Genomic DNA, 57,671 nt, shown 5'->3' with positions numbered 1-57,671 from the left:
GGTGAACGCGCTGCGCACGTATGTGGCGCACCGGCCGTCGTGCGTGCTGGATGGGCACGAGCCGCTGGAGCCGCTCATCGCGCGGGCGGAGCGGAGGCACGGGCTGCCCGCGGGATTGTTGCAGGCGCTGGTGCTGGTGGAGTCGGAGGGGCGGGTGCATCGCATCTCTCCGGCGGGCGCGATGGGGCCTGGGCAGTTGATGCCCACCACGGCGGTGATGCTGGGGGTGGAGGACCCGTTCGACCCGGCGCCCGCGTTGGATGGGAGCGCGCGATATCTGGCCGAGCAGCTCCGGCGGTTCCGGGACGTGAGGCTCGCGGTGGCCGCGTACAACGCGGGGCCTGGCGCGGTGGATGGGCGCGTGCCGAGGAATGGGGAGACGGAGTACTACGTGCCCAAGGTGCTCACGGCCTGGGTGCGGACACGGCCGCCGGAGCCGCCGCCTCGTCCAGTTCCCGTGGTGGCGGCGCGTGCTCGGCCCGTGGTGGCTGTGGTGGCGAAGCCCGTGGCGCCTGTGCGTCCCGCTGTGGCGCCGGTGAGCAAGAAGGCGGGGCCCAAGGTGGCGGCGAAGCCGGTGGCCCCCGTGCGCCCCAAGGTCGTCGCCAAGGTGTCAGCAGCGCCGGCGCGCAGCGCGGTCGTCGCCAAACCGGTGGCACCCAAGGCGAAGCCGAAGAGCGAGGCTGTTCCCGCGAAAGCGCCGACTCGCGCGACGCAGGCGAAGCCCACCGTCACCGCGAACACGCGACCGGGCTGAACAGGGACCGGCCTCGAGGGTCGCCACCCTGACGACCTGTCTTTCGAGTCCTCTTCGCCGTGACATGCCGCGTGGCCACGAAGCACTCGACAACTTTGCGCGCGGCATGTTGGGTTCGAACCCTTTCGCTGAAACGAGTCCCGGGTCGACCATGAAGCGAGCCACCCGCATCCGTCAGTCCGCAATCCGCGTCCGCAGCGGCAGCCGACTGGTCCTGTTCCTTCTGGCCCTGTGGCTGTGCGCGATGTTCTTTGGCGTGACGTGGGCCGCGAAAACCATAGGAATCCTGATCCTCTACGTCGCGGCCACGACGGCCCTTGAGGCCTGGAACGTGTGGCGCCTGAGTCGCCTTCCACCCGAGGAGTCGGACCGAAGCTGAAACCCGACGTGAGCGGGAGGCCGCATCGGTCGGATGACCGACCTCCTCCCGTTGACCGACCTCGGGCGAATGACGGACGCGCGGCGTGAAGCACTCGTGCGACGAGTAGCTCACGCATGACGACTCCCTCCACGCCCCGAGGCTCCATGAGCAAGCGCTTGAAGGTCCTCTACTCCCTGCTGTCCCTCGTGCTCGCCTTCGTGGGCGTGGTCACCCTGTTCGGCGACAACATCCGCAAGCACTTCGGGGCAACCGCCTCGTCACTCGCCGGCAACCCGGACGTGGCCTACGCGAAGAGCATGCGCACCTTCGGAGAGAACACCGCCTACGGCAACGACGGCGCGCCCTCCACTGTCGACTCCCTCCAACGCAAGCCAATGCGCCACTTCAACTCCGGCGCCTACGCCGAGGCCCCCGCCCCTAGCCAGCGCACGGAGCGCCTCGCCTCCAACGCCTATACCCGCACCGAGAACGACCCGCTCTCCACCTTCGCCGTGGACGTGGACACCGCCTCCTACGCCCTCTTCCGCCGCGCAGTGAAGGGAGACCGGCTGCCCTCCGCCGACACCGTCCGCGTGGAGGAATGGGTCAACTACTTCCGCTACCGCGTCCCCGAGCCCAAGCCCGACGAGGGCGCCTTCCACGTCGCGCTCGAAGCCGCGCCCTCCCCCTTCGCCCCCAGCCAGCACATCCTCAAGGTGAGCCTCCAGGGCCGCCACGTCGCCAAGGCCCAGCGCAAGCCCACGCACCTGGTCTTCCTCGTGGATACCAGCGGCTCCATGAACGGCGAGGACCGGCTGGAGCTCGCCAAGACGTCGATGAAGCTCGCCGTCGCCGGCCTCAACCCCGCCGACACCGTCACCATCTCCACCTACGCCGGTGACGTGCGCACCGTCCTGGACACCACGCCCGCGCGCGACCGCAAGGTCATCGAAGCCGCCATCGACGGCCTCTCCTCCGGCGGCGGCACCGCCATGGGCAGCGGCCTGGAGCTGGCCTACCAGCACGCCGTCCGCATGGCCGGAGCCAACCGCGTCTCCCGGGTCGTCGTCCTCACCGACGGCGACACCAACCTCGGCCGCAACCAGACGGCGGACGCCATGCTGGAGAGCATCAGCCGCTACGTGAAGGAAGGCGTCACCCTCTCCACCATCGGCTTCGGCATGGGCAACTACCGCGATGACCTGATGGAGCGCCTGGCCAACAAGGGCAACGGCAACTGCTACTACATCGACTCGGAGCGCGAGGCCCGCCGCGTCTTCCAGGAGCAGCTCGGCGGCACCATGGAGGTCATCGCCCAGGACGTCAAAATCCAGGTGGAGTTCGACCCGACCGCCGTGCGCGGCTACCGGCTGCTCGGCTACGAGAACCGCGCCATCGCCGACAACGACTTCCGCAAGGACGCCGTCGACGCGGGCGAAATCGGCGCGGGCCACACCGTCACCGCGCTCTACGAACTGGACCTCACCGGAGAAGGCTCCACCGTGGCCACCGTCCGCGTGCGCGCCAAGAAGCCCGGCGACTCCGAGGTCGCCGAGCAACGCTTCACCCTGCCGCGCCACCAGGTGCGCGAGTCCCTGTCGACCACCTCCTCCGACCTGCGCTTCGCCCTCGCCGTCGCCGGCACCGCGGACCTCCTGCGCGGCACCACTCCGACGGATGACCGCGGCTTCGCGCGCATCCACTCGCTCGCCGAAGATGCCGTGGATGGCCAGGAGGACCGCGAGGAGTTCCTCACCCTGCTCGGCAAGCTGCGCGAGCTGATGTCGCCGCGCCTCGTCCGCAACGCGAACCCGACGCGCTACTGAGTCCGCGCCGACAGGGCGCTCGCCGAGGCCCTGTCCAACCACACCTCCACGTCGCGGTGCAGTTGCAGGAACGACGCGGGGCAGCGCGGAGTCACGGGGCCCTCCATCATGGCCTTCACCGCCTCCGCCTTGCCCTCGCCGAACGCCAGCAGCATCGCGCGCCGCGACTGGATGAGCGCCCCCATTCCCAACGTCAGCGCCTCCAACGGCACGTGGCTCGGGTCATCACCAAAGAGCATCGCGTTGGCCTCCCGCGTCTCCCGGCTCAGGCGCGTCCGGTGACAGCGCGCCTGCAACTGCTCCGCGGGCTCGTTGAAGGCCAGATGCCCGTTGGCGCCAATGCCCAGAAGCACCAACCCCAGCCCACCCTCCGCCGCCAGCTCCGCCTCGTAGCGCGCGCACTCGACCTCCGCGTCCGGCGCCGCGCCGTCGAGGAAGTGGATGCGCTCCTCCGACAGGTTCACCTTCCGGAAGAAGTGCCGGTCCATGTACGCGCGAAAGCTACCACCGTCCTCCGCCGACACCCCGAGCAGTTCGTCCAGGTTGAACGTCCGCGCGCGAGACCAGTCCACCGCCTTGCGCTCATGCAACGCCACCAGCTCCCGGTACACGTTGAGCGGCGTGCGCCCCGTGGGCAGCCCCAGCACCAGCGACGGATGAGACGTCACCGCCTCGCGGACTCGCGCGGCGCATGCGACGGCCGCGTCCTGCTCGGACTCGAAGACTCGAAGGTGCAAGGAGGCTCTCCGCTCGCGAAAGAGGCGCACACGAGCATAGAAGCCCCACCTCCAACACGAGCCCTGAGTCAGGAACGCGTTCACCACGAGGCGCGTCTGTGACAACTGCTGCAACTGTCTCTTTCCGATACCACACAAACGCAACGCGTCATGCGTGGCGGCCCGCATGCGAAGGTGTCGACGAGGAAAGCGGTAGAGTCGACGGATGGACCCCTTCGTCAGCCTCGACGCCACCGCCCAGGCCGAGCTCGTCCGCAGCGGGGAAGTCACGCCGCTGGAGCTGGTGGACGCGGCCATCGCTCGCATCGAGCGCTGCAACCCGAAGCTCAACGCCGTCGTGCAGACGCAGTTCGACACGGCGCGCGCGCGGGCGAAGGCGCCCCTTCCCCAGGGCCCCTTCACCGGCGTGCCGTTCCTGCTCAAGGACCTGCTCGCCGCGCAGGAGGGCTACCCGCTCAGCTTCGGCTCGCGCTTCACGAAGGACTTCTCGCCGAACCACGACAGTGAGCTGGTCAAGCGCCACTTGCGCGCGGGGCTCGTCGTGCTGGGAAAAACCAATACGCCGGAGCTGGGCCTCCTGCCCACCACGGAGGGCGCGCTGCACGGCCCCTGTCGCAACCCGTGGGACGTGACGCGCTCGCCCGGAGGCTCCAGCGGCGGCGCCGCGGCGGCGGTGGCCAGCGGCATGGTGCCCTTCGCGCATGCCTCCGACGGCGGCGGCTCCATCCGCATCCCCGCGTCGAGCTGCGGCCTGTTTGGCCTCAAGCCCAGCCGGGGCCGCAACCCCACCGGACCGGAGCTGACGGACAGCGTCCACTGGCTGGTGGGCGAGCATGCCCTCACCCGCACGGTGCGAGACAGCGCCACCCTGCTGGACGCCACCGAGGGCCCCGACCTGGGTGCGCCCTACATCGCCCCGCCCAAGACGCGGCCCTACAGCATGGAGGTCGGCGCGCCACCTGGACGCCTGCGCATCGGCCTGACGCTGCGCAACGCCGTGGGCGCCCCCGTCCACCCGGAGTGCCTGGCCGCGGTCGCCGCCACCGCCCGGCTGCTGGAGGGCCTGGGCCACTCCGTCCTCGAAGGCAGCCTGCAGATACCGGGCGACGAGGAGCTGGGACAGCACTTCATGACGGCCTGGGCCGCAAGCGTGGTGAACAGCATCGAGGGCCTGGGCCGGCGCATGCGCCGCACCCCGGAGCCCGAGCACTTCGAGCCCTTCACGTGGGCGCTCTACCAGTTCGGACTGAGCCAGGGCCTGACGGCCTACCTGCACGCCCAGGCGGAAGTGCTGCGCTTCGGCCGCGCCTTCGCCCGACGCTTCGAGGACGTGGACGTGTGGCTCCTGCCCACCGTCACCGAGCCCGCGCCCACGCTGGGCACCTTCGCCTCCCCGCCCGACGAGCCGCTCGCTCCGCTGTTCCGCTCGGCGGCCTTCACGCCCTACTGCCCCATGGCGAACATGGCGGGCAACCCGGCCATGAGCGTGCCCCTCCATTGGAGCCCGGAGGGGCTGCCGGTGGGCGTCCAGTTCATCGCCCGATTCGGCGACGAGGCCACCCTCTTCCGGCTGGCCGCGCAGCTCGAGTCCGCGCACCCCTGGACGCACCGGCGCCCCTCGGTGTTCGGCTAGGGGTCGCCACGTCCTTCGGAGAGCGCTCGGGCAAACTTCGCGAGCACGCATGGCGCCGGGCGCGATACAACCTTCCCCATGAAAGTCGCCGTGCTCACCGGCGGGGGTGACTGCCCCGGCCTGAACGCCGTCATCCGCGCCATCGTCCGCCGCGCCACCGCCCACGGTTTCGAGATGATGGGCCTTCGAGACGGATGGAAGGGCCTGCTCGAGGACAACCACTTCCGCCTCACGCGGGAGACCACCTCCGGCATCCTCCACCGGGGCGGCACCATCCTCGGCACCTCGCGCGTCAACCCCTTCAAGGTCGAGAACGGGCTGGAGAAGGTCAAGCGCGCCATTGAACGCAATGGCATCCACGCCGTCATCGCCATCGGCGGCGAGGGCACGCTGTCCGCCGCCACGCGCATGTCGGAAGAGGGGCTGCGCATCGTCGGCGTGCCGAAGACCATCGACAACGACCTCAACGGCACGGAGTTCACCTTCGGCTTCGACACCGCCGTGGCCATTGCCACGGAGGCCGTGGACCGGCTGCACTCCACCGCCGAGTCCCACAAGCGCGTCATCGTCTGCGAGGTCATGGGCCGGCACGTGGGCTGGATTGCCACCTACGCGGGCATCGCCGGCGGCGCGGACGTCATCCTCGTCCCGGAGATTCCCGCCGACCTGGAGCGCGTGGCCGAGCACATCCAGCGCCGTCACGCGGGCGGGCGCACCTTCTCCATCGTCGTCGTCGCGGAAGGCACGCGCATCAAACTGGCGGCGGACCAGAACGAGCAGCTCGTCACCAGCGGCGCGCTGGACGAAGCAGGCCGGCCGCGCCTGGGCGGCGTGGGCAACATCGTCGCGCACGAAATCGAGCGCCGCACCGGCTTCGAGACGCGCGTGTCCGTGCTGGGCCACATCCAGCGCGGCGGCGCACCCACCGCGCATGACCGCGTGCTCGCCACCCGCTACGGCGTCCACGCCTGCGACATGGTGGCCCGAGGCGAGTTCGGGAAGATGGCCGCGCTCAAGGGCAACGAAATCATCAGCGTGGACCTGTCCGCCGCGACGAAGGAGCTCAAGAAGGTGCCCAAGGAGTTCTTCGAGGTCGCCCAGGTCTTCTTCGGCTGACGCAGTGCGATAACAAACGAGCCGCATGACGCGGGACGCTGGCTCGTGTGCGCATCCGGTAGCATCGGTGGCCTACCCCTCGCAGTGAAGGGACGGTGCCGATGCTTCCAGGACGCATGATGGACTTCCCGCTCACCCTGACGCATTTCCTGGAGCGCGCGCGGACGTACTTCCCGCGCTCGGAAATCGTCAGCCGCAATCCGGACAAGACGACGCACCGCTATACCTATGCGGACTTCCACCGGCGCACGTGTCAGTTGATGAACGCGCTGACGCGGCTGGGGGTGAAGGCGGGCGACCGGGTGGCGACGCTGAGCTGGAACCACTACCGGCACCTGGAGGCGTACTTCGGCATTCCGGCGATGGGCGCGGTGGTGCACACGCTGAACCTGCGCCTGCACCCGAACGACCTGGCCTACATCGCGCGGCACGCGGAGGACTCGGTGGTGCTGGTGGACCGCTCGCTGTTGCCGCTGTTCGAGAAGTTCGCGGCGCAGGTGCCCAGCATCCGCCACGTCATCGTCATCCCGGACGCGGGGCCCGCGCCGGAGGGGATGCTGGACTACGAGCAGTTGCTGGCGAAGGAGTCGGTGGACTTCGACTTCCCGACGCTGGAGGAGAACAGCGCGGCGATGCTCTGCTACACGTCGGGGACGACGGGCAACCCGAAGGGCGTGCTGTTCAGCCACCGCTCCATCGTGTTGCACACGTTGGTGTGCTGCATGAAGGATTTGACGGGCATTGGCGAGGCGGACTCGGTGCTGCCGGTGGTGCCCATGTTCCACGCGGCGGCGTGGGGACTGCCTTTCGACGCGATCATCACCGGAGCGCGCATGGTGATGCCGGGGCCGCACCTGGACCCGCCGTCGCTGTTGGAGTTGATGGCGACGGAGAAGGTGACGGTGGCGGGTGGTGTGCCCACCATCTGGCTGGGGATTCTCGCGCTGTTGGACCAGGACCCGAAGAAGTGGGACCTGAGCGCGATGCGGACCATGTTGATTGGGGGCTCGGCGGCGCCTCCGGCGATGATTGACGGCTTCCGGCAGCGGCACGGGCTGGAGGTGACTCACGCCTGGGGCATGACGGAGATGAACCCGGTGGGCACCATGGCGAAGGTGAAGCAGGAGCTTCGCCACGCGGACGCGAAGACGCAGCTGGCGGCGCAGGGCTCGCAGGGCTTCGCGCTGCCGTTCGTGGAGACGCGGGTGATGAGCGAGGAGGGCAAGCCGTTGCCGTGGGACGGCTCGACGATGGGCGAGTTGGAGGTGCGCGGACCGTGGGTTGCGGGCTCGTACTACGGCGGCGAGGGACAGGACCGCTTCACATCCGACGGCTGGTTCAAGACGGGCGACGTCGTCACGCTGGACGCGGATGGGTATGTCCGCATCTGTGACCGGAGCAAGGACGTCATCAAGTCGGGCGGCGAGTGGATTTCGTCGGTGGCGCTGGAGAACGCGCTGATGAGCCACCCGGCGGTGCTGGAGGCGGCGGTGTTCGCCGCGCGGCACACCCGCTGGGACGAGCGCCCGCTGGCGGCGGTGGTGCTCAAGCCGGGACAGTCGGCGACGAAAGAGGAGCTGGCCGAGCACCTGGCGAAGCAGTTCGCCAAATTCTGGCTGCCGGACGACTACCTCTTCATCGCCCAGATTCCCCGCACGTCCACCGGCAAGTTCCTCAAGACGAAGCTGCGCGAGGACTACGGCGACCACCTGCTCAAGAGCGCCACAGGGTGATTTGAACGGGCGGTCTCGAAGCTGAAAGCACGGTCCGCGTCAGGCGATGAGCGCGGACCGTGCAGGATGCGAGTGATGTCAGTTGGCGCCGAGGCAGACGCCGCCGCAGGTGGTCTCCACCTTGCCGTCCGGCCGCAGGAAGAGGTCCACCTGCTCGCGGCCCTTCACGTTGCGCCGCACGCCCTCATGCACCGGATTGTCCTGCGCCGGCAGGTCCGCCACCGTGCCCGGCAGCGGCGTGGGCAGCCCGAAGTCGAACTGCACCAGCGCCGCGCTGTCGATGGCACCTTCGAACACCGGCAGCTCCGGCACCCGCCACGCCGCCGGCAACTGCTGCGTCAGCCCCATCGCCCGCGCGTGCAGCTCCGTGGCCACGTTGGGCACCTGCGCATCCCCCAGCCCGTACTGCACCAACACCCGACGCGACGCCGGTCCACCGGTGTACAGCGTCGTCACCACGTGCGGCGCATAGGTAATCGGGTCGATGCGGTCGAAGCTCGTCTGCGTCAGCGCCGCGAACTTCTGCTGGTCCAACGCGTCCGGCACCGCCGCCGCAATCGCCTGGAGGAACATCGCGAACGGCTTCGCCCGGAACATCATCAGCGAGAAGTCCGCCCCACCCACGCTGAACACGGCGCGCGAGATGTGAGGCGACAGCGCCACGTACGTCCCACCCAGGATGTGCCCCTGGCTGATGCCGTAGAAGTACGTCTGGTCCGGGTCATACACGAGCACCCCGTTGTCCTTGAGCTCCGCCAGGTCCTTCAACGTGGTCCGCGCCGCGTAGGTGACGGCCATCTGGTTCACCATGCCCTGGTGCACCCGGTCCGTGAAACGCAGCGTCTGCGCGGGCTGCTGCGACATGGCGCCAATCACCCCCGGCGCGTCCGCCTGCGACATGCCCCACCAGTCCACCGTCATCACCACCATCTTCGTCGCCTGCACGAAGGGCCGGACGAACGAGCCGTCCGACTCGCCCTGGCTGCCGAAGAAGCCGTGCCCGAACTGGAGGAAGCGCACCGGCGCCACCGCCTGGCCCCAGACACTCCGCGGAATCTGGAGCGTGAAGGGCACCTCCGCCTCGCCATTGCGCTTCACCCGGCCCTGCGCGTCACGCGCCAGCAGCGCCCCCGCCTGCGCCGTCTCCGTGAAGAGCGGCACCCGCAGCGTCCCCTTGATGCGGCGGAAGATGTTCGCGTCCACCTCGTCCTTCACCTCCGTCACAGTCACGACAGGCGGCGTGGCCTCCAGCGCCTCCATCGCGAGCCGCCGCACGTCCATCATGTCCCGGGTGACGTTCTCCTCCGTCTCCGTGGTGAAGTCCCACGCGAGCTGCAACTCCGAGCGCGCCACACCCGCGGCCTCCAGCGCCGGGAAGATGTCCGCCTCGTACCGCGCGGCCAGGGGCGCCAGCAGCGGGTCTCCCGCCGTCTGCCCATCCCGGATGCGACGGAAGCCCTCCGGCACGGGCACGGCCGTCCCGTCCTTCGCCTTCAGCCCGCGCAACGCGACGATGTAGCGCGCGCCACCGCGCAGCCGCACCGCTGGCCGCACCAGCAGTGCCCGGTGCGCATCATCCGGCGCGCGCGGGTCCAGCTCCGCGAAGTGCAGCACCCCCGTGCCCGCTTCCGCATCCAGCACCACCGTGGCGCCCGTGGTCGCCGCCGTGGGCTGCGTCACCGGCGGCAGGTTCGTCGCGTCCACGCCTCCCGGGAACAGCGCGAGCATCTGCGTCCCATGCGAATAGCCATCCGCCGGATGCAGGTCCGTGAAGTCGAAGGGCGTCCCGTCCTTCATCTTCAGCTTCGCCGCCGTGGTCAACTTCACGCGGTGACCCGACGGCAGCGCCGCGTCCTCCTGCAGGAAGTAGTTCGACGGGTACGGCAACAGACAGTCGTGCTCCGACGCCAGCGGGTTGCAGCCCTCAGGCACCTCCAACGCCGGCAGCTGCGTCCCAGAGTCCCCCGCGTCGGGCGTGCCGCCACCGTCGGGCTGCTCCTGCCCGGCGTCCGGCGGCGCGTCATCCTCCGAATCCGAACACGCGGTCATCGCCAGCAACGACAACGCCAGCACCCACGCGCCGCGCTTCTTCATTCGCTCCCACATGGTCCGAGGACTCCTCGTGCGAACACAGATGTTTGTGTCACGAGGATGTAACCGGAGACGTCACCCGAGCAAAGCCTTGTCTCACGACGCACCGCACCACGCACAACCCTGGCATGCCCCGCGTGCGTGGGCCCCGCGCTCGGCTGCCCAATGTCGCACACCCACGCCTCCCTGGAACCATGTCAGGCCCCACGGAAAGTGAGAGGAATCAGGCAAGCAGCGGAACAGCGTCAGCCCGATTTACGGACTGACGCTGTCTATCCACGGATGTTTCAGATTCCGCAGATATCTTCAGCCAGCGAGATGCACGCCGCGATGAACTGCGCGGTGGTGCAGCCGCCGTTCTGGGTGCAGACGATGTCGCCGGTGCCCGGCTCGCTACACCACTGGAGCGTCACCCAGCACGCCGCCTGGGTGAGGGTGCGCTCTCCCTCGATGGACTGCGCGCTCAGGTTGTTCTCTCCCGAGGCATCCCGCACCGTCACGGGCGTGCCATCGGCGCGCGTCGCCTCATAACGTGGGCCCAGCTCTCCGGAGACGGCCTCGGGCGAAGACGTCTCGGGACCACAGCCCGTGAGCATTCCAACGGCGAGCCCCGCGACCACGATGAATGACAGCGCTTTCATATGGGTTCTCCTGGTGATGGAGCTCACCGACCTGAGCCCCACTGCCCATATGCAATGTTTGTATTTCCTCCTCTATCGTTGATTGCCGCTATCTGAAATGTTTTCAGCCCATTCCCGAGTCTGGGATTACAGCCCGCCGCAATCACTGCGCATGGATTGGGTGCGAGAACGCCCGTCGTGAAAGCTTCCGCTCATCCTGGTCGCGCGGGCTCCGGCGCCCTCGCACGGGAGCGTTGTCTGGTGGACGGGAGCCTGGAGCGCGCGGAGGGCGCGAGCGTCCAGCGCGTCCTCCAGGTTAAGTTGCGGCCACCATGCCGTCCGTGAAGCAACTTCGCCCGTTCGCCCTGGCAACCCTGGAAGCCTTCCTCGACGCTTCCGGGCCCGTGGTCCTCGTCCAACAACCACCCGAGCCTGTCTTCCAGCAGGTGGCGATGCGGCTGGGTGAGGCGCGCACCGTGGGCATGGCCCATCGCAGCCGACTGGTGGACCGCCTCTTCGTCATGCTCCGGGGCTTCGACGCGCTGGAGGTCCACTTCCTGCGTCCCGCCATGGATGGCCACGAACTCACCGTGGGGAGGATGGAGGGCTGCACGCTGCTCGTCCCGGACCCATCCGTCTCCAAGCACCACGCCACGCTGAAGTGGCACGAGTCACGGGGCGACTGCTCGGTGAAGGACGTGGGCTCGATGAACGGAACGTGGGTCAACGCCTCGTCGCTCACCGCGGAGCAGGAGGTCCTGCTCACGGATGGCGACGCGCTGGGTTTCGGCGACGCCCAGTTCCTCTACCTGCGCACGGAGACGCTGCACGCGCACCTGCGCATGGCCAGCCCCGGCACCCACCGCTGATTCGCTCCTCGCGGGAATGCCACACCCGGCCTGCGCGTAGGGAGGGCGGCCCGGCGCTCCCCTGCTCCCGGCCGAGCCCGGCTCGCACGAGGCCCCGTCCTCTCCTACATTGAGCCACTTCGTGCGGCGAGGCAGGCGGGTCGCCGCTATGACTCCCGCTCTTCAGCGCGTGGGAGTGTGTGGATGGTCAGGCCGTTGCTTCTCCTCTTGGTCTATGTGGGCGCATGGGCCGTGCTGCGCGCGCTCTGGCCCGACCTGTTGCGTGGATGGCGGCGGTGGGTGCTGCTGAGTGGCTCGGTGGGCTCCCTGGCCGTGTGGCTGTTCCCCCTGCTGGCGGGCCCCCACGTGGAGCTGCCCGCCGCGCTGCGCATCCTCGCCGTCGGGTGGTCCATCTCCGCCATCATCGTCGTGCTCGCCGGGACGCCCATCGCCCTGCTGCGCAAGTGGGTGGACAGGAAGAGCCCGGAGCTTGTGCCCTCCGCCCCGCTCGCTTCCGACGCGATTGCCCCCATCACTCCACCCCCTGCCCTGGGTGGGATGAGCCGGCGCAGCCTGCTGACGAACGCGGGGCGCGCGGTGCCGTTGCTCGCGGCGGGGACGAGTACGGTGGGCCTGGCGGGCGGCGCCACGGGCTTCACGCTGAAGTCGGTGGAGGTGCGCCTGCCCGGCCTGCCCGCCGCGCTGGACGGGTTTCGCATCGGGCAAATCACCGACGTCCACGTCGGCACTTTCATCGACACCCACTACCTGCGCGAGACGGTGGCCGCGATGAACGAGGCCAAGGTCGACCTCCAGGTGATGACGGGTGACCTCATCGACGACCTGGACCAGCTCGACGGCACCATGGCCGCGCTGGAGTCCTGCCGCGCCCGCCACGGCATGCTGGCGGTGCTCGGCAACCACGAGCACTGGCGCGGCCTGGACGAGGTCCTCGGCGCCTACGCCCAATCCCAGGAGCGCGGCGGCCCGGTGCGACTGCTGGTGGACTCCTCCCACGTCATCGAGCACGGCGGCCAACGCGTGCGCATCGTCGGCGTGGACTACCCCATGTCCGGCCGCAGCCACCGCGTGAAGGCCGAGCGCATGCGCCAGTCCGCGGAGAAGGCCTTCCAGGACACCGCCCCGGACGAAGTCGTCCTCTGCCTGTCCCACCATCCCGACTTCTTCAACCACGCCGCCGAACGCGGCGCCCGGCTCACGCTCGCCGGCCACACCCACGGCGGGCAGGTGGCGTTCTTCGGCGTGCCCGCGTTCTGGTTCGCATTCCAGTACATGCTCGGCCGCTATCGGCGCGGGGACCACCAGCTCTACGTGTCCGGAGGCACCGGCCACTGGCTGCCCTTCCGTCTGGGCGTCCCTCCCGAGGTGACGGTGCTCACGCTGCGCGCGGCGTAGGCGCGCCTTCAGCGACCTCCGGGTGGCGACTGCTGCCCGTACGTCTTGAACTTCTCCAGCACGCGCGCCATCTCCTCATCGTCGAGGAGCACCGGCTCGCCCACCTGGAGCGCCCGCCAGTACATGGCCGCGAGCGTCTCCACCTCCACCGCCAGCTTGAAGGCCTGGGCCAGGCCCGCGCCCAGCGCGAGCATGCCGTGGTTCGCCATCAGGCACGCCTTGCGTCCCTCCAGCGCCTCCAACACGCGGCGCGCCAGCTCCTCCGTGCCGAACGTCGCATAGGCCGCGCACCGCACGTCCACGCCACCCGCCGCGGACACCATGTAGTGGAAGGCGGGGATGCCCCGGCGCAGACAGGCCAGCGTGGTGCAGAACATGGAGTGCGCATGCAGCACCGCGCCCACCTCCGGGCGCGCCACCAGGATGTCCCGGTGCAGCTGCCACTCCGACGACGGAAGACGGCGCCCCTCATGGCTCCCGTCCAGGCGCATGAGGACGATGTCCTCCGGCTCCAGCACGTCGTAGTCCATGCCGGTGGGCGTCAGCAGGAAGCCCTCCGCCACGCGCAGGCTCAGGTTGCCGGACGTCCCCTGGTTGAGCCCGGCCGCGTTCATCTTCCGGCAGGTGGCAATCATCGCCTCGCGCGAGGCGCGGTCATCCCGGCTGCTCACGAAGCCCTCCCCGCCCGCTCCGGGAAGAGCGAGCGCAGGCCCTCCTCGGTGGCGGGGCACACGCCTCGCTCGGTGATGAGCGCCGTCACCAGCCGCGCCGGTGTCACGTCGAAGGCGTAGTTGGCGGAAGCACTGCCCTCCGGCGTCACCCGCACCGTGGCCACCTCACCCGAGGCCAGTCGCCCGGTGACATCGCTCAGTTCGGTGCCGTCGCGCTGCTCAATCGGAATCTCCCGCACCCCGTCTCGCAGGCTCCAGTCGATGGTGGGCGAAGGCAGCGCCACGTAGAAGGGCACGCCGTTGTCCTTCGCCGCGAGCGCCTTCAGGTAGGTGCCAATCTTGTTCGCCACGTCTCCGTGCGCCGTGGTGCGGTCCGTGCCCACCAGACACAAGTCCACCTGTCCATGCTGCATCAGGTGGCCTCCCACGTTGTCGGCGATGACGGTGTGCGGGACACCGTGCTGTCCCAGCTCCCAGGCCGTCAGCCCCGCGCCCTGGTTTCGCGGACGCGTCTCATCCACCCAGACATGCACGGGCAGGCCCGCGTCGTGCGCCAGGTAGATGGGTGACAGCGCCGTGCCCCAGTCCACCGTCGCCAGCCACCCCGCGTTGCAGTGGGTGAGCACCTCCAGCCGCCCCTGGCGTCCCTTCCGCTCCCAGGCGGCCTCCAGCAACTTCAGACCGTGCCCACCCATGGCGCGGTTGATGGCCACGTCCTCGTCGCACAACTCGGCCGCGCGCTGCTTCGCGGCGGACGGACGCTCCGAGACGGGCAGCGGCTCCAGCAACTGGCGCATCTGCTCCAGCGCCCAGTGCAGATTGACGGCGGTGGGACGCGTCGCGCCCAGGACCTCGCGGGCCCGCGCCAGCGCCGCATCCGAAGCGTCCTCGCGCAGCGCGAGCCAGACGCCATACGCGGCGGTGGCGCCGATGAGCGGAGCGCCTCGCACACGCATCGCACGGATGGCGTGCGCGGCCTCCTCCAGCGTGCCCAGCCGCGCGGTGACGAAGGCGTGGGGAAGGCGTGTCTGGTCGATGATGCCCACCGCCTGCCCGTCAGGCTCCAACCAGATGGTGCGCATGGGACTGCCCTGGACCTTCATCGGTTCAACACCCGGCCGGCCACGGCGGACAGCTTTTGCGCGAGCGCGGCATCCCGAGCCTCGGGCGCGGTGATGACCGCGTGGTCCAGGGCGCGCTGACAACCCTGGCGACAGGGCCCCTCGTGTCCACCGAGCAGCGGCGTCACCTGCTTCACCAGTCCGCGCGCCTTGCCCGCGTTGCCCAGGAGCACGGAGACCACCTGGTCCACGGTGACGGCGTCATGGTCCGGATGCCAGCAGTCGAAGTCCGTCACCATCGCGACGGTCGCGTAACAAAGCTCCGCCTCCCGGGCGAGCTTCGCCTCCGGCATGTTCGTCATGCCGATGACGTCACAGCCCCACGTCCGGTACAGGCGGCTCTCCGCGAGCGAGGAGAACTGCGGTCCCTCCATCGCCAGATAGGTGCCGCCCCGCCGCGCGGCCACGCCCAGGTTCTCGCAGGCGGCCATCACCGCGTCCCCCAGCCGCGAACACACCGGCTTCGCCATGGACACGTGCGCGACGAGCCCCGTGCCGAAGAAGCTCTTCTCCCGCGCGAAGGTCCGGTCGATGAACTGGTCCACCACCACGAAGACGCCCGGCGGCAGGTCCTCGCGAAGGCTGCCCACCGCGGACAGCGAGAGCAGGTCCGTCACCCCGCTGCGCTTGAGCGCGTCCACGTTCGCCCGGAAGTTGATGTCGCTCGGGGCGATGCGGTGGCCCCGGCCATGGCGCGGCAGGAAGACCACGCGCTGTCCCTCCAGGGTGCCGAAGCACAACTCGTCGGAGGGCTCGCCAAAGGCAGAGGACATCTTCTTCCAGGCGACGTCCTTCAAACCGTCAATCTGGTACAGGCCGCTGCCACCGATGATGCCGATGACGGGCGGGGAGGCATCGGACATGAGGTCTTCTCCCGGAAACGAAAGGCGCGGGCGAGCGTACCAGCCTCCCCGGCCCACGGCGGCACGGGCTTCGTCGGTTGACAGTCCCACGCACGGACTTATATTCAACCTCATGGTTGAACAACGTCTCGCCCAGCTCGACAACACCTTCCACGCGCTGTCGGACCCGACGCGCCGGGCGATGCTGCGCAACCTGTCCGTACATGAGCGCAGCGTCGGAGAGCTGGCGGCTCCCTTCCGGATGTCCCTGGCCGCGGCGTCCAAACACATCAAGGTGCTGGAGCGCGCGGGGCTGGTGCGCCGCGAGGTGAAGGGCCGCACGCACGTCTGCCGACTGGACGCGAAGCCGCTCTCGGAGGTGAAGGACTGGCTCCAGTACTACGAGCGTTTCTGGAGCGAGCGCCTCGACGTCCTGGAGGCCCTCCTCCGAGAGGACGCGCCCACGCCCCCTTCCTCCCCCCGCAAGAAAGGACGCTCCCGGTGAGTCCCCACGCCCCCATCCAGGTCCAGCTCGTGCGCCACTTCGACGTACCCGTCGAGCGCGTCTTCGACGCCTGGGTCGACGCGAAGCTCCTGGGCCAGTGGATGTTCGGCCCGCGCGTGCGTGACGAACAGGTCGTCCACCTCCACCTCGATGCCCGCGTGGGCGGCACGTTCTCCTTCCTCGTGCGCCGCCGGGATATGGACATCGACCACATCGGTACGTACCTGGAGGTCGACCGCCCCCACCGTCTCGTCTTCACCTGGGCCATCCGGGAGGACAACCTGGCGGAGGAGGACATCAGCCGGGTGAGCCTGGAGTTTCGTCCCCAGGGCACCGGCTGCGAGCTGACGCTGACCCACGTCATGTCGTCCAAGTGGGCTGAGTACGCCGACCGGACCCAGGCGGGCTGGGCCGCCATGCTCACCGCCCTGACGCGCGCGCTCGCCGCGCCCGATGCGCTGGAGCCCCGCCATGGCTGAGTACGGAATCGTCACGGAGCCCCAGACGGTGCGCATCGAGCGCGTGCTGCCCGGGCCCATCGAGCGCGTGTGGGCGTTCCTCACCGACTCGGAGAAGCGCGGCAAGTGGCTGGCCGCCGGAGAGCTGGAGCCGCGCGTGGGAGGCCGCGTCGAGCTGCACTTCCTCCACTCCACGCTCTCCCATGAGCCCCTGCCGAAGCGCTACGAGGTCATGCGCGACGGCCATCGGCACCTCGGCCACGTCACCCGCTACGAGCCACCCCACGCGCTGAGCTACACCTGGGCCGAGCAGACGGGCGCACCCTCCGAGGTGTCGTTCGAACTGAGCGAGCGCGGCACCGAGGTGCTGCTCGTCCTGACGCACCGACGGCTCACCACGCGCGCGGACCGGGTCAGTGTCGCCAGCGGTTGGGACACCCACCTGGGCATCCTCGACGACCAGCTCTCCGGCCGTGCGCCCCGAGGCTTCTGGTCCACGCACGCCCGCCTGGAAGCCGAATACGAGCAGCGGCTTCCGCGCGACTGAGGGCCAAGGGGTCCGGGGCCCTTCATCGGCTCGGACCCTTGCCCCACCGCTGTCCGGTCCTCGAACCGCGCCCCCGCATCCCGGGCCGACCGAACGGCGAACACCCGGGTCTCACGCTGTCGCCTTCCGGGGAGAGGCCCACCTTGAGGCGGAGAGACACTCGCCCCGGGAGGCCCCATGAACGTCGAAGAAGTCATGTCCGAGAACCCCGTCACCTGCCTGCCCGACACCGGCATCGAGCAGGCCGCGCGGTGGATGGTGGAGTGTGACTGCGGAGCCCTGCCGGTCATCGACGTGGACAACAAGCCCATCGGCGTCATCACCGACCGCGACATCACCTGTCGCATCATCGCGAAGGGGAAGGACCCCTACATGCTCAACGTGAGCGATGCGATGAGCATGCCCGCGGCGACGGTGTATCGAGACACCAGCCTGGAGGACTGCCTGGAGTTGATGGAGCAGAACCAGGTCCGCCGCATGGTGGTGCTCGACGACGACGGCACCGTCTGCGGCATGGTGGCGCAGGCGGACCTGGTGAAGCAGCTCAAGGCGGAGGAGACCGCGGAGCTGATGCGCGAAGTGTCCGTCGACACCGAGTCCCCTTCACAGGTCCACTGACGAAACACCTCGGGGCGCGGTGGACTCACGCGCCTCGGGGCGTTGCTCAGGTTCCGCCCAGGGCGAACACGGCCATGCGCCGCACGAGGTCGGGGCCTGACTTCTCCAACACGTCGTTGTGGCCCGCCCCGGGCACCGTCTCCACGGTGGCGCTGGGAAAGCGCGCGCCCAGCCTGCGCCCCATCTCCACCGGGATGAGCGTGTCCTGCTCTCCGTGGATGATGAGCACCGGCAAGGTGATGTCCGGCGCCTTCGACGTGGAGTCGAAGCGGTCCCTCACCAGCAGGGACGCGGGGAGGAAGGGAAAGAGCTGCGCCGCCATCTCCGTGAGGGACGTGTAGGGCGACACCAGCATGATGCGCGAGCCGTGTCCCCGGCGCGCCATCTCCACCGCCACGCCCGTGCCGAGGCTGCGGCCACTGAGCACGGTGTGCTCCGGCGTCACGCCCCGCGCTCGCAGCATCGCCAGCGCCGCCTCCGCCGCCGCGTAGATGCCCTGCTCCGTGGGCTGTCCGGGCGACGCGCCATATCCCGGGTACTCGACGGCCAGGAAGCCCAGCCCGTTCTGGTTCAGCACCGTGCCCAGGTCGAGCTGACCCAACAACTGCTCTCCATTGCCATGGAAGTGCACCACCGTCGGGGCGCCGGGCGGCGCGGGGAGATGGAGCACGTCCACGAACGTGTCTCCTGGCAGTGGCAGGTGCCGGAAGCCGAGCTCGGCCGGCAGCGGGATGGGGGCCTTGGGCGCCGGGTATATCAACGGGCGCTGGAGCACGAAGGCCGCCAGGCACAGGGCGAGGTAGGCGACCGCGAAGATGGAGACGAGGATGACGAGCACGCGACGAGGCCGGACCATGGGCCCCTCCAGTCTGCACGAACTCGAGCCGCGCTACGCGAAGAGTCCCAGCGGCGCGCCGGGCGTGTAGCCGGGGAACACCCGGGTCAGGTCCACGCCAGGGCGGCAGGCGCGCAGCACCTCGGCCAGCGGCGCGCGCACGTCCGTCCACGCGGGCACGTCCCGCCCGTCCTGGAGCCGGTCCGGGGTGAGCGACTCGAAGCGGCCGTGGACCTGGCCACCCTTCACGCCGCCACCGAGCACCAGCATCGCGCTGCCCACGCCGTGGTCCGTCCCCCGGCTGCCGTTCTCCCGCACCGTGCGGCCGAACTCCGTCAGCACGACTACTGTCACCCGCTCCAGCAGCGGCCCCACGTCCCGCGCGAAGGCGGACAGCGCGCCCGCCAGCTCCGCGCACCGGTTGGCGAAGGTGCCCGTGGCCGCGCCCTGCGCCGCGTGCGTGTCCCAGCCGCCCATCTCCGTCGCGGCGACCTCTAAGCCCACGTCGCCTCGGATGAGCCGCGCGATGTCCCCCAGTCGCTGGCCCAGCGGGCCGCGCGGATACTCCACGCCCGACGTCGGCGGCAGTAGCGACAGGTGCTCCGCATCCAGTTGGGAGAGCGCGTCGAAGGCGCCCTGGCCCGTGGTGCGCAACGCTTCGTCCACCGCGCCCGCGTAGAGCGCCGCGAAGCCGCGCGTCGCCTCGGCGCCTCGCTTGCCCACGCGGAGGCGGAACTCCTCCAGCCGTCCCATCGCCAGCGCGCCCGCGTCACCGAACAACGCGCGGGGCAACGTGGCTTGCAGGGCCACGGCTCGCAGCGGCGCGGCGGACTCCTCGACACCGAGGGCGCGGTTGAGCCAACCATCGGGCGTCGACTTGCGGCCCGGCGTCCCCGACTCGACGAAGTCCTGCGCGTCGAAGTGCGAGCGCACCGGCGTGGGCAGGCCCACCCCGTGCAGCACCGCCAGGTGGCCCTCGTTCCACAGGGGCAGCAAGGGCTCCAGCCGGGGATGCAATCCGAAGGGCCCCGACAGCGCCAGCGCGGCACCCTCTCCCGTCCTGCGCAGCGCCAGCGTGGGACGCGCGCGGTGATAGGCCGCGTCATCCACGGGCGGCACCAGGGAGAGTCCATCCACGCCGCCTCGCAGGAACACCGTCACCAGGGTGCGCCGCGAGGACGGGGCGGCCAGCGCGCGGCCCGACAGCGTTGGAGCGAAAGCCAGCCCCACGCCCGAGAGCCCCAGGGCGCGCAGCAGGAGGCGTCGAGACAGCAGCGGACTCATGGGCTTGCGTGGCTCCGGCGAGTGAAAGGAGGCCCTGGCCATTCCGCGGGGCCGTTCAAGGGACACAACACCGGGCCCAGGCGGAAGTTACGAGCGCCCGTGCCGAATCCCCGGCCCCGAGGTCAGGGCCCCCACTTCCCTTCCTCCAGACCCACCCTGAGGACCCAGTGCGATGGGGTCTTCAGAGAATCGCCCGGACGAAGAGCGACGCCACCCACGCGGCCCACACCAGCGAGACGGCGAGCAACACGGCGGCGACCGGGCGCACCCACGTCGGGGACTTGTCGCGCCAGGGCAGGAGCATCAAGTAGCCCCCCGCCAGCGAGGGAATGGGGAGCAGGTTGAGGGCCGCCATCCGGGCGCTCATGATGCCCCACGCGCGCACCAGTTCGCCCTCTCGCAGCAACCCGACGAAGCGCTCCACGCGGCCCGGCAGCGCGGCGACGTTGAACACGGCGGGGAAGCCCTCGGTGAACTGATGGAAGCCCTCCGCGGGGCCCAGGCACGCCATGGCGACGCCAATCTGCACGTACCAGGGGACGGCCAGGGCCAGGGCGTGCAGCGGCGGAGGCAGCTTGAGCAGCCGACTCTTGAGCGGCGGCTCGGGAGAAGCGTCGTCTTGCTCCGGCACGAACGACGCGGAGCTGCCCAGGGTGATGGGATGCAGGCTCCAGCCAATACCGGCCATGCGCCACGCCACCAACTGGGGCCCATAACCAATCCGCACCGCGAGCGGTCGAGCCCCGAAGGCACTCGCCACCACCGCCTGCGCCAGCGCCCACATCACGTTGACCGCGAGGAACAGCACCCACAGCCAGAAGAAGAGGGCGACTCTGTCCATGGCTGGAAGTCTATCCTCTTTCACGAGGAACTCGCCCCCTGGGTCGGTCCAGACGAGCGCCATCCCTCGAGGTCCCAGCCACCTCGGGTCAGGTGGCTGGGTGGGAGGCGCGCTGATTCACGCATCCATCAACGCAAGGACGAGAGAATCGGGGTGAGGTGGTGGTTGCCCTCCGTTCCGTTGCCGGCCTGTCCACCCGTGTTGTCGCCCCAGGCGAAGACAACACCATCGGCACGCATGGCCAGGGAATGGTCGAAGCCCGCCTTCACCGCCACCCCTCGCTCGAATCCGCCCACCAGCACCGGTGAGAGCCGCGTGACGACCGTGCCATCCCCCAACTGCCCCTTGTCGTTCAACCCCCAGGCCCAGACCGTGCCATCCGCCTTGAGCGCGAGCGAATGACGCGATCCCGCTGACATGGCGACGATGTCGACGAGGCCTGGAATCATGGTGGGTGTATTCCGGAGGGTCGTCGTGCCATCACCGAGTTCACCGTTGCTGTTATTCCCCCAGGCCCAGAGCGTGCCATCGGACTTGAGTGCGAGCGAGTGAGCATTCCCGGCTGAAATGGAGCTGACACCGCTCAGCCCCGGCTTCTGCACGGGGAGATTGTTCTGCGGCGTCGTGCCATCGATTCCCCAGGTCCAGACGGTGCCATCGGACCTCAAGGCCATGCTGAACCTGCTTCCCGCCGACACCGAGATGATTCCCGTGGGGGTCGTCGCCTGGACAGGGACACTGGTGGAGTCGTCCGTTCCAGTCCCAAGCTTCCCATAGTAACCCGCCCCCCAAGCCCAGATGGTTCCATCCCAGCGCAGCGCAAGGGAATGAAAGGGGCCTGCCGAAACCATTCGGACATTGGTGAGGTTCTGCACCTGCGTGGGAGTGTAGTGGGCAGAGGATTCGGTTCCGATGCCGAGCTGGCCAAAGAAGTTGTTGCCCCATCCCCAGACCGTGCCGTCGGAGCGCAGCCCCATCACGCTCAGATACGAGGACGACACCGCCTTCATGCAACTCAACACCGATACTCGCAGCGGATTCTGCGCGGAGTGGTCCGGAGGGAAGTCGTTCCCCAGGCTGCCATGTCCGCTGTAGCCCGCGCCCCAGATACTGGCGTCGTTTCGCACCGCCAGCGAAGTATCATCCCCCGCGGCCAGCAAGGACTGGGGAGAGAAGACATCTGCTTGCGTCTGGGGAAAGACGGCGCCCAGGCTTCCACAGTCGGTCATGAGCCGGAACGTGGATGAGAGTCCGGCGTATTGCTCGAAGTCGACATCACTGACCTGGAAGGTGTGTGAGACCTCGTATCGATTGACGACCAGACCCGTGAGGGTATCCGTGTAGCTGTCGAGAAAAGTGACGCTCAGCGGAGCCGTCGTGTACGCACTGTTCGTCCCGCATCCCGGGGCCTGGGTGAGCCGGGTCCGCGCATAGGAGCCACTCGCACCCGGCAGCAGCGCGATGTCGGCCGGGACAGGCTGCAACCATGATACGCGGACGCTGCGAACGCCGTTGCTCCCCGTGACGGTGTAGCCACGGTAGGACGGCCTGGAGGTATCGGCGTAGTCGAACTCACAGCCCGGGTAGTCCACCTGCGCCCTCACGGTGCGACCGGTGGGGGCATTGGCGCTCAGGTGGTGCTCGACGCCTCGTGCATCCACATAGCCACTGGCCACCGGAAGGTCTCTCGGGTGTCGCTCCAGCAGGACCTCGGTGGAGGTTGCCTCCTCGAGGCTCGCGACCTCTTCGTCGCTCCCTCCGACCTGACAACCCATCAGCCCCACCACGATGGACATCACCGCGACACGCAAGGTAGCGCGTGAATCCAGGCACCCCGCATGCGACTCGATGGATGTACTTCCGGCGCACCGTCTCGGATGAAACATCTTCACAAGGAAGCTCCTGACTCGATTTGGACCGGGCAATCCATGTGACACCCAGGCCCCTGCCGAAAATTACGGCAATACAGGCAAATCTAGCAAGTCAGTGCCAGATGCCTGACGAGCGCAACGCTATTGCCGTTGAAACTCGGGTGAGCCAAGCAGCAACCCCGCGATGAGCTGCACGTCGACGGGGCCTGGTTCTCCTTCAGCGCTGGCGGCCTCGGTGCGACGAGACAGCGCCGCGAGCACCGTGGCCCGTGTCTCCGCCGAGGGCGCTGTCCCCAACAGCGTGTGCCCCAATGTGTCCACCCAGGCCTCCGCCGTGGGTGTCGCTGGCGTGGCGAGTGACGAAAGTGTCACACGCGCTCCGGGAAGCCGCCCCGACACCAGATCCAGACTGAAGTTGAGCCGAGCCACCAGCGCGCCACTGTTCACCCACGGCGCCGCCCCTTCCGGAAAGCCCGTGGGCGCGGGCGCGCGGTAGAGCGGCTCACCCATCCTCGCCAGCGCCTGCACCAGCCGGGGACGCACCTCCACTTGCGCCCTCGTCGCACGCAGCGCGGACACCACGAACTCGAACGGCGTCTTCACCTTCGCCCCTCGTGCCTCGGGAGCCCAGAACTCCGGCGAGTCGATGAGCGCGCGATACACCGTGGGCAAGTCCCCGTCCGAGTCGAGGAACACCTTCGCCAACCGGTCCACCAACGCGGGCGGCGGCGTGTCCGAGACGAAACGCCGCGCCAGCTTCGTCGCGAGGTGCCGCGCGGTCGCCGGGTGACGCGCGAGCAGGTCCAGCACCTTCTCTCCATCCGCCTCGCCACCGCGCGCGGGGATGACCTGTCCGAGGACCTGCTTGGCCTCCGTGTCATGCGCGCGTCGTCGGAAGAAGAACTCCGGCTCTCGACGAGGACGGCGGATGCTCCAGCCCGTGAAGCTGCGCGCCACCTCCCGCACGTCCTGCTGCGAATAGCCTCCGTCCACGCCGAGCGTGTGCAGCTCCAGCAGCTCCCGCGCGTAGTTCTCATTGAGGCCCGGCCTCGGCTCAGACGCAGTGGGGTCCTCGTCGTCGCCGTCCTCCTCCATCGTCGGCGCCACGTCGCGCTTCGCCATTCGCCGTGCGGGCCTCGGCATCCCGTCGCGCGTGCTCCTCCAGTTGTCGAGATAGAAGAGCATCGCCGGGTGGCGCGCCGTCGCCCCCAGCAAGTCCCTGAAGCGCCCGAGGACATGCGGGCGAATGGCGTCACGCTCGTATGACGTCACCATCCACCGCACCGCTCCTTTGTCCGCGGACACGTTGAAGTGGTTGAACCAGAAGTCCACCAGCACCTCCTCCAGTGGATTCGGTCCCTCCACCGCGCGGAGCACTTTGGCGGCGGACAGCTCCAGGCCAATACGCGCGGGTGGCAGCAGCTCCCGGCCATCCAGCAGCGCCTGCTCCCGCTCCTTCTTGCCGGGGTAGTCACTGACGAGCTGGGTCATCGACATCGTCAGGGTGGGCAGCTCCTGGAGCTTCGCTTCCAGCACCGGTGACACCGGCGCGTCCCGCCGCGCGAGTCGCGCCTCCACCCAGCCCCGCACGCCCAGCGCGCGGACCTCGGCCAGGTCACGCTCCGACGGACCGAAGGCCCACCGCTGAAGCAGGTGCACCTCCGCGCCCGGACCGAAGTCTGGCGGCGCCTCACTTCGGACAGGGTGTGGGCTGCTCGCACATGAGAGCAGCAGGGCCACCAGGGAGCAGAGGGACACAAGGCGCATGGCGGGAACTGAACCCGCGGAGGCGCCCGAAGTTACAGCGCGTTCAGCCTCGCTCGCCTGCCCTCCCCCGGGGTCGCCTCGACGGAAGCAGACGCGATGTCAACCATCACTTGCCTCGCGAAGGCCGCCCCGGGACGCACCCGATGTTGCTTGAACCCGAGGCCAGGATGCATGTCGTATGAACGCAAACGATGGGTGGGTGCCCCCCCGGCACCGGACCGGTCATCCATCCACCCGGACCTTCATGAGCCTACCTCCCGAACAGCGCGTCACCTCCTGCGTGCCCCTGGGCGTGCTGCTCTCGCTGGTGCTGTTCAGCGGGTGCTCCGCCTTCGACTCGGGCAACGACACGAGCCAGAACTCGGACCGGCTCACCGCGCCCTTCGAGCCGAATGTGAATCTGCTCGCGGATGTGAACCGCGATGGCGTGGTGGACGCGGAGGACGAGGCGGGCGAGGACGCGTGGACCGCCGACCGGGGCGCCATCTTCCTGGCCAACATCGACGATGACCAGGAGATCTGCGCCTTCAGCATGTCCTCCTCCATCCTGAGTGATGACGCGCTGGCGGCCTGCAACGACGCGCGGGACTCGGAGGTGAATGGGGACGAGGACCTGTTGGACCTGGCGCGGCTGCGCGTCGAGCGCTGGGCGGACGCGCCGGGCTACGCGGTGGGGAGCATCTCCGTGACGGGGCCCGCGAGCGACAAGGTGCGCCTGTTCAAGCAAATCGATGGGGAGTTCGTCTCGTTCCGCATCGCCAACGTCCTGCCCCTGTCAGCGAAGAACCTGCGCGAGGGCGTGAACATCGCCATCGAGGCCAACGACATCGCGAGGGACCCGGCGGAGTGGGACGGGTACGCGGACGTGGTGCTGTCCATCTACCACGTGGACCGGCCGCAGGAGCGGTTCCAGGACACGGTGCGCCTGCGCGTCGCGCCGGTGGTGCTGTTCCATCATCTGACGCCGGTGCGGAACGTCTACGTGTCGCGGTTGGATATCGAGGACTCGTCGCGCTTCCGTGGCGATTTGGGCAGGGCCCTCGCCGAGTCCGGGGAGCCGACGGCCTTCTCCGAGTTCGCGGTGGAGGACCTGTGGGCGCAGGACTACTTCGAGCCCGCATACATGTCGATGCCCCGGCTCGAGGGTGGCGGCGCCCAGCACGTCATCCAGGTCAACTACCGTTCGGCCAACGTGAACTGGGGCGCGACCAAGGCCCCGCTCCGAGAGGCGGGCCGCATCGTCTACTGGCTCCGGGGCAGGAACCAGGCGGCGGTGCAGCAATACCAGACGGGCATGTCCTCCGAATCCCAGACGCTCAACTCCCTGGGCAACACGGAGGTCATCCCGCCCTACGAGAAGGACGGCGTGAAGTATCCCCTGGGGCGGCTCTTGCGCGGCCGGGGTCCCGACTCGGAGCCCGACTTCCAGCCGGACCCCAGCTTCACGAAGATGCTGGAGGCCCAGGCCGTGCAGCCCCCGGTGTACCTGGACACGTCCTGGCTCGCCGTGGCCCACGTGGACGAGACGCTCAGCTTCCTTCCCGCCGACACGCCTCGCGGCTGGATTGCGCTGGTGGCGGACCCGGCCCAGGCGCGGCGCATGTTGCAGAACGCCCAGGCCCAGGGACATGGCGAAGCGAAGCTCTTCACAGGCATGCGCTGGCCGTATGACCGGCCCGCGGAAGCGACGGTGTCGGAGCTGTTGAACCATGCCGGGGTGATGGACGCCAACGCGCGGGCGGCGCTCGAAATCGACGAGCAGTTGCTCATCCTGCGTGAAGCGACGGGCCTTACCGACGATGAGATTGTCCGCGTGCCCTTCCTCTTCCAGAACGCGCCGAACGGCGCGACGGCGCTGCAACCCGGGACGGTGAATCTCCTGTCGGTGTCCCGCTCGCTCGTCATCGCGCCGGACCCGCACGGGCTCGTCATCGACGGGAAGGACATCTTCAAGGTGCAGCTCGAAGAGGCGCTGGCTCCTCACGGCATCCGGGTGCACTGGACGGACACCTGGGACCTCTACCACCTGGGAGGTGGCGAGGTTCATTGCGCGACGAACAGCGCGCGAGAAGTGCCTTCAACGAAGTGGTGGGAGAGCGGCCGATGAGTCACGCACTGTCCGCCGGCCTGGGCGCCGCGCTGTTGATGCTGTTGTTCACCTCGCCCGCCACCGCCCAGACGGCCCCTGTGGATGGACTGGGCGAGCTGCGAGAAGAAGTCGCCCGCGCGCGGCAGCAGACGCCCGAGGCCTTCGCGCGCCTGGAAGCGGTCATCCCCCAGGTGGAGGTGATGGACTCACGCAAGCGGGGCACCCTCGCCGCCGCCGCGCCGCTGTTCCGACAACTGGGTGCGCAGGCGCTGTGGCCCATGGTGGAGCGACTGGTCTTCGACGCGGGCCTGGCAACTCAACCCGCGCGCGACTCGGCGAAGCTGGCCCTCCAGGTGGGCATGGTGGAGGCCACCGGGGACCTGCGGGACGCGCGACTCCTGCCGCTGTGGAAGACCCTGCTGGAAGGCGCGGAGACGCGGAGGCCCGCGCGCCGCGCGGCGGCGGTGGCCCTGGCGAAGCTGGAGTCCCCGGAGGCCGCGGCGCTGCTCATCACGCTGTCCCCCCAGGAGGGCTTCCGCGGAGAGACGGTGCGCGAGGCCATGGGCCAGTGTCGCAGGCTGGTGGTCGCCCAGGCGCTGGCGGATGCCCTCGCGCGCACCCCGGCGCCCTCGGAGGCCCGGCGGCTCGCCGTGGCGCTGGGCGACATCGGCTCCTTCTGGGCGTGGAAGACGTCCCAGCCGAAGGCCGCTCCCGAGGAAGGTGACGTGCGCCGCGTGGCCGCCGAGGCCCTGGTCAACGCCTGGCTGAACTACACCGGAGACGTCCAGCAGGCCCTCACCCAGGCCCTCATGCGCGTGGATGCGCCGGAGACGGGAGCCCTCATCCAGTCGATGCGGGCTCGCACGCGGGAGTCCAACCACCCCGCGCTGGAAGGCCTGTCGCGGCGGATGGCGAACAACCCGCTGCGCTGAGCGTCAGGGCGCCTCGATTTCCATGCGGTAGCCCACGCCGCGCACCGTCTGGATGGCGAAGCGCGAGGCGCTGTTCCACCCCAGCTTCTTCTTCAGGCTGGAGACGAAGTTGTCCACGGTGTGCGGGTCCACGACGATGTCACGGCCCCACACCGCGTCGAGGATGTCATCGCGGCGCAGCACGCGCTCACGCTCGCGCACCAGGAAGGCCAGCAGGTCGAACTCCGTGCGCGTCAGCTCCACGTTCGCGCCCTCGGGCGTCTCCAGCTTGCGGCGGTCCAGGTCCATCCGATAGCCGCCGAAGCGCACCTGCTTCGCCGGAGCACCGCCACCCGCGCGGCGCACCAGCGCGCCCACCCGGGCCAGCAGCTCGCGCAGGCGGTAGGGCTTGCCCAGGTAGTCCTGCGCGCCCGCCTCGAAGCCGCGCACGACGTCATCCTCCAGCGTGCGAGCGGTGAGCATCAGCACCGGCGAGGTGACACCTTCCTCGCGCAGCGACCGGCACAGCGTGTAGCCGTCGCCATCCGGCAACATGACGTCCAGGAGGATGAGCTGGAAGGCACCGCGGGCCAGGTGCTCGCGGGCCTCGCGCACGGAGGCCGCCTCTTCCACGGCGTAGCCTCCCTGATGCTCCAGGCTGTCGCGCAGCGCGAGCCGCAGGTTCGGGTCATCCTCCACGAGCAGGATGGTGGGCTGGGTGGGGTTCATAGCGTCGCGTTGGGGGGAAAGGAGAGTTCGAAGGTGGTGCCCTCGGAACTGGAGGCCACCACGCGAAGGGTACCGGAGTGCAAGCGCATGATGCGGCGACACAGCGCGAGCCCCAGGCCACTGCCGGGGACTTCGCGCCCCTGCCCGGGCAGGCGGACGAACTCGCCGAAGACGCGCTCCCAGTCTCCCGGAGCAATGCCCACGCCGTTGTCGGAGAAGCGCACGCGTCCACCCGGCAGCGCCTCCACGCGCAGGCGCACGGGGACGCGGGTGTTGTAGGCGCAGGCGTTGCGCGCGAGGTTGGAGAGCAACAGGCGCAGGAGCTGGGCGTCGGCGCGCAGCTCCAACTCGCCCACCTCCGCCTCCAGCTCCACGGGGATTTTCGACCAGGCTTCCAGGTCCCTGCGCAGCAGCGACACCAGCTCGTCCAGGCGCACCGGCTCCAGCCTCGGCACCCAGCGGCCCTTGTCGATGCGGTTGAAGGACAGGAGGTTCTCCACCAGGAAGCCCAGCCCATCCGCCTCGCGAACGATGCGCGCCGGATAGTCCCGGGCGTCCGTGCCTTCGGCGAGCCGCCACTCGAGGGTCTCCGCGAGCAGGCGGATGGAGGCCAGCGGCGTGCGCAGCTCGTGCGACACCGTGGCCACGAAGTCGCTCTTCAGCTCCAGGAAGCGGTACTTGCGGTGCTGCGCGAGGAAGGCCAGCGCGGCGATGCCCAAGGCCAGCCCCGCGCACAGCACCACCATGCCCGTCTTCAAGCGGTAGCGGCTCTCCAGCGCGGCCTGGGCCCGGGCCCACTCGGGCGTGGCCACCGACAACGGCAGCGCGTCCAGCGACAGCACCGCCGCGTCCCCGAGCAGCCGCACCTTGCCCTCGGTGTCCAGCAACCCGCGCTCGCGCATCTCGCGCGTGAGCGACTCCAGCAGCTCCGACGCATCCACCGCCACGCCTCGCACCTGGTTGCCACCGCGCGGCTCCAGGTACCAGCCGGCGCGCACCAGGGCCGGGCCCGGGAGGGACGCCGGCAGGGGCAGCGGACGGGCCGTCAGCTCGCGAGCGCGTGACTCGAAGTCGTCCACCGGCGCGCCCACCTTCGTGGAGAGCGCGGCCACCCGCTCGAGCAGGAACTGGAAGTCCACCGGAGTGAAGCGCGAGCGGCGGGACAACAGCAGCCGCTGGAGGCCATCCAGCCGGCCACCCTTGCCGTCCGCCAGTCCATCCCGCACCAGCGCCTGCATGAGCTGCGGCACCGGGTCGCCGCGCTCCGCCAGCGACTCCAGCACCACCAGCAGGCCCGGCACGTCTCGCGTGGAGGCGAGCACGTATTGAGAGCGATGCTGCAAGAGCGCCATCAACGCCACCGTGGAGGCGCGACGGTCTCCCCTCGCGAGCGCCAGCTCCACCGCCCGCGTCCTCACGAGCCGCTCCGCCCACGGGTCTTCCGGGTCCTCCGACACCTCCGTGCCGGCGCGCAGCCGCGCATACCGCTCGCGGGCCGGCGAGACGTCACCGGTGTCGTGGAGCGCGAGGCGGGGCAGCACCTGCGTGCCGCGCTCTCGCAGGTAGAGGCCGGTGTCGGGAGCCAGCGGATCCGCCACCGCGGCCTCAAGGGCGGGCTTCGCGGCCTCCAGCTTGTCGTGCAGGGACTGCGTCAGCGACGCGCGCGCGTACTGCTCCAGCGCCTCGCGCCGCGAGTCGAGCGAGAGCCGGGCGTCTTCCCGCTCGTTGGCGAAGATGCGATGGAGGTAGCCCAGTCCCCAGCCGAGCCCGACGAGGCCCAGCAGCAGCGCGACGAGCATGGGCAGCAGCCTGCGGAGCATGCTCGCGGCTACCTTCCGGGGCCCGGGCCCGTGTCGGGGTCCATGGTGGACAGGGAGCCTGGGGGGCCGAAGCGGTCCTTGCGTTGGTCCAGCGCGCCCGCCTTCTTGATGAACGCGCCCAACTCCACCACATCCGGACGGCTCACCAGCGGCTCCCCGATGTCCTGCCAGAGCGCGTGCAGCCGCGGCCAGTCGAGCGTGCGCGTCCAGTAGGAGCCGCGCAGCTTCTCCGCGAAGGCGGCGGCCACGTACACAAGCCGCGTGGAGGCGGCGACGCGCGCGGAGGACGAGCGCAGGACGCTGGAGGGCAGCAGCTTCTGCACGCGGCGCCACATGGTGTTCTCGCCCTCTTCATAGAGGACGCGCAGGGTGCCGAAGGCGATGGCGGGCCCTATCAGCTTCACCTCGTAGATGGCGGTGACGGACGCGCCCGCCGCCAGCGGCACGGGCTCTGGCTCCGCGTCATCGTCGAACGGCTCCGGCGTGGCGGACTGGTTCTCGTACCCCACCAGGCGGTAGCGGGCCACGGCCTTCCGGTCGAACTCCAGTTGCACGCCCACGTCGGTGAAGGACTCGCGTGCGCGCACGCTCACTCGCACCACGTGGTAGCCCTTGCGACTGGGTGACGGGAAGCCCTCCACGTGGATGACGAACGGGCCCACCACGTCGCCGTCCTCGCCCACTTCGAAGCTGTTGACGAAGTCCTCCACCCGCACGGCCTCCTCCGCCGGCAGGGAGTCGCGCTCCAGATAGCCTCGTGTCAGCGCGTACGAAGCCGTGCTCACCTGGAACGTATACGTGGAGATGCGCTCCTCCTCCGTGTCGATGGTCGGATTGACGCCGTGGCCCCGCGTGTCCGAGTCGCGCAGCGGCTTGCTGCCGGGAGCGAAGAGGCTCTGGTTCGTACCGTCGGGCCCGAGCACCGAGAGCTGGGGCAGCGCCCACGGTGGAGCCCGGTCACGAATGTCCCCGGCCCGGGGGACGACCATCCACGCGACACCATCTGACTCCAGGCGCAGCGGGGGAGCGAACGGAGCCAGCGGAGCGAAAGCGTGGGACGCCGTGCCATTCGTCGCGGCGGAGGGCGGGGACGACGTCACGGGCGCAAGCTCCACCTGCACGGTGAGCGTCTGGCCCGACTCCACCTTCACGTCCGCGCGCGTGACGGTCTGGAAGGACTCCTTCTCGAAGCGCAGCGCGTAGAGACCCGCCGGGAGCTGGGCGAGCTGGTAGTGGCCCTTCGCGTCCGTCAGCACGGTGCGCGGCGCCGGGAGCATGGGGGACGTCGCTGAGACCTTCACCCCCACGAGGGGCTGCTGGCTCCGCGCCTGGAGGACCGAGCCCGCCACCGTGCCCACCTGTGCCCACGCCGACGTGGCGAGACACAGGAGGACACCGCACAGGGAGCGCAAGAGAGCGGTCTTCATCGTGGGACCAACGCGGACACCGGGCGGAGCCTTCCCTTCGGATTCAGCCCAGCGTGCCGCAGTTGGAGCCCGGCTGCATCACGGTTCCATCATGGAGCCGGGGCCTTGGACTCTCGCGCTACTTCACCGGAGCGAAGGGCACGTCCAGCACCGGCCGGGACTTCGCGTCCGGCAGGTCATAGTGCCACCACTCCATGCGGTTGGGCGAGAAGCCCGCGCCTTCCATCGCCTCTCGCAACACCTCGCGGTGTTTGCGCGACGCCTCGCTGCCACCGGCATAGCCGTGGTGCGCCTCTGGCGTGAAGGTGTCGAAGGCGGTGGGCATCTCCACCTCCTTGCCCTCCAGCGTCACCATCGTCAGGTCCACCGCCCCACCCCGGTTGTGGTTGGAGCCCTTGCGAGGGTCCGCCACGTAGCCGGGCACGGGCATGATCTTCCACATCTCCCACTGCACGGCCCGGGGCCGGTAGCAGTCGTAGACCTTGAGCCGGTAGCCCTTGGGCCGCAGCACGTCCGCCGCCGCCTTCAGCTTGCGCGCGGACTCCGGCAGCAGCAGGCAGCGCGCCGTGTCCGGATACACCTGCTTCTTCAGGAAGTTGTCCGCCGTCGCGTAGCGGAGGTCCAGCGCCAGGTCCTCCACCACCGTCGTCGCATCCACGAGCGGCGCGATGTCACCCGCCTTCGCGCCCTTGGCCTTCGTGGGCTTCGCCGCGCCACTGTCCTGGGCCAGCGCCGTGCCGCTCACACACAGCCCCAGCACCACCACCCACCCCAGCCGCGTCGTCATGCTCATGCCCCCACCGTGTAGCGCGTCGGGTCCGGGACTCCCGCTTCCTCGAAGCCCTTCTTGCGCAACAGACAGCTGTCACAGCGTCCACAGGCGAGCCCCTGTGCATCGGGGTCGTAGCAGGAGTGCGTCATCCCGTAGTCCACGCCCAGCCGCGTGCCTTCGCGGATGATGTCCGCCTTCGTGAGTCCGGACAGCGGCGCGTGGACCGTGAAGCTCGCGCCCTCGACGCCCGCCTTCGTCGCCAGGTTCGCCATCGCCTCGAACGAGCGGATGAACTCCGGGCGGCAGTCCGGATAGCCGCTGTAGTCCACCGCGTTGACGCCGATGTAGATGTCCGTGGAGCCCACCACCTCCGCGAGCCCCAGCGCCAACGAGAGGAACAGCGCGTTGCGCGCGGGCACGTACGTCACGGGGATGCCGTGGCTCATCTCATCGGCCGGCCGGTCCTTCGGCACGTCGATGTCCGCGGTGAGCGCCGAGCCGCCAATCTGCCGCAGGTCGATGCTCACCACCCGGAAGTCCTTCACGCCCATGGCGCTCGCGACGTCCCGCGCCCGCTCCAGCTCCACCACGTGTCGCTGTCCGTACGCCACGGCGAGACACACCGGCTCGAAGCCCTTCGCCTTCGCCATGGCCACGCACGTCGTGGAATCCAGGCCACCCGAAATCAACACCACCGCTCGCTTCGCCATCAGTCCCTCCGCACTCCCTGCACCTTGTACGCCGTCTTGCACGTCGCGGGAGTACACGTACAGGAGCCCGGCAGGAAGACATCTGTCAGCGAACCACACGCCAGGGACACGTCGTAGCCGTTCTCCGTGGGAGCAGGCGGGCTGCCGTCGGGGACGCCTCCGTCGAACGCGTTGCAGTCCCGGTTGAGCACGCGCGCCTGGCTGTCACTGAAGATGGTCACCTTCAGCGACTCCTCGATTTGCGAGTCCTTGCAGCCGGTGCCGCACGAGGCGCGCGGCGCCGTGGCACGGAGCGCGGAGTCGACAAGCTGCCCCTCGTACTTCGCTTCGCGGTCGAAGCCCTGCACGGTGAACCAGCCGGTGCCACCGTCGTCGTTCTTGGAGAACGTGCCCTCGAAGCGGAACACGCCGCCGTCGTCGAGCTGCGCGAACTCCGGCATCGCCGCGTCGCAGGTGGTGTTCGCCGGGTCCAGCCGTGCCTCGAACTGGAAGGTGCCCAGGAGCTGATTGCCCGGGTACACGGGGTCCGAATAACAGGCCATGGCCGTCACGACGGCGGCGGCGGGGAGGACGGAGAGGGCAATGTGCTTCAGGCGCATACGGCGCGGAGGCTACACGGCTACCCGACGTCGAGCACGCAAAGGGCCACGGCACGGAAGGCGCCTCCACGTCCGAGCACCGCGCCCACATCCACCCGCGCTGGGTCACTCCCGCGCACCTCCGCATCCAGCCGCGCCAGGACGCGCCCCGCGGCGAGCGAGGCGGGCACCGCTCGGAAGGCCGCCACCGCGGCGGCCTCGAAGCCGGGCACCTCTCCAGGACGAGACAGCTTCACGCCGTCCTCGCCCAGCACGAGGGCCAGCGCGGACAGGTAGCCCAGCTCCACCGAGCCGAAGCACGACAGCGCGCCCGCGCCCAGCACCAGCGCCTCCGAGCTGACCAGGTACCCCTCCACGCCACCCGAGGGGTCCACGTACACCCGCAGGCCGCTGGCTCCCAGCGACGACAGCAGGGGACGCAGCGCGGCGAAGAGTCGGGGGAAGCGCTCGGCCGTCACCTGCAGCGAGTCCGCGGGCAGCGCATGCTCGAAGCCCGTGGGCACCGGCAGCGCGGACACGGATGCCGCGGGCACCGTCGCCGTGCTGGAGGACAATGCCGCGCCGACACCGTCCGCGCGCTCGGCGGCGTCCTGACGCTCCAGGAGCCGCAGGGCCTCCGCGAAGAGCGTCCAACCATCCACGTCCAGCGGCGCCGCGCGCAGCAGCTCCGGCCAGACGCGCACGGCGAACGGCGCGCCTTCAATCACCGGAGAGAGCCGCTCACATGCGAGGCGGAGGACCTCTGGAGACAGGACCCCCGCGTCGAAGAGGCGCTCGGCGAGCCGGGCCGCGGGAGACACGAGCTGCGCGTCCAGATAGCCGCGGAGGATGGACTCCAGCACCCCAGGCTCGTCGGTGAGCCGCTCGCGCAGCCCCAGGGCCTCGCCCGTGAGGCCGCGCTGCTCCGCCAGCCTCGCGCGGCGAGCGAGCCGCTCCTCCGTCTCCGGCAGCGCCTCCAACTGCGCGACGGCGTCCGCCACCTGGCCCAGGACCTCGTAGGCATCCGCCAGTCGCTCGCGATGGGGCGTGGCCGCGTCGGGCCCCTCCTCCACCGTCAGCCGCTCCGCGAGCGACACGAAGACAGCGGGCTCCTTCGACTCGTCCACCAGCGCCAGCAGGTTGCGCAGCGCGGGCAGGCTGGTGCCATCGGTGTCCAGCGCGCGCTCGAAGGCCGCGCGAGCCGCGTCGGGCTGGTCCAGCGGGCTCAGCAACAGCTCGCCGTGCTCCAGGTGCAGCGCGGCCAGGACGCGGGCGTCCTCCTCCACCTCGATGAGCCGCGCCAGCGAGCGCGCGGCGGCGTCGAAGCGGCCCAGCCCGAACTCCAGCGTGTGACGCTCGCGCAGCAGCGGCTGGCGGCGCGACGTCCATCCCTCCGCCGCCATGGCCAGCGCTTCCACGCGCGCGGCATCAGACAGGGCGCGCACACGGCCGAGCACCGCTTCCGAGAGCGCCTCCGGGTGCTTCTCCAGCCCCGGCAACAACAGGGTGAGCCGGGTGCCGAAGTTCGCATCGGACGACAGCTCGTCCAGGGCCCGCAGGCGCTGGAGCGCCGGGGCATCCGCCGCGCGAAGCACTTCGTCACGCAGGGCGACGGCGAAGGGCTCGTCACGCGTGACGGAGAGGGCCGCCAGCTCCAGCAGTCCTTCCGCGTCGCGCTCGGCGCGCAGGCCGTCCGCGAGGGCGGAGGCATGGGCCGCATCCGCGTCCGGCTGAGCCACCAGGGCCCACAGCGCCTCGCGCGTGCGCGCCGTGTCGCCGGCCTGCGCGGCCATGGCCAGCGCATCCGTCAGCTCTCCGGCGGCCATGGCGGGCGCGAAGCCCACCTGGAGCGCGCGAGTGAAGGCACCCAGCCGGCCGAAGCGCTCCGCCAGCTCCGCGGGCGCGAGGATGTCCGGTGCTTCGGTGGCGATGCGCTCGATGACCTCCAGCGCTTCACCGTGCTCGCCCGCCTTCTCCCAGAGGTCCGCGGCCTCCAGCAGCAGCGGCGGACGCTCCTCCGGCGAGGCGAGCCGCGCCGCCTGGAGCAGCGCCTTGGCGGCCCGGGGCGCCTCACCCAGGGCGCGATGCAGGTGGGCGACGCGCATCGCCGCGTCCACGTCCGGCTCGGTCGCCACGGCGGCCTTCGCCGCCTTCAGCGCGTCCCGCAGGCGCCCCGCGCTCTCGAAGGCCCGAGCGGAGGACAAGAGGAGCACCAGCCGCTCGCGACCGGAGACCAGCTCCGCGCGAGCCACCTGCACCTCGGCCCGGCGCGCGGGCTCATCACGCAGCAGCTTCTCCAACTCCTCCAGCGCGACGGCATAGCCCGCGCCCGAGGCGCCACGCTCGACGACGGCTTCGAGCGACTCGCGGGCCCGCGACACCTGGTCCGAGTCGCGGAGCAGCGTGGCCAGCTCCAGCCGCAGGACGGACGCCTCGTCGGCATCCTCCAGGTGAGGCACCAGTCGCTCCAGCGCCTCCAGCAGCCGCGTCGTCTCCCCCCGCTCGCGCAGCCCCGTCACGAGGGCGCGCAGCGCGGTGACATCCTCGGGGGCGGCCTCGGCCGCGCGCTGGGTGAGTTCCCAGGCCGCGTCCACGTCCGCGAGCGACTCGGCGGCCACGGTGGCGGCGGCCAGCAACAACTCGGCGGCGCGCACGCCACCAGCGGCCTCGGCGCCGGACTCGTACACCGCCAGCAGGTCGCCGTGGCGCCCCAGCGCGCGCAGGCCCGCCACCGCGCGGTCGATGACGGAGGCATCCGCCGGACGCAGTCGCGCCAGCGGCAGCAGCGCGTCGATGGCGTCCTTCGGGTCGTCGAAGAGGTCCGCCGCGCGGCGGTACAACACCTCCGCCGTCGCCGTGTCTTCCGCCCGCCGGGCCAGTTGCAACGAGGCCCGGTACAGACCCGGTGCGTTGCCCGTGCGCGAGTGGACTTCCGCCAGCAGCGACAGCGCCTCGCGGCCGCGCTCGCCTTCCGGCTCCAGCGACACCACCGACTCGAAGGCATCCGCCGCGTCGTGGTACGCGTTCGCGCCCAGCGAGGCATGGCCCAGCCGCAGCCACGTCCGCGCGCGCACCGTCACGGGCAGCGTCTCGCCACCGGCCGACAGCAGGCGTCGGTCATACGGTCGCGCGGCGGCGGGGCCTCCACTCTGGGCCGCGAGCTCGGCGCGCGCGGACAGCGCCTCCACGTCGTCACCCGAGGAGCCCAGGTACACGTCGAACGCCTCGGCGGCCAGCAGCGCCTCGCCCGCGTCCAGCAAGCGGGTGGCGCGCTCGCGCAAGAGCGGCAGCGCTTCCTCGGGAGGCAGGGCCGCGGCGCGCACGGCCAGCAACTCCGACAGCCGGCGCACGTCTCCGGCCGCGCGCTCGCGCACGCGCTCGAAGGCCTCCGCGCTCGCGGGGCTCAACTCGAAGGCCCGGTCCTCGCACAGCAGCGCGCGCTCGCGGGCACCCGCCGCGCGGAAGGCCCGGGCGGCGGCGAGGTAGCTGTCCGCGGCGTCAGCATCCGACTGGCGCTGGGCCCGGCGCAGCATCAACTCCGCGAGCGACTGCGGGTCCTCGTTCTCCTCCAGGAAGGCGCGGTGCCGCGAGAAGACAGGCTCGCGGAAGGGGTCGGCCTCCAGCAGCACGGCGTCGAACTCGGCCGCGTCCGCGTGACGCTTTACCTCGTGCAGCAGCTCCGCCGCCTGCGCGGTGAGGTCCAGGTCATCCGGGCGAGCGGACCGTGCGGCGATGAAGGCCGCCGCCGCCGCGTCCGGGCGCCCCGCCCTGTCGCGGTACAGCACGGCCGCGCGCTGGAGCAGTGCCGCGCGGCGCTCCGTGTCCGGCTCACCCTCGGCGCACTCCTCGTACCAGGCCGCCAGCTCCGCCAGCCGCCCGTCCCGCTCCAGGAGGCGGGCCAGCAGCGTCTCGGCTTCATCCAGCGAACGGTCCTGCCGCAGCGCTCCGCGCAGGAAGCGCTCCGCCTCTTCCGTATCCGCGAGCACGCCCAGGTGCAACTTCGCCAGCCGCAGTCGCAGCGCCGCCGCTTCCTTCGCGTCGTCCAGCAGGGGCAGCGCGCGCTCCAGCCAGAGGGCCTCCGCGTCGGCATCGTCCCGGCGCTCCGCCAGCGCCGCGCCCAGCCGCGCCGTGCCCAGGTCCTCCGCCAGCGAGAAGGCGCGGTCCAGCGCGCTCTCCGCCGCGGCCAGGTCCAGCTTCACATCGCGCAGCAATTCCGCGCGCCGACGCTCGCACGCGGCGGCCTCGGGGGCGCGCCCGCGCGACTCCAGCAAATCTCGCGCGTCCGCCAGTGCCCGGAGCGCGTCGTCCGCGCGGCCCGTGGCCTCCGCGAGACTCGCCTCTTCTTCATGGGCCGCGAGCGTCGCGGCCACGTCGCCCACCTGGAGGCTGAGCGCGGCCACATGGCGCAGCTCCGCGAGCAGCTCCAGCGAGCGACCCGTCTCGCGGTAGAGCGAGGCGAGCTGGAGGCGCAGCGGCAACGGCATCGTCGCCATCTCCGCCGCGCGCGACAGCAGCGACGCCGCCACACCCGCGTCGGCGAGCGCGGCACGCGCCTTCTCCGCGAGCACCACGAGCCGCCGCACCGTGTCCTCGGAAGGCGCCAGGGCGCGCGCGTGGGTGACGAGCACCTCGAACGCGCCGCGCGGGTCGTCCTTCTCCAGCAGCGCGGAGAGCCGCTGCACCGCGGGCTCGCACAGCGGCCGCTCGACGAGCAGCTTCCGGTACGCCCCCACCGCGCGCTTCGTCTCGCCCGCGCTCTCCGCCAGCTCCGCCAGCCGCAGCCAGGTGGCCTCGGCCGCGTCGGCGCTCGCGGTGAAGTCCGCCGTCGAGGCCAGCGTCTCTTGGAGCGGCAGGGCCTCCAGCACCGCGCCGCGCAGGTAGAGCAGCTCCGCCAGCGACGCCAGCTCCGCGCCTCGCGCCGGCACCAGGGAGTGCGCCTTGCGTGCCAGCTTCAGCGCGCGGTCCAGGTCCTGGGCATCCCGCGCGTACGCGGCGCCCTCGCGCAGGAGCGTGGCCGCCTCGGACGTCGTGGCGCTCTCGGCGGCGGTCTCCAGCAGGGCCGCGGCCTCGCGCAGCTCTCCGCGCCCGGCCACCAGCGACACCAACCGGCGTCGCACGTCCGAGTCGCCGGGAGCGAACCGCAGCGACTGTCGCAGCGCCGCCTCCGCGGGGGCCGGCTGCTCCAGGCGCTCCAGGTAGAGCGACGCCAGCTCCGCGTACATCGCCGCGGACTCGGACGGCGGAGCATGAGGCGCCTCGGCCGCGAGCAGCTCCGCCAGCGCCGCCCAGTCCTCCAGGGCCCGCAGCGCGCGCTGCAAGGAGACGGTGGCCCGCGCGTGACGCGGGGCCAGCGCCAGCGCGGCCTGAAGGCTCCCGCGTGCCTCCGCCAGCTCTCCTCGCGTCTCCAGCAGCGTGGCGCGAGCGAGCAGGGCCTCGACGCGGCGGGGCGTGGGGCCCTGGCGAGCGGCCTCGGCGAGCGCGGCGGCTTCCTCGTCCGGGCGCTCGTCGCGGTGGGCCAGGTCGGCCAGGGTGAAGAAGGCGTCACAGCGCTCGGCGTCCGACGGGGACAGCGCCACCGCGGAGACCAGCGCCTCGCGCGCGAGCCCCCGCTCATCCTTCTCCGCCAACACGGTGGCCAGGGCGAGCAGCCGCTCCCGAGCGCGCGTGCCCAACTGGGCATCGGCGACCACGGCGCGACGCCACACTTCCAGCTCCCCGGCCTCGTCTCCGGACTCACGCGCCAACTCCGCCAGCGCGAGCAGCAGGGCCGCGGGACGGCGGGCCAGCGTCGCGGCCTCGGAGAAGTCCTCGCGCGCGGCGGAAATCCGGCCCGTGGCGCGATGGAGCACGGCGCGACGCGCGAGCAGCTCCGAGCGGTCCTCGCCCGTCGCGGACGCCACCAGCGCGCCCAGCAACTCCAGGCGCTCGGCTTCCTCGTCCGAGGAGCCCGTGCCCGGAGGCGGCAGCAAGTCCAGCAGCGCCTGCGCCGCCCAGGTGTCCTGCGGCTCCTCCAGTCGCAGGCTGCGCAGCGAGTCCACCGCCGCGCCGGCACGACCGAGCACGAGGGACAGCTCCGCCAGCTCGCGACGGGCCGCGCGCCGGGGCTCGCCGGACAGGCGCGGCCACAGCTCCACCAGCAGGTCCGCCAGCGCCTCGCGAGCGCCGGCCTTGCGGTGCAGGTTGACCAGCTCCACGCGGGCGTCGAGGTCCTCGGGAGCCCGGATGCAGTACTCGGACAGCAGGCGACGCGCGGAGTCCGTCCGGCCCGCGCGCACGGCGGCGCTGGCGGCCTTGCGCGTGAGCGCCACCCGCTCCGCTTCCCGGGGCGCGTCCGCGTCCACCGGAGGCAGCGCCAGCACCGCCTCGAAGTCCTCCAGCGCGGAGCGCGCGTCGGTGGGCAGCTTCAGCTCACCGCGTCGCTGGCGCGCGGGCGCGAAGGACGCGTCGCGCTCCAGGGCCTCGGCGAGGAACGCCTCTTCGCGACTGGTGCCCGCCGCCAGCAGCGAGGCGCGGTAGAGCAGCTTCGCGCCGGAGCGGTCCTCCGGCACCAGCGCGGCGCGGCGCGCGTACAGCCGGGCCGCTTCCAGCTTCTCGCCCCGCTCCAGCTCCAGCTCGGCCAGCGACTCCAGCACCTCGGCCGCCAGCGGCCCCTGGGGACTGGCCTCCAGCGCGGCCGTCAACCGCAGCAGCGCGGCGGCCTTCTCGCCCCGCTCCAGCAGGGCACGGGCGCTCTGGAGAAACAGCGGCGCGGCTTCCTCGGCGCGGTCGGCGCCCATCAGCGCCTGGGCACGGCCCGCCCACAGCTCGGCCAGCGCCTGCGTCTCGCCCGCCTCCGTGTAGAGCGACTCCAGCCGAGCGGCCAGCGTGTCATCCAGCCGGCGCAGCGGAAGCGCCTGCGCGTACGCGGCGATGGCGCCTTCGCGGTCGCCCAGCATCTCGCACGCGCGCCCCAGCCGGGCGCGCACGTCCGCCAGCTTCTCCGGCGCCGCGGTGCGCGGCAGCGTGGACAAGAGCGACTCCAGCGCGCGTCGGGCGTGCTCGGGGCGCTCGCAGCGCAGCGACAGGTCCGCCAGGTCCAGCAGCACGGCGGAGTCCGGGGCCAGCCGCGCCGCCTTCTCCAGCGCCACCAGCGCGTCACCCACCCGACCCAGGCGGGCCTCCAGCACACCCGCCAGCTCTCGCAGCGCCGCGGCGGCGAGCCGCTTGTCGCCCTGCGCCTCCGCCACCCGCGCGCGCTCCTCCAACGCCACGGCCAGCCCGGCCATGTCCGCGCGCTTGCGCTGCAGGGCGCACAACTCGCCCAGCGCGGGCAGGTCATCCGGCTCCGCGCGCAGCACCTCCTGGAGGGAATGCACCGCCAGGTCCAGGTCGAAGGCCAGGTCGCGCGCCGCCACCGCGAGGCGGCGGTACTTCTGCGCGCGCTCCTTCACGTCCGGCGCCAGTCGCGCCAGCGCGGACAGGCACCGAGTCAGAAGCGGTCCGTCACGCCGCGCCTCGGCCAGCGCCAGCAGCGACTCCAGCGCGGGACGGTGGTCGGCGTCCGCCTCCAGCGCGAGCAGCAGCAGCTTCTCCGCCTTCTCCGGCTGCTGGAGTCGGCCGCGATACAGCTCACCCGCCTCCGCCCAGGACGCGGCGCGCTTCGCCGGCTCGTCCTGGAGCGCGGCGGACTTCTCCAGCGCGTCGGCCAGCTCCAGCGACTTCCCGGTGATGCGGAAGTACGGAATCAGCTCCTCGAGCGCCACCGCGTCGCGCGGGTCCAGCGACAGCGCGGACTCCAGGTGCTCGCGCGCACGCGCCGGGTCTCCCAGGCGGGAGCGGTACAGCCGCGCCAGCGCATGGTGGCTGGCGTGCGCGGCATGGCGGACACCTTCCGAGCGCGGCGCCGGCCCCGCGAGCTCCAGCGCCTGCTGGTAGCCCGCGAGCGCCTCCTGCAACCGGCCCAGTCCTTCCGCCACGCGCGCGGCGGCGAACAGCGGCTCCGCCTCGCCGGGCAGCAGCGACACCGCCTCGCGGTAGCGCAGGAGCGCGTTCTCCGGCTGCTTCAGGCCCTCTTCCCACACGCGGCCGGCCATCAGGTCCGCGTGGCCCACGCGGTCCAGCTCGTGCCGGGCCATGGACACTTCACGCAGCCGGTCCAACGCCTTCAGCGCGCGCAGGTGCTCGCCGCCCCGGTGACACAGCTCGCCCAGCAGCAGCAGCGCATCCGACTGGTCCGGCGACAGTCGCAGCGCCGCCTCGCAATGCAGGCGCGCCCCCGCGATGTCGTCCTCCGTCTGCGCGCACAGTCGAGCGAGATGCACGTGCGCGTCCGCGGCCTCATGCGGGTCGCGAGCGAGCGCCGCCAGCCGACGGTACGCCCGCACCGCGCCCGCCTTGTCCCGGGCCTGGTCCGACGCGCGCGCCAGCGCCTTGAGCGAAGGCAGGTGGTCCGGCTTCAGGCCCAGCAGTTCGTGCAGCGCCTTCACCGCCACCTGGGGCGCGGTGTCTCGCGAGCAGCGCGCCGCCGCCTCGGCGGAGAAGAAGGCCGCGGCCTCCTCCGAGGTGCGACGGGCCAGCGCGCACAGCGCCAGGTAGCGCTCGGCGGCGCGGGCACCCTCGCCCCGACGCTCGCGCACCACGGCCTCGCCCCACAGCGCGGCGGGACTGCGGTCTCGACGACGCTGCAGCGTGGCGGCCACGTCCAGCGCCAGCTCATGCGCCTGCGGGTCCGCCACCAGCAGCGAAAGCAGGCGCTCGGCCGCGAAGGGGTGCGCGTCCTGCGCGTCCCCGGCCTGGAGGTACTGCTGTCGCGCCTCGGCCAGCCGGCCCTGGGCAACGAGTCCCTCCGCGTCCGCGAAGGCCCGCGCGCCCTCCAGCGTGAGGAGCAGCTCCTCGTCGGGCGCGGACGGCGGAGGCAGGCCACCGGCCGCGAAGCGCAGGCGCAGCCCCGTGCTGGACACCTCCGCGGCGGACAGGCGCGCGGTGTCCAGCGACGGCATCTTGTACCCACGGCTCACCGCCGCGAGCTGACACAGCGCGGGCAGCACGCGGGTGGAGAAGCCTGAGGCACCGCGCACCTCCACGTCCGGCACCAGCGCCAGCGCGCCCACGGCCGCGGACAGGAGCCCGGGCACCTGCACCGACGGCGTGGAAGAGAACCCGTAGAGGCGGACGTCGTAGAGATAGACGGCGAGCTTCTCCCCGTCCGCGTCGAAGGCCACCTTGAACGTGAAGGGCGTGCGCTCCGGCGCGGGCAGTCGGCCCTGTCCTTCCAGGTACCCGGGACGGAAGTGCAGCCGCACCTCCTCCAGGCCCGCGAGCCGCCCCGCCAGCTCCGCCACCCGCCGCGTCACCAGGTCCGCGTCGACGGACAGCTCCAGGAAGCCGAAGTGCAACTTCTTGCGCTGATAACGCGTGGCACCGGCGCTGACGTTGAACGGGAAGCTGACGTCCGGAATCTGGAGCGCGAAGTCGGAGATGCGCAGGCCCGGCACGACTTCCAAGGCCGGGAAGCCCACGAACGCCCTGCGGTCCAGCAGGCGCAGCTCGGGTGCGGCGGCGCGCGCATCGGGCGCCGCGGTGGGCTTGGGGGAGTCGCTCTCGTTGGCCATCGCGGGAGCCTGGAAACTACCACGGGGTCCAAGCGCCCGAAATTTATGACAATCCCCCGCCCGGGGGGCAACCAACGGGGCTGGGGGACCCCAGGGCCGCATGTGTTGTTCGTCATGCGCGCCGGACTGAAGTCGGACAATATGCGCCCGGCGTGCTGGCTCCCGACTCCCTCGTCCTCGACGGTCGCTTCCGAGTACTCCGTCCCTTGGGTTCGGGCGGAATGGGCGAAGTGTACCTGGGTGAACAGGTCTCCCTGGGCCGCAAGGTGGCCATCAAGGTCCTTCACCACGACCTCAACGCCCAGCCCGGCATGGCCGAGCGCTTCAAGCGCGAGGCCCGCCTCCTCTCCGCCGTCGAGCACCCCGCCGTGGTGCACATCGTCGACTTCGGTGAGTCCGGCGACCACGCGTGCCTGGTGATGGAGTTCGTGGAAGGCGAGAGCCTCTACGATGTGCTCACCCGGGGCGCCATGCCGCCGGGGCGCGCGCTGCCGCTGCTCCACCAGCTCGCGGAGGGCCTGTCCGCCATCCACGAGAAGGGCATCATCCACCGGGACCTGAAGCCGGAGAACGTCTTCATCTCCCCCGGCGTGCGCGGCGAGCAGGCCCGGCTCCTGGACTTCGGCATCGCTCGACTGGTGGAGCCGGACGCGCAGAGCAACGTCAGTCAGGTCGGCGTGGTGCTCGGCACCCCGGAGTACCTGTCGCCGGAGCAGGCAGTGGGCGCGAAGGTGGACACGCGCAGCGACCTGTACACCTTTGGCGTGCTGACCTACCGCGTGTTGTCCGGACGGCTTCCCTTCGATGGGCCGCAGGCGCGCCACTTCCTCGCCCAGCACGCCTCCCACGCCCCGCTCCCGTTGGACAGGGCAGCGCCTTCCCTGTCGCGTTACATCGGCCTGCTGTCGCTGGTGATGCGCCTCCTGGAGAAGAACCCCGCCAGGCGGCCCCAGAGCGCGCACGAGCTGGCGGATGCGCTGGCCGCCGCGCACTCGTCGCTGTCCGCCTTCACACCCGGCCTGGGCACGCCCGCCTACGTCAGCGCTCCCACCACCAGCACCACGCCCTCCGGCACGTCCGTCTTCGGCGCGGGAGAAGCCACGAGCACGGGCCCCAGCGGGACGTCCGTCTTCGGCGCGGAAGAAGCATCAGCTCCGCTTCCGAGCCGCTCGAGTCGAGGCACCGCCGCGTTCGGCCTGGAGTCCTCGACGGGCCCCGACAGCGCGGCGTCCGCGCCGATGGCGATGCGCACGGGCACGGCGTCCTTCGGCACGCGGCCCTCGCTGTCTGGCAGCACGTCGACGGTGAAGCCTCAGAACCTGACGGTGATGCTCACCGACATCCAGGGCTTCACCGAGCGCACCAGCCGGCAGACGCACGAAGAGAACGCGCGGATGCTGGAGACGCATGACCGGCTGCTGATGCCCCTGGTGCGAGAGCACGAGGGACGCCTCGTGCAGAAGCGCGGCGATGCCCTGCTGGTGGTGTTCCGCTCGCCCACCGCCGGCGTGTTGTGCGGCATGGCCATGCAGGACCGGCTGTGGCGCCACAACCAGTCGCTGCCCAATGAGGAGCGGCTGCACGTGCGCGTGTGTCTGCATGCCGGCGAGGTGCTGCTGACCGCCGACACCGTGCTGGGCGAGCCCATGGAGGTGGTGGAGACGGTGGAGCACGTCGCCGCCGCGGGACAGGTGACCTTCACGGAGGCGGTGAACCTGGCGCGCAATCGCGCAGGAGCGGACGTCGAGCCGTGCGGCTCCATCACCCTCCCCGGCCGCGAGGAACAGCTCCAGCTCTACCGCTGCCAGCAGGCGGCCGAGGGGCCTCCCTTCGGCGGACGTTTCGAGAAGCAGAACGCCCTCATGGTGCGACTGGCCCCCGCGGTCCAACGGACGCGCGCGGCGCTGGCCCCCATCTCCCAGCGGGTGCGCTCTCTCGGAAGCTCCCTGCGCACGGCGACAAGCACGCTGGGCGCGGGCCTGTCCCGACTCGGCGCGGCCCTGAAAATCCCCCCGAAGCTGAAGGAGGGACTCGGCAGGACGGTGGTGCTCGCGCGCGCGAAGCCGCGTCAGGCGGCGGCGGTGCTCGGAGCGGTGGTGCTCCTGGGCGGCGGCGTGGCCCTGGTGGTGCATCTGAACAGCCCCGCCGTGCGCGCCATGTCGCTGCTGAAGGCTGGAAAGAGCAACGAAGCGCTGGCGCTGCTGAACGCGACGTCGAACGAGGAGCAGAAACAGCCCTCGGTGCGGCGCGCGCTCGCGGCGACCCACCACGCGCTGCGCAACCACGACAAGGAGCGGGTGCTGCTCGCCACGCTGGACGTGGACGGGCGCGCGGAGGTGGAGGACTCCGTGCTGGATGGGCTCGCGGAGGACTTCGGCCGCGGCGACATCGACGAACCCGTGCGCAAACTGCTGGCCACCCTCCCGAAGGAACGGGTGCGCCCTCACTTCGAGTCCCTCGTCGAGGACGAATACTCGCTGAAGCAGTGGGGGGCGCTTCGCTACCTGGACTCCTCGGAGCTCGCTGCCGAGGTAGACCTGGTGGTGGCCTACTCCAAGGCCCTGGAGGCGAAGGAGTGCGGCGTGCGCAGGGCCGCCGCGAAGCGGCTGGGCGTGCTGGGCAACACGGACGCTGTCCCCGCCCTCATCCGACTCGCCGAGCTGGGCAGCACCAAGGGCGGCGACTGCGGCCAGGACGAGGCGAACCGGGCCATCCAGAAGTTGAACAAGAAGGGCGGCTGAAACCCGGGAGGCGTGTCACCCCCGGCCCCACCGGTGGTGCTCAGTCGTCGCGCCGCGCGTGGCCCTTCTTCTTGCCCTTGCCATGGCCATGACGGTGGTCGTCGTCATCCCAGTCATCGTCATCGTCCCGGTCATCGCGCCGGGCCTTCACCTTCTCGTCCACCCTGAGCAGGTTGCGGGAGAAGGCGTCGTACTCCAGATGCAGGTGGCCTCGCGCACCGGGAGCGGCGGCGAAGAACTTCACCTTCCAGATGTCGTTGCCCGTCCGGTGCGCCTCCTTGAGGCGGCAGTCATAGCGGCGCGAGCGACACTCACCGAAGCCCCGGTCCACCGCCTCATTGTAGGACATGGAGGACGGCCGCGAGGGCGGAGGAGGCCGCGGGAGCGAGGGGCGGTTCGGCGGGCGCGCATGGAGGTGACAGCCCGAGGCGAGCAGCAACCCACCGATAAGCAGCACGATTCTCATGCCGTCATGACGCATCAACCGCACGGAGCTTCAAAGCCACGCGGGGTGTGAGTTGACGACTGGAAAACTACAGTCCATCGGGAGACGCGAAGGCCACGAAGAGTTCGCCGGTGAGGTACGCGCGCGCACCCTTCGTCGCGGGCCGGAGGAAGTCATTCACCACGGGGCCACCCTGCGCGAGCTGATGCTTCTCCGGGTGCGACAGGTTCATCCGACTGCGGGCCACACCCTTGCTGCCTCGGTGGATGAAGGTGACGGTGCCATCTTCTGCCACACCCTCCACCACGCCGACATGGGTCATCCCGTCATTGCGACGGCCGTCGCGGTTGCGGTCATACGTCTCGCGGAAGAACACGAGGTCTCCGGGACGCGGCGCGCGGTGGTGCAGCCGCTTGCCGTCCGTGGCGCGACGGAAGATGGCGGACACGGCGTTCTCTCCCGCGAGGAAGCCATGCGCGACCAGGTCAATGCCGGCGGAGAGATAGGCCAGACGCACGAAGCCAGAGCAGTCGTTCGGCATGCCCCGGCTGACCTTCGCGAGGTTGCGCTCACCGACGAGCTGCATGGAGCGAGACACGATGAGCCGCGCCAGTTGCATCGGCGTGCGGTACGCATCCCAGAAGCCCTCCATGTCGGTGGCGGGGCGCACGACGAGGGCGACGGCCTCCAGCGCGGCCGCGATGACACCCGTCACCAGGGGGCGCTCCTTCTCCTCGAGGACGACAGTGGACACGACTCGCGGCGCCACCTCGGCGTGCGGCGCTCCCTCGGCGGCTTCCGGCGTCGCCGACTCACTGCTCTTCACCGTCGTGGGCGCCTGAGCGGAAGCCTCGGCCGCGGACCCACCCGGTGTCACCGCCCCCACACCCTCGGCGGCGGGTGCCGTCACGACCTGCTCGGAGGGTGCCACCGCCGCGTGTGACGGGACCTCCAGGGCGGTCCCCACTTCGCGCGACTGCACGGTGGCACAGCCGATGAGAGCGCACAGCGGAACGGTGGCGAGCAGGCGAAGACGGGACAACCGAAGGACCTTCCGAAAGTTGGCGCCGCATTCAATCCCACGTTTTTGGGGGTGCCGCCAAGAACTCGAAGTGTCAGCCCTCCCAGGTGGACAGCAGTGCGCGAACCCGTGCGTACCTCTGGAGGAGTGCGGCACGGTGGGCGCTGAGCATCACCATGGAGCCGATGACGAAGAGGCCCAGGAGGAACAGCGATGCGGCGGCCACGCGGTGGTCCCTCATGCCGAAGCGCACGAGGTTCGCCGCGATGCACGTCACCAGGAACGCGGTGCCCAGGTACACGTAGGAGCGGATGCGCAGGGCGATGCCGAAGCCCACGCCCACCACGCAGAGGAACACGCACAGGAGCATCGCGCTGCCGTCGCTGAACATCAGCGGCTTCCACGCACCCGCCACGTAGATGACGGTGACGGCCAGCGCGCGCAGTCGCGCATAGGTGTCCTCGTCGATGGCGCCTCGGAACACGCGCAGCAACGCGAGCAGCGAGAGCCCCGCGGGGATGACGTAGAACTGCGGCTCGCCCTGGCCGGTGCCCTGCCACACGAGGTAGAGCGCCACGTTGAAGGCCACCACCGACGCGAGCGAGGCGACCCCTCGACGCGTCGGATGCGACGCCAGCGCGGCGAAGTGCGCGGCGTGTCCCACGAGCAGGGCCGCCACCTGGAGCGGCTCGCCCCAGGGCGCTGACAACAACCCCGCCAGCGGGAAGAGGTACGCGCCCCACAACGCGGGCCTGCGGAAGACGGCCAGGCTAGAGCCCTCGCGCTGCACGAAGAAGTAGAGGCCCGTGAAGAGGGCGCCCCCGACGAGGGCCGCGAGGCTGTCCCCGGTGCTCGGGCTCGTCCCCATGCCCAGCAGGCGCACGGACAGGTAGCCCAGCGCGAGCACGGCCTGGGCAAGGAACGCCGCCGGCTCGTCCTTCTCCACGGCGGCGTGGCGCACGAGCGCGACGAACAGCACCGCCAGCGCGATGCAGGCCACCAGTGCTTCGCGCAAGGCATCTCCCGTCGCGCCCAGGAACGACAACCCGAGGAGGACCTCGGTGAGCGCGACGACGGTGAAGCCCAGGCCCACGCCCCGCCGGAGCTTCGCGCCCGCCAGGAACAGCGCCAACGTGGCGAGCACGGCACTGGCCGCGCCGAAGTGCGGGAGGATGAACTCCGAGCCCCGCCCGGACGAGTACACCGCGCCCAGGTGCATCAGCGCGCCGTGCGCCGCCGCGAGTGAGGCCAGCCAGCCCACCACCTCGCGCTCGCGCCGACGCCACACCACCGTCCACGCGGAGGCCAGACCGAAGAGGAAGCACAGCGGCGTCGCCAGGTGCTCCAGGTCCCTCAGCGAGGCCAGCGACAGCAGGGCCAGCACCCAGCCGCCGTGGTGCAGGGCCGCGCCCACGCGCACCCCGCGCGAGTCGAGCACCATGCCCCCCACGCACAGCACCAGGCCCGCGCCGCTGATGACGGCGGGAAGCCACAACATCGGCACCGCGGCGACCAGCGAGGCCGCGAGCAGCACGGTGGCCACATTCGCCATCCACCGCTCACGAGCGACCATCAGCACCAGGGACGTGAGGACCGCGCCCGCCGCCACGTGCGGCGCCAGCGCCCCCGGCCCCGCATCCGCCAGTCGTCCCAGGAGCAGCAGCACGAGCGCTCCGGCGCTCCCCACCCATAGCGGCTCGCTCCAGGTGCCTTCCAGACCGGGAGTCAGCTTCAACGCCACCGCGCTGAGCGCGCGTTGCACCGCTCCGGACTGGCAGAGGGCGGACAACAGGCCCGCGCCCAGCGCCACCGCGATGACGGCGAGCCCCGTCTCCGGCCTCCACTCCAGGAAGTCATACGCCTCGGTCCGTCCCGCCGTCGCCAGCGCGAGCACCCAGACGGCGGGCACCAGCAGCCACCGGCGCGACAGCAGGAACGCGGACGCCGCCACCACGGCCGCGAGCCCCGCCAGTCGCGGCGGCGACGGGTCATCCAGCACCGGCATCACCGCGATGGCCAGCGCGGTGATGACGGAAGCCCGACGCAGGTAGACATCCGGCGGGCTCCGGAAGAAGGCCCAGACAGCGGAGGGCGCATGGTGCTCGGCCAGGGCCAGTGCGAGCAGCATGCTGGTGACGACAGGCCTCGCCTCCGGAATGACGAGCAGCAGGAGCGAAGCGCCGCACACCCGCATGAACGGACGCGGCCCGGGCATCAACGCCAGCGACGCCGTGAGGAAGTACACGGGCACCGGCCCCATCCAGGGCGCCATCATCACCATCGGGGTGAGGCAGGCGAGGGCCAACTGCATCCACAGCGACAGCGCGTCGCGCTCCTTCTCGTCGTTCGAGCGGAGCAGCAGGGAACTGAACGCGGGCACATGCGCGACGGCCCGTGCCACGGCGAGCGACACCAGCGGCAGCGCATACACCCAGGTGGGCGGAGTGCCGCCCATCGCCAGGAAGCCGACGAAGGCATACGGCACCGCGAGGCTGGCGAAGACGGGCTGCCGGGTGGCGCGCGTCCACAGCAGCGGAAGCAGCATCGCGCCAGAGACCATCCACGCGGGATGCGCATCGTCCCAGCGCACCACCACGATGGCCAACACCAGGGCCGATGCCAGGGTGGCCACCCACGCGAATCGCTTTCCTCCCGCGCCGACGGCCAACACCGCCGGGATTTCCTCCGCCACGGCCAGGAGCCCCAGCACGGCGGACAACCCCAGCAACACCACGGGGCCTTCCGAGTACAGGCCCATCGTCGCATACAGCGCCGCCACCGCGACGCTGAGCCCGGCCGGCATCGCCCGCGCGGTGAGCAGGGCCACGAAGGCCGCGCCGAGCAGGAACATGCCGCCCTGTGAGCTTCTCGCTTCCACCACGGCGACCAGCGGGAAGATCCACGCCACCAGCCCGGCGACCGTGGTGCTCGCGCCGCGCCCCCATCGCGCCGCGCAGAGCGAGGCACCCAGTCCCCAGAGGAGGAACAACCCCAGGGACATCCCCGGCGTCATCATTCCATTCCAGGGCGCATAGAAGTTCGAGATGTCGGGCAGCAGCGCGAAGGCGGCGATGAACACCGCCAGCGGCCGGCTGAGGGGGAACGTGCGCGACACCACGGCGATGGCCGCCGCGGCCAGGAGCACCACCAGCCCCAGTCCACTCACCTGGCCGACGGCACCCGCCACGAAACCGAACAGCGCGTAGAAGACGGCGACGCCACCCAGCAGACGCAGCAGCCGTCCTCGCTCGGCCAGCACCGCCAGGGCGAGCGCGACGAAAACCAGCGAGAACGCCATCGCGGTGGACGAGACCTGGATGGCGAACTTCGGCACGAGGGCCGCCGCCAGGAGGGCGGCATAGGCCATGGCGTACTCACTCCGGAGCGCCCACGCGACGACGAGCGTGCTCACCGCGCACAGCACCGCGCCCGTCATGGCCACGAAGCCGAAGTTGCTCACGAGGCCCATGCAGAAGCCCGCGGTGGCGATGAGCCCCGCGATGGGCGCCAGCAACGAGCGCGTCCGCGCGGTGCACACCGTGCAGACCCCCGCGAGCGCGAGCGACAGCAGACCGGACACGACGGCAGCGGCCGGAACCGAGAGCACGTCGGCGGCCAGCACCGGCACCAGCAGCGACAGCAGCGCGCCCACGACGGTCAGGTAGAAGCGCTCCACCAGCAGACCCGTGACCAGGCACAGGAGGGACAGCCCGAGCACGCTCCAGAAGCCCGGGCGCGTGTCGGGCCCCGCCAGGCCGTAGACGGTGAAGACGACGCTGGCCACGGCGGTGGAGCGGAAGAGCACCTCCGCGAAGGCGAGGTCCCGCGCATTGCCCGTGCGCTCACCGCGCCACAGGCGCGACACCGCGAGCACGACGCCGGCGAGGATGAACGGCATCGCCGTCAGGGCGCCGTACTGCAAGGGCAGCTTGCCCGCGTCGGGGTAGCCGAGCGCGGCCTTGAGCGCGGCGATCAGGCGCTTCACGGGGCCAGGGATGAGCTGCCCGCTGGTGGCATAGGCGAAGTAGGACGCCGCATAGGCGGGGTACACCCACGGCAGGCGACCGATGGCGCCGCGAGCCAGGGACACCAGGGTCCACGTGGTGACGGCGGCGGTGACGAACAAGGTCGGCGGCGGCGCGCCGATGGCGGCCACCAGACACATCACCTGGAGCGAGGCCACACCCAGGGCGAGCGGATCCGCCGCGCGCTCGGCGGGCAGCGAGCGGAAGCGCTGCATGGCGGCGAGGAGGAACGCGAGGAAGGGCGCATAGACGCGCACGTCCGGCGGCGTTCCGGCATCGACGAGCGCCACATGGAGGCGGACGGCGTAGACGAGGAGCAGGTAGAGGGGCGCGCCCAGGGCGAAGGTGAGCTCGGCGCCTTCGCGCGGCCTGGCCACGGGTCGCGCGGACAGGAGGAAGAAGAGGACGCACGGGAGGATGTTCAGCCACAGCGCGGTGCCGCCGAGCTTCGCGGCCAGCGGCGCCAGTCCCATCATCAGCGTGCTCGCGACGAGGGCCACCTGGACGAAGGGACGCGAAGGCGCATCGAACGCATCCGCCGGTTTGCGCACGAGGAAGGCCGCGCCCACGGCCCAGCCGAGGAGCAGCGGGATGAGCATCACCGTGTTGACGCCCCCGAGCAGCAGCGCGTCTCCGAACTCCATGGGCCCCAGCGCGATGCCGGCGATCGGCGCGGACGCGGAGCCGATGATTCCGAGGATGCGCCCCGGGTTGCGCAGCGCCTCGCGACGGGCGAGGTACGCGCCCCAGACGGAGAAGCCAGCGGAGTAGCCCACGGTCATGCCGAAGACGGTGAGCGAGCGGGTGACGGAAGACATTCCGGCCCAGCTCTCGAAGACGAAGTAGAGGGTGCCCGAGAGGATGAGGAAGGCACCGACGAACCACATGATGCTCTCGTAGAGGAACGGCCTCCACACGCGATTCCACGTGGAGGTTTCCTCGACGAGTCGCGCCGTCGCACTCCGGGGCGGAGGCGCCTCGAACGAGGGCTGCGAGGGGTTCTCGGGCAGAGGAAGCTCTTCCGCCCCAGGCTCTCGCTGAGTCGGAGGCTTCACCCGATTCGGAGCACCGGGACGGGCCTGCTGCGCGGCCGAAGCCTGGTTGCGAGGCGCCGACGTCGCATCACGTCGCGAGGCACGAGCCGCCTCCACGGAAGCAGCCAGCAACCGCGCCGCTTCCTCACCCGAAACCACCGAGGCTCCCGAGGCCGCACGCGCGGCACTCGCGGCGGCTGCGGCCTCTCGCGCCGCGGCGTCCCTCGAAACCACCGAAGGAAGTCGAGCCGCGTCCCGCGGAGAGGCGACAGAGGACTCCACGGCATCCGAAGTCGCGCGGGGCGTCGCATCCGCACGCGCCAGTTCCTCATCCGAGAGCGCCGAGGCTGCGAGGTGCAACCCATCCGCCCGAGCCACGTCCTCGCCCGAAGCCGACTGGCGCGTCGCATTCGCCTGCGCCACATCCGAAGCCGTGAGCCCTGTCACACCTAGCTGCACCACATCCGCATCCGAGTGGCGCACCACGCCCGGCCGTGCCGCATCGTCACCCGAAGCAGCGAAGCCTGTCGCACCCGCCTGCACCACATCCGCATCCGTGTGGAGCATCACGCCCGGCAGTGCCGCGTCGTCACCCGATGCAGCGAGGCCCGTCGCACCTGAGGGCAGCGCGTCCGCATCCGTGTGGCGCACCACGCCCGCCCGCACCGCGTCCTCGCCCGAAGCCGCGAAGCTCGTCACATCCGCCTGCGGAACATCCGTGTGGCGCATCACGCCTGCGTGCACCGCGTCGTCACCCGAAGCCGCAAGGCCCTTCACACCTGCATGCGCCACGCCCCCGTCCGTGTGGAGCACCACGCCCGCCCGCACCGCGTCCTCGCCCGAAGTCGCGAAGCCCTTCACACCCGCATGCACCACATCCGCATCCGCATGGCGCATCACCCCTGCGTGCGCCGCGTCATCACCCGAAGCCGCCGAGCCCGTCACGCCCGCCCGCACCGCGTCCTTGCCCGAAGCCGCGTGGCGCATCGCGCTTGCCCGCGCAGCCGCCTCGCCCGTGCCCGCCATCACGACCGCCCGCGCCTCGCCAGCGTCCGCGACGCCCTCCACCCGAGCGGCACGCGCCGCGGTCCCCGCGACAGGCGCGGGCGACTCAGCGAGCACGGATAGGAGGATTCGAGACTGCCGCTCGTAGCGTTCGGAGAGGAAGCGCCGGACGTTGGAGGGAACCTCGGAGGAATCCCAGCGAGTCAGCTCGGACAGGAGGAAGTGGACGTGAGCAAGCTCCGCTTCCAGCTCGGAACGGGGGCGCGAGGTCATCGCCGTACCGCACAAGGCGCACTGGCTGAATTGACCCAGGCGCTCCTGTCGGCAGTCAGGGCAGTACATGAGGTTCCCCCTCTACAACGGACATGCCACCCAGAATGCCTGGGTTCTCCCAGGGGAGGAAACCGGGGCCCCACTTCAGGGTGCGCCGGCTGTGTGCCACCTGTGCAGCCGGGTGCACAACAGGTGCGTGCACCCCGACGCACCCGTCAGCCCCCTGGGTCTCTCTGGCCCTTGGTCCGCATCCATGAAACCGTGTGCCCCGCATGAGCACTGACGAACTGCGCCTGCGCCCCATTCAGCCCCAGGACGACAAGCACATCGCCTCCATCATCCGCGCGGTGATGCCGGAGTTCGGCGCGGATGGCCCCGGCTTCGCGCTGCATGACGCGGAGGTCGACACCATGTCCGCCGCCTACGCGCACCCCCGCCACGCCTACTTCGTGGTGGAGCGAGCGGGCCGCATCCTGGGAGGAGGTGGCATCGCGCCACTGGAAGGCGGCGACCCCAGCGTGTGCGAGCTGCGCAAGATGTACTTCCTGCCCGAGGCCCGAGGCTTGGGAGTGGGCGAGCGCATGGTGCGCCGCTGCCTCGACTTCGCGCGCGAGGCGTTCTTCCACCGCTGCTACCTGGAGACCCTCGCCTCGATGACCCAGGCCCAGAAGCTCTACCGGCGCCTGGGCTTCACTCCGCTGTGCGCGCCCCTGGGAAGAACCGGGCACTTCGGCTGCGACCACTGGTACGCGCTGGACCTGACGAAGCCGCCCGGCTGACGCGCTCCCCTGCCCTGCCACCGGGCAGGAGGCACCCGCGGACCCGCTCCCGTGAAGGTCCTCATCTTCCCTCGAAACCCAGGGAGGAGAGGGATGGCGACGACACCCCGGAATCGCCGCGCGACAAGCCGTCAGGCCCCGTCCCAGACCAGCACGCGAACCGTGCGAGCACGTCCGGACAACACAGGCGTGGTCACCGAACCCGAGCCGCGCGCCGACAAAGTTCCCTTCGACATCGACGACGTGCTGGCGCGAGTGCGCGAAGCGGTGCGCGGCTTCGCGGACGCGGCGATGTTCGCGCTCGCGGCACGCGGCCACGACAGCCTCTTCGAGCAGCTCGTCGCCTGCATCCTCTCCATCCGCACCCTCGATGAAGTGAGCCTGCCCGCCGCGCTCGCGTTGCTCCAGCGCGCCTCCACCCCCGAAGCGCTCGCGAGCATGCGCCCCGACGACCTCGACGCCCTCATCCGCCCCGTCACCTTCCACGAGGCCAAGGCACACCAACTCCACGCCATCGCCGTGCGCACCCGGGACGAGCTCGGCGGAAAGCTGCCCTGTGACGCCCAGGTGCTCCAGTCCTTCAAGGGCGTGGGCCCCAAGTGCGCGCACCTGGCGCTCGGCATCGCCTGCGGCCACGAGGCCATCAGCGTGGACATCCACGTGCACCGCGTGACGAACCGCTGGGGCTACGTGAAGGCCGGCTCACCCGAGGCGACGATGGCGGCCCTGGAGACGCAGCTCCCGCGCAGGTACTGGGTGGAGCTCAATCGCCTGCTGGTGCCCTTCGGCAAACACGTATGCACCGGCTCACGGCCCCGGTGCTCCACCTGTCCGGTGCTCGCGTCCTGTCGTCAGGTCGGCGTGACGAACCCGCGCTGACCGTCAGCGGTCATGGCCCACGAGCTGCGTGGCCCTGCGAGCCAACCGTCGCCACGGGTTGGTGCGGCCCCCGTTCTCCAGCGAGATTTCCTTGGAGACACGCAGGTCCTTCGCCCAGCAGCGCTCCATCTTGCGCACGAACTCCGCGTCGTTGATGACGAGCGAGCCCTCACCCAATTTGTTGAGCGACAGCGAGTCCATGTTGGTGGAGCCCACCACGGCGAGCCAGTCATCCACGAGCATCGTCTTCGCGTGCATCATCGACGGTTGGTACTCGTAGATGCGCGCGCCCGCGTCCAGCAGTCGCTCGTACGTGGAGCGCTGCGAGGCACGGATGACCTTCACGTCATGGATGGGTCCGGGACCCAGGATGCGAAGCTCCACGCCCTGTCGGCACTTCTCCTCCAACTGCTCCAGAATCTCGTTGGGTGGAGAGAAGTACGCGTTGGCGATCCACAGGCGCTCACGCGCGGCGGCGATGACCATGCGCACCATGCGCTCCGCATCCGTGATGCCCAGCTTGCCCGAGCTCTCCACGAAGCACGCCTCGGAGTCACCCACCAGCGCGGGCTCCGGGAAGTTGCTCGGAGGCAGCAGTCCGCCGCCCGACTCCTGCCAGTAACGCGAGAAGGAGAGCTGCATCTCGCGCGCGGCGGGGCCCTCGACACGGACGCTCGTGTCGCGCCACTCCTCGGGCGACTGACCGTTGCCCTCCCAGACCTTCCAGAAGCCGAAGCCGCCCGTGTACGCGATGCGTCCGTCGATGATGACCAGCTTCTGGTGCGTGCGCCCCAACAGGCGCCCCATCACCTTGCCCGCGAGCAGCCGGTAGTAGTGAACCTCCACCCCGGCCTCGCAGAGCACCTTCTCCACCTTCTGGTCGAAGTCCTTGTCGCCGCTGAGTTCCTCGCTGCCCACCGGGTCCACCACCACGCGGCACGCGACACCCGCGCGGGAGCGCTCCACCAGCGCCTCGATGATGCGGTCCGACACGTCACACGGCCGCCAGATGTAGACGAGGATGTGGACACTCTCCCGCGCCGCGTGGATGTCCTCCAGCATCCGGTCGAACACCGCGCCGTTGTCGAGCAGCTCCAGCCGGTGCCCCGGCATCAACGCGGCGCCGGTGGACTGATACAGGGAGAACGAGAAGCCCTGGGGCCCGGGGGGCAGCACGAAGGGGCCATGCATCTCGTGCCTGCCGCGCTCCCTGGCGCCGTCAAAGCCGTGGGCGCCCGGCTGGGGCAGAATCTCCGTCTCCGTGAGGTCCTGGGGCTCGTCCATGACGTGGCAAGCTAGGGACACTCTCCGGCCCCGGCATGCAGGGCCCGCCCGCCTGCCCGACAGCCGAGTGCTCTCTCCCATTGCCGCCCGGCGCCATGCTGTCCACACTGCGCCCGTTCCCTCGCCTGCTGGAGTGTCGACTTATGGTGGAAGAGATTCGTCCAACCGCGAAGGAGCTGCTGTCGCTGCCGCGCCTCGCGCCGCTGGTGCCCATGCTGTACGTGGCCTGGACGGACGGAGAGCTGACACCCGCGGAGATACGGATGCTCGGCAACGCGGCCCGCGCCCAGCCCTGGCTGGACCTGCGCTCCACCTCCGTGCTCGCGCGCTGGTTGGACCCGCTGCTGCCGCCCACCTCCAACGAGCTGGCGCTGGTGCGCGAGCACATCCGCGCCGCCGCCACGCGACTGGCCCTCAGTCCCCAGGACAGCCTCGCGGAGCTGGGCGCGAAGCTGGCCGAGCTGGTCTCCGGCACGAAGGAGCTGCCCCCGTCCGTCCCCGAACTGGTGCGCGCGCTGGCCTCCGTGGAGGCGGTGCTGGGTGTCTCCAGCCGGGACGCCGTGCGCGCCCTCGTCCCCTCCGCCGCGCACGAGCCACGCCGCATCGGCCCCACGGAGCCCACGTCCTTCGCCCCGGAGGCACTGCGCGCGGTGCTGGACCGCAAGTACCCAGAGGTCCGCTCGAAGGTGCGCACGTGGCTGGAGGACCCGGCCTTCCGCCAGCAGCCCACGCAGGACACGGCGAAGCAGCGCGAGCAGGTCTTCGACTGGCTCAAGCAACTGGCGGACGAGGGACTGGGCCGCATCGCCTTCCCGGAAGGTGACGAGGCGGGCGCGGACCTGGGCGCCTTCATCGCCGCGTTCGAGACGCTGGCGTTCTTCGACATGAGCCTCGTGGTGAAGGCGGGTGTCCACTTCGGCCTGTTCGGCGCGAGCATCCTCTTCCTCGGCACGGAGCGGCACCACCGCGAGTACCTGCCAAAGGTCGCCACGCTGGAATTGCCCGGCTGTTTCGCCATGAGCGAGCTGGGCCACGGCTCCAACGTGCGCGACGTGGAGACGGTG

Annotated in this window: 40 protein-coding genes (2 of these 40 cut by a window edge); 18 read left to right on the top strand and 22 right to left on the bottom strand. The window is 70.7% G+C overall.

The window, feature by feature from the left end; all coding sequences use genetic code 11:
* The 3 genes from HUA74_RS34235 to HUA74_RS34225 form a co-directional block, all read left to right on the top strand.
* Positions 1-754 carry the 3' portion of a transglycosylase SLT domain-containing protein gene (locus HUA74_RS34235; protein ID WP_174457916.1) on the top strand. Its footprint begins 155 nt before the window's first position, so 754 of the gene's 909 nt are visible here — the last part of the coding sequence; its start codon lies beyond the left edge, outside the window; it ends in the stop codon at positions 752-754.
* A 151-nt stretch (positions 755-905) separates the two neighbouring features.
* Complete coding sequence (locus HUA74_RS34230) at positions 906-1,133, top strand: hypothetical protein (protein ID WP_174457915.1); 228 nt, start codon at positions 906-908, stop codon at positions 1,131-1,133.
* A 116-nt stretch (positions 1,134-1,249) separates the two neighbouring features.
* Entirely contained in the window at positions 1,250-2,941 is a 1,692-nt protein-coding gene (locus HUA74_RS34225; RefSeq protein ID WP_254625371.1) for a von Willebrand factor type A domain-containing protein, read from the top strand.
* On the opposite strand, the gene HUA74_RS34220 is transcribed toward HUA74_RS34225, so the two are convergent.
* Entirely contained in the window at positions 2,935-3,678 is a 744-nt protein-coding gene (locus HUA74_RS34220) for a glucosamine-6-phosphate deaminase (protein ID WP_174457914.1), read from the bottom strand. The two genes, HUA74_RS34225 and HUA74_RS34220, sit on opposite strands and share 7 nt — an antisense overlap.
* A gap of 205 nt (positions 3,679-3,883) precedes the next feature.
* Between HUA74_RS34220 and HUA74_RS34215 the strand changes: the two genes are divergently transcribed.
* The 3 genes from HUA74_RS34215 (at position 3,884) to HUA74_RS34205 (ending at position 8,160) form a co-directional block, all read left to right on the top strand.
* Positions 3,884-5,311: an amidase gene (locus HUA74_RS34215; protein WP_174457913.1), complete on the top strand. Its 1,428-nt coding sequence runs from the start codon at positions 3,884-3,886 to the stop codon at positions 5,309-5,311.
* Positions 5,312-5,389: 78 nt separating this feature from the next.
* Positions 5,390-6,427, top strand: a complete 1,038-nt coding sequence (locus HUA74_RS34210) for a 6-phosphofructokinase (protein ID WP_141645032.1) — start codon at positions 5,390-5,392, stop codon at positions 6,425-6,427.
* A 101-nt stretch (positions 6,428-6,528) separates the two neighbouring features.
* The gene (locus HUA74_RS34205; protein WP_174457912.1) at positions 6,529-8,160 is read left to right on the top strand and encodes a long-chain fatty acid--CoA ligase; all 1,632 of its coding nucleotides are present in this window, start codon (positions 6,529-6,531) and stop codon (positions 8,158-8,160) included.
* 78 nt (positions 8,161-8,238) lie between these two features.
* On the opposite strand, the gene HUA74_RS34200 is transcribed toward HUA74_RS34205, so the two are convergent.
* The gene (locus HUA74_RS34200; protein WP_174457911.1) at positions 8,239-10,266 is read right to left on the bottom strand and encodes a hypothetical protein; all 2,028 of its coding nucleotides are present in this window, start codon (positions 10,264-10,266) and stop codon (positions 8,239-8,241) included.
* 272 nt (positions 10,267-10,538) lie between these two features.
* Complete coding sequence (locus HUA74_RS34195) at positions 10,539-10,892, bottom strand: hypothetical protein (RefSeq protein WP_141645029.1); 354 nt, start codon at positions 10,890-10,892, stop codon at positions 10,539-10,541.
* A gap of 311 nt (positions 10,893-11,203) precedes the next feature.
* Here HUA74_RS34195 and HUA74_RS34190 point away from each other — a divergent pair, with 311 nt between their 5' ends.
* Both HUA74_RS34190 and HUA74_RS34185 read left to right on the top strand, forming a co-directional pair.
* The gene (locus tag HUA74_RS34190) at positions 11,204-11,740 is read left to right on the top strand and encodes an FHA domain-containing protein (RefSeq protein ID WP_174457910.1); all 537 of its coding nucleotides are present in this window, start codon (positions 11,204-11,206) and stop codon (positions 11,738-11,740) included.
* A 183-nt stretch (positions 11,741-11,923) separates the two neighbouring features.
* Entirely contained in the window at positions 11,924-13,135 is a 1,212-nt protein-coding gene (locus HUA74_RS34185) for a metallophosphoesterase (RefSeq protein ID WP_174457909.1), read from the top strand.
* Positions 13,136-13,143: 8 nt separating this feature from the next.
* On the opposite strand, the gene HUA74_RS34180 is transcribed toward HUA74_RS34185, so the two are convergent.
* Genes HUA74_RS34180 through HUA74_RS34170 form a run of 3 tightly spaced genes read right to left on the bottom strand, consistent with a single transcriptional unit; the run spans position 13,144 to position 15,790 of the window.
* Positions 13,144-13,770, bottom strand: a complete 627-nt coding sequence (locus tag HUA74_RS34180) for a class II aldolase/adducin family protein (protein WP_174457985.1) — start codon at positions 13,768-13,770, stop codon at positions 13,144-13,146.
* A gap of 32 nt (positions 13,771-13,802) precedes the next feature.
* On the bottom strand, positions 13,803-14,909 hold the full coding sequence (gene mtnA, locus HUA74_RS34175; protein WP_174457908.1) for an S-methyl-5-thioribose-1-phosphate isomerase: 1,107 nt from the start codon (positions 14,907-14,909) through the stop codon (positions 13,803-13,805).
* Positions 14,906-15,790, bottom strand: coding sequence for an S-methyl-5'-thioadenosine phosphorylase (locus HUA74_RS34170; protein WP_174457907.1), 885 nt, complete (start codon positions 15,788-15,790; stop codon positions 14,906-14,908). Before HUA74_RS34170 ends, mtnA begins: the two co-directional genes overlap by 4 nt.
* Before the next feature lie 112 nt (positions 15,791-15,902).
* On the opposite strand from HUA74_RS34170, the gene HUA74_RS34165 reads away from it, so the two are divergent.
* The 4 genes from HUA74_RS34165 to HUA74_RS34150 all read left to right on the top strand — a co-directional run bounded on the left by HUA74_RS34165 (position 15,903) and on the right by HUA74_RS34150 (position 17,897).
* The gene (locus HUA74_RS34165; RefSeq protein ID WP_141642978.1) at positions 15,903-16,274 is read left to right on the top strand and encodes a helix-turn-helix transcriptional regulator; all 372 of its coding nucleotides are present in this window, start codon (positions 15,903-15,905) and stop codon (positions 16,272-16,274) included.
* Positions 16,271-16,753 carry an SRPBCC family protein gene (locus HUA74_RS34160; RefSeq protein ID WP_174457906.1) on the top strand — a complete coding sequence of 161 codons (483 nt, stop codon included), beginning with the start codon at positions 16,271-16,273 and terminating at the stop codon, positions 16,751-16,753. The genes HUA74_RS34165 and HUA74_RS34160 overlap by 4 nt, the downstream gene beginning before the upstream one ends.
* Complete coding sequence (locus HUA74_RS34155) at positions 16,746-17,279, top strand: SRPBCC family protein (protein WP_174457905.1); 534 nt, start codon at positions 16,746-16,748, stop codon at positions 17,277-17,279. The genes HUA74_RS34160 and HUA74_RS34155 overlap by 8 nt, the downstream gene beginning before the upstream one ends.
* Positions 17,280-17,456: 177 nt before the next feature.
* Entirely contained in the window at positions 17,457-17,897 is a 441-nt protein-coding gene (locus HUA74_RS34150) for a CBS domain-containing protein (protein ID WP_217439553.1), read from the top strand.
* 46 nt (positions 17,898-17,943) lie between these two features.
* Here the strand turns inward: HUA74_RS34150 and HUA74_RS34145 are convergent, their stop codons facing one another.
* The 5 genes from HUA74_RS34145 to HUA74_RS34125 form a co-directional block, all read right to left on the bottom strand.
* A complete protein-coding gene (locus HUA74_RS34145) occupies positions 17,944-18,753 on the bottom strand; it encodes an alpha/beta hydrolase (RefSeq protein WP_141642975.1) in 810 nt (269 codons plus the stop codon).
* A gap of 33 nt (positions 18,754-18,786) precedes the next feature.
* Positions 18,787-20,016, bottom strand: coding sequence for a DUF1501 domain-containing protein (locus HUA74_RS34140; RefSeq protein WP_174457904.1), 1,230 nt, complete (start codon positions 20,014-20,016; stop codon positions 18,787-18,789).
* A 181-nt stretch (positions 20,017-20,197) separates the two neighbouring features.
* Entirely contained in the window at positions 20,198-20,857 is a 660-nt protein-coding gene (locus HUA74_RS34135; RefSeq protein WP_141642973.1) for a site-2 protease family protein, read from the bottom strand.
* A 128-nt stretch (positions 20,858-20,985) separates the two neighbouring features.
* Positions 20,986-22,668: an RCC1 domain-containing protein gene (locus HUA74_RS34130; RefSeq protein WP_174457903.1), complete on the bottom strand. Its 1,683-nt coding sequence runs from the start codon at positions 22,666-22,668 to the stop codon at positions 20,986-20,988.
* Between the two features lie 201 nt (positions 22,669-22,869).
* On the bottom strand, positions 22,870-24,468 hold the full coding sequence (locus HUA74_RS34125) for a DUF1800 domain-containing protein (protein ID WP_371817350.1): 1,599 nt from the start codon (positions 24,466-24,468) through the stop codon (positions 22,870-22,872).
* A 271-nt stretch (positions 24,469-24,739) separates the two neighbouring features.
* On the opposite strand from HUA74_RS34125, the gene HUA74_RS34120 reads away from it, so the two are divergent.
* Positions 24,740-26,602: a protein-arginine deiminase family protein gene (locus HUA74_RS34120; RefSeq protein ID WP_174457901.1), complete on the top strand. Its 1,863-nt coding sequence runs from the start codon at positions 24,740-24,742 to the stop codon at positions 26,600-26,602.
* Entirely contained in the window at positions 26,599-27,516 is a 918-nt protein-coding gene (locus HUA74_RS34115) for a hypothetical protein (RefSeq protein WP_174457900.1), read from the top strand. Before HUA74_RS34120 ends, HUA74_RS34115 begins: the two co-directional genes overlap by 4 nt.
* 3 nt (positions 27,517-27,519) lie before the next feature.
* Here HUA74_RS34115 and HUA74_RS34110 read toward each other — a convergent pair whose 3' ends face one another.
* The 7 genes from HUA74_RS34110 to HUA74_RS34080 form a co-directional block, all read right to left on the bottom strand.
* Positions 27,520-28,224, bottom strand: a complete 705-nt coding sequence (locus tag HUA74_RS34110) for a response regulator transcription factor (RefSeq protein ID WP_141642968.1) — start codon at positions 28,222-28,224, stop codon at positions 27,520-27,522.
* Entirely contained in the window at positions 28,221-30,044 is a 1,824-nt protein-coding gene (locus HUA74_RS34105) for a HAMP domain-containing sensor histidine kinase (RefSeq protein ID WP_174457899.1), read from the bottom strand. The genes HUA74_RS34110 and HUA74_RS34105 overlap by 4 nt, the downstream gene beginning before the upstream one ends.
* Positions 30,045-30,052: 8 nt before the next feature.
* Positions 30,053-31,471, bottom strand: a complete 1,419-nt coding sequence (locus HUA74_RS34100; RefSeq protein WP_174457898.1) for a von Willebrand factor type A domain-containing protein — start codon at positions 31,469-31,471, stop codon at positions 30,053-30,055.
* Between the two features lie 118 nt (positions 31,472-31,589).
* Entirely contained in the window at positions 31,590-32,258 is a 669-nt protein-coding gene (gene ddpX / locus HUA74_RS34095; RefSeq protein WP_174457984.1) for a D-alanyl-D-alanine dipeptidase, read from the bottom strand.
* 2 nt (positions 32,259-32,260) lie between these two features.
* Positions 32,261-32,953 carry a 7-cyano-7-deazaguanine synthase QueC gene (queC, locus tag HUA74_RS34090; RefSeq protein WP_141642965.1) on the bottom strand — a complete coding sequence of 231 codons (693 nt, stop codon included), beginning with the start codon at positions 32,951-32,953 and terminating at the stop codon, positions 32,261-32,263.
* Positions 32,953-33,552 (bottom strand): hypothetical protein, encoded by a 600-nt coding sequence (locus HUA74_RS34085; protein WP_174457897.1) that lies wholly within the window; start codon positions 33,550-33,552, stop codon positions 32,953-32,955. Before HUA74_RS34085 ends, queC begins: the two co-directional genes overlap by 1 nt.
* A gap of 20 nt (positions 33,553-33,572) precedes the next feature.
* Entirely contained in the window at positions 33,573-43,121 is a 9,549-nt protein-coding gene (locus HUA74_RS34080) for a flagellar hook-length control protein FliK (RefSeq protein WP_174457896.1), read from the bottom strand.
* A 152-nt stretch (positions 43,122-43,273) separates the two neighbouring features.
* Here HUA74_RS34080 and HUA74_RS34075 point away from each other — a divergent pair, with 152 nt between their 5' ends.
* On the top strand, positions 43,274-45,862 hold the full coding sequence (locus tag HUA74_RS34075) for a protein kinase (protein WP_174457895.1): 2,589 nt from the start codon (positions 43,274-43,276) through the stop codon (positions 45,860-45,862).
* Positions 45,863-45,902: 40 nt separating this feature from the next.
* On the opposite strand, the gene HUA74_RS34070 is transcribed toward HUA74_RS34075, so the two are convergent.
* The 3 genes from HUA74_RS34070 to HUA74_RS34060 form a co-directional block, all read right to left on the bottom strand.
* Positions 45,903-46,211, bottom strand: coding sequence for a hypothetical protein (locus tag HUA74_RS34070; protein WP_246137197.1), 309 nt, complete (start codon positions 46,209-46,211; stop codon positions 45,903-45,905).
* Positions 46,212-46,395: 184 nt separating this feature from the next.
* On the bottom strand, positions 46,396-47,349 hold the full coding sequence (locus tag HUA74_RS46085; RefSeq protein WP_254625370.1) for an NlpC/P60 family protein: 954 nt from the start codon (positions 47,347-47,349) through the stop codon (positions 46,396-46,398).
* A 73-nt stretch (positions 47,350-47,422) separates the two neighbouring features.
* Entirely contained in the window at positions 47,423-53,734 is a 6,312-nt protein-coding gene (locus HUA74_RS34060; protein ID WP_174457894.1) for a hypothetical protein, read from the bottom strand.
* 203 nt (positions 53,735-53,937) lie between these two features.
* Here HUA74_RS34060 and HUA74_RS34055 point away from each other — a divergent pair, with 203 nt between their 5' ends.
* Together HUA74_RS34055 and nth are read left to right on the top strand one after the other, a co-directional pair.
* Positions 53,938-54,444 (top strand): GNAT family N-acetyltransferase, encoded by a 507-nt coding sequence (locus HUA74_RS34055; protein ID WP_141642960.1) that lies wholly within the window; start codon positions 53,938-53,940, stop codon positions 54,442-54,444.
* A gap of 189 nt (positions 54,445-54,633) precedes the next feature.
* Positions 54,634-55,323 carry an endonuclease III gene (gene nth, locus HUA74_RS34050; RefSeq protein ID WP_371817349.1) on the top strand — a complete coding sequence of 230 codons (690 nt, stop codon included), beginning with the start codon at positions 54,634-54,636 and terminating at the stop codon, positions 55,321-55,323.
* 3 nt (positions 55,324-55,326) lie between these two features.
* Here nth and HUA74_RS34045 read toward each other — a convergent pair whose 3' ends face one another.
* Positions 55,327-56,607, bottom strand: coding sequence for a phosphatidylserine/phosphatidylglycerophosphate/cardiolipin synthase family protein (locus HUA74_RS34045; protein WP_174457892.1), 1,281 nt, complete (start codon positions 56,605-56,607; stop codon positions 55,327-55,329).
* 143 nt (positions 56,608-56,750) lie between these two features.
* On the opposite strand from HUA74_RS34045, the gene HUA74_RS34040 reads away from it, so the two are divergent.
* Positions 56,751-57,671 carry the 5' end (the start) of an acyl-CoA dehydrogenase gene (locus HUA74_RS34040; protein WP_141642957.1) on the top strand. Its footprint extends 1,419 nt past the window's final position, so 921 of the gene's 2,340 nt are visible here — the first part of the coding sequence; the start codon lies at positions 56,751-56,753; its stop codon lies off the right edge, out of view.

The organism is Myxococcus sp. CA051A, from assembly GCF_013336705.1.
GTDB classification, from domain to species: domain Bacteria; phylum Myxococcota; class Myxococcia; order Myxococcales; family Myxococcaceae; genus Myxococcus; species Myxococcus llanfairpwllgwyngyllgogerychwyrndrobwllllantysiliogogogochensis.
The sequence above is the reverse complement of the archived record's forward strand: the minus strand, read 5'-3'. Positions and strand labels throughout refer to the sequence as shown.

Coding starts and splice junctions, on each gene's coding strand:
- HUA74_RS34230 (WP_174457915.1), top strand. CDS start 906: ATGAAGCGAGCCACCCGCATCCGTCAGTCCGCAATCCGCGTCCGCAGC.
- HUA74_RS34225 (WP_254625371.1), top strand. CDS start 1,250: ATGACGACTCCCTCCACGCCCCGAGGCTCCATGAGCAAGCGCTTGAAG.
- HUA74_RS34215 (WP_174457913.1), top strand. CDS start 3,884: ATGGACCCCTTCGTCAGCCTCGACGCCACCGCCCAGGCCGAGCTCGTC.
- HUA74_RS34210 (WP_141645032.1), top strand. CDS start 5,390: ATGAAAGTCGCCGTGCTCACCGGCGGGGGTGACTGCCCCGGCCTGAAC.
- HUA74_RS34205 (WP_174457912.1), top strand. CDS start 6,529: ATGCTTCCAGGACGCATGATGGACTTCCCGCTCACCCTGACGCATTTC.
- HUA74_RS34200 (WP_174457911.1), bottom strand. CDS start 10,266: ATGTGGGAGCGAATGAAGAAGCGCGGCGCGTGGGTGCTGGCGTTGTCG.
- HUA74_RS34195 (WP_141645029.1), bottom strand. CDS start 10,892: ATGAAAGCGCTGTCATTCATCGTGGTCGCGGGGCTCGCCGTTGGAATG.
- HUA74_RS34190 (WP_174457910.1), top strand. CDS start 11,204: ATGCCGTCCGTGAAGCAACTTCGCCCGTTCGCCCTGGCAACCCTGGAA.
- HUA74_RS34185 (WP_174457909.1), top strand. CDS start 11,924: ATGGTCAGGCCGTTGCTTCTCCTCTTGGTCTATGTGGGCGCATGGGCC.
- HUA74_RS34180 (WP_174457985.1), bottom strand. CDS start 13,770: ATGATTGCCACCTGCCGGAAGATGAACGCGGCCGGGCTCAACCAGGGG.
- mtnA (WP_174457908.1), bottom strand. CDS start 14,909: ATGAAGGTCCAGGGCAGTCCCATGCGCACCATCTGGTTGGAGCCTGAC.
- HUA74_RS34170 (WP_174457907.1), bottom strand. CDS start 15,790: ATGTCCGATGCCTCCCCGCCCGTCATCGGCATCATCGGTGGCAGCGGC.
- HUA74_RS34165 (WP_141642978.1), top strand. CDS start 15,903: ATGGTTGAACAACGTCTCGCCCAGCTCGACAACACCTTCCACGCGCTG.
- HUA74_RS34155 (WP_174457905.1), top strand. CDS start 16,746: ATGGCTGAGTACGGAATCGTCACGGAGCCCCAGACGGTGCGCATCGAG.
- HUA74_RS34150 (WP_217439553.1), top strand. CDS start 17,457: ATGAACGTCGAAGAAGTCATGTCCGAGAACCCCGTCACCTGCCTGCCC.
- HUA74_RS34145 (WP_141642975.1), bottom strand. CDS start 18,753: ATGGTCCGGCCTCGTCGCGTGCTCGTCATCCTCGTCTCCATCTTCGCG.
- HUA74_RS34140 (WP_174457904.1), bottom strand. CDS start 20,016: ATGAGTCCGCTGCTGTCTCGACGCCTCCTGCTGCGCGCCCTGGGGCTC.
- HUA74_RS34135 (WP_141642973.1), bottom strand. CDS start 20,857: ATGGACAGAGTCGCCCTCTTCTTCTGGCTGTGGGTGCTGTTCCTCGCG.
- HUA74_RS34120 (WP_174457901.1), top strand. CDS start 24,740: ATGAGCCTACCTCCCGAACAGCGCGTCACCTCCTGCGTGCCCCTGGGC.
- HUA74_RS34115 (WP_174457900.1), top strand. CDS start 26,599: ATGAGTCACGCACTGTCCGCCGGCCTGGGCGCCGCGCTGTTGATGCTG.
- HUA74_RS34110 (WP_141642968.1), bottom strand. CDS start 28,224: ATGAACCCCACCCAGCCCACCATCCTGCTCGTGGAGGATGACCCGAAC.
- HUA74_RS34105 (WP_174457899.1), bottom strand. CDS start 30,044: ATGCTCCGCAGGCTGCTGCCCATGCTCGTCGCGCTGCTGCTGGGCCTC.
- HUA74_RS34100 (WP_174457898.1), bottom strand. CDS start 31,471: ATGAAGACCGCTCTCTTGCGCTCCCTGTGCGGTGTCCTCCTGTGTCTC.
- ddpX (WP_174457984.1), bottom strand. CDS start 32,258: ATGACGACGCGGCTGGGGTGGGTGGTGGTGCTGGGGCTGTGTGTGAGC.
- queC (WP_141642965.1), bottom strand. CDS start 32,953: ATGGCGAAGCGAGCGGTGGTGTTGATTTCGGGTGGCCTGGATTCCACG.
- HUA74_RS34085 (WP_174457897.1), bottom strand. CDS start 33,552: ATGCGCCTGAAGCACATTGCCCTCTCCGTCCTCCCCGCCGCCGCCGTC.
- HUA74_RS34080 (WP_174457896.1), bottom strand. CDS start 43,121: ATGGCCAACGAGAGCGACTCCCCCAAGCCCACCGCGGCGCCCGATGCG.
- HUA74_RS34070 (WP_246137197.1), bottom strand. CDS start 46,211: ATGTCCTACAATGAGGCGGTGGACCGGGGCTTCGGTGAGTGTCGCTCG.
- HUA74_RS34060 (WP_174457894.1), bottom strand. CDS start 53,734: ATGTACTGCCCTGACTGCCGACAGGAGCGCCTGGGTCAATTCAGCCAG.
- HUA74_RS34055 (WP_141642960.1), top strand. CDS start 53,938: ATGAGCACTGACGAACTGCGCCTGCGCCCCATTCAGCCCCAGGACGAC.
- HUA74_RS34045 (WP_174457892.1), bottom strand. CDS start 56,607: ATGGACGAGCCCCAGGACCTCACGGAGACGGAGATTCTGCCCCAGCCG.